This is a genomic window from Rhodanobacter lindaniclasticus (assembly GCF_004799035.1).
Lineage (GTDB): Bacteria > Pseudomonadota > Gammaproteobacteria > Xanthomonadales > Rhodanobacteraceae > Rhodanobacter > Rhodanobacter lindaniclasticus.
Genome location: NZ_MWIO01000037.1, coordinates 1 through 46,731 on the forward strand (window position 1 = coordinate 1; position 46,731 = coordinate 46,731).

Below are 46,731 nucleotides of genomic sequence, written 5' to 3' on the forward strand. Positions count from 1 at the left end.
AAAAAGCCGCCCTCACCCGGATCGTAATACCGCGCCTGCATGTAGACGAACCCCGACTCCGGATCGTTCACATGCCCGGTGTACCCCGGCCCATTCGGCACCGGATTCATGCTCGCCACGGCCGTGCCGTACGGCGCGTAGTCGTATGTGGCCAAGATGGTTCCGTTGGCATCTGCCTTGGCCAGCACCGTGCCCTGCGCGTCGGTGTAGTAGTAGTGATGCGTGCCGGCATGGGCCAGGCTGGCCCATAGCGACAGGATCAACCACAGTGCCGCGATCTTCATGGTCGAAGTGCCTAGGCCACTTCAGTTACGAGCGACGATCGGTTTCACCGTGGCGCAGTACGGCGAGCACCCGCTTATGTTGCATGCCGCAGCGAATAGTCCATGGCTGCTGTTGAAGTTTATGGCTTTACTGCCAGCAGTTCGCTCCGCGCACTACGCAATTTTCCCGCTTCCTCCGACACTTTATCCCTACAACTCCAATCCGAGCCGACTCACCAAAACCAAGTTCTGCTGGGTCGTTATTTTCTCGCTGTCGCTCCAGTGCTGTATTTTGATTGCAGTCAGTACACCAATTTTGTTGACTTCGTACTGGTAGGTGAGCGCGGGCCCGCTGCCATCTGTACGGCTCACACAACCCGTTGTGGCAAGCCTAGGACAAACGGCCGAAGCATGGAACCCACCATTTGCAAGTCGCTCTAGGTCTATTTTTATTCCAGCATCGTACGTAACCGAACTAAGCCGCTCTTTTGGAATGACAAATTTTAGGTAAGCAATGGACTTGCACCTGAAGCGCTTCGAAGAGCAGTCTATGACACGCCCTGCAAACTGCGGCATATCGAGATTGTTATCTCGAATCGCATCGAGAGGCGTCCCAAGCCTGTACAGATCAGACTTGATACTAATAAAGTAGGACCCTCTTATATCAACATAACGAATCGGATCACTAATGCTCTTGATAGAATAGACCACACTCGAAGACATCATAAGTGTAGCGAGGATAACCGCAGTGGAATTCATCGCTCCTCCAAAAGTTCGCTGGCAGCATCGTTGTAGGCTTTTTGATGCGCAGCCGGGTCCGTACCCAGTATTGGCAATGCGTTGCCAAAGCCGCGCAACTCTTCTACGCTCCAATGAATTCCCTCATGCAAAAATTCCACTGATCTGGTTCGATCTGCATTACCATATCGCGTATTATGGGCAGGATTTATTCCCGATTTGTTTATATATGTATAATATCGATTGGGCGAATACATAGCTCCGAAGCTATGCCCGTTGGGATCAACAACCATCGATCTTCCAGCAAGGTTCTGCGCCACCTTGGCACCCGATATTTTGAATGTAAACGTACTTCCGCCGCTCCTGACCGAAATCGATACGGTTTTCCCCGAGGAAGCTGCTGCGTTCACACCGTTCGTAAGCGACCTCTCTACTCCGGCGTATGCCTTATGATCGGCCGCATTCGCCGGCCTAACCCCAACAATCCCCCTTACTTTAGTGACAATGTAGTCGATTTGGCACGAATAAGTGCCTCCCGATCCGCTGCGTTTGCAGGTTGTTCCCGTTGGATCAAAATTTGTGTACGGACTGTTGTTAGCATAAACATAGCGATTTTGCCCAAACACATTCCCTGGAGTGAGGCCCATCGGATCGACACTCAAGAATCGCCCCGCCGCCGGGTCGTAATACCTCGCCTGCATATAGACGAATCCCGACTCCGGATCATTCACATGCCCTGTATACCCCGGTCCGTTCGGCGCCGGACTCATGTTCATCACCGCTGTGCCGTACGGCGCGTAGTCGTATGTGGCCACGATGGCTCCGTTGGCATCGGCCTTGGCCAGCACCGTGCCCTGCACGTCGGTGTAGTAGTAGTGATGCGTGCCGGCATGGGTCAGGCCGGCCCATAGCGACAGGATCAACCACAGTGCCGCGATCTTCATGGTCGACATGCCGGGGCCTCCTCAATTCTGAACCACGGTCGGCGTCACCGTAGCGCTGTAGGGCGAGCATCCGCTCGCATTGCAGGCCTGCACGGAAACGGCATATCCCACGCCAGCGACAATGAATGGGGGAACTGACGTCGCGCTGCTGGATTTCGTGGAGCAGGTCCCGCCGTTCTGGCAGTACTGCAAGGTGTAGCTCGTGGCTCCGGCCGATGCGTTCCACGTGGCGCTCATTTGGTAGGCATAACGGCGGGCCTGGGGCGAGACGGTTCCCGCCGCCTGGCTCAATGCACCTGACAGATCATAGACATCAACGGTGGCACTGAGGCCCGTGGGTACAGCCGGAACCAGCACGACCGTCGTGGTTGCGGTACTGCTCCACGGCCCGCAGCCACCCGGATTGCAGGCCTGCACGCGATAGTCATAGTTGCCGTTGCCCTTGCCGCTGATCGCCCTGCTGGTCGCGCTTCCCGTCTGGATCGAGACCCAACTGCCGCCGTTGACTTGCTCCTGCAGGGTGTAGCTGGTTGCCGCCGTCACCGTTCCCCAGCTCACCGTGTAGCTGCCGGAGGAACTGCTGGCCGGGACATTGAGGGTGGGCGTGGTCGCCGGCGGGATCGTGACGGTCACTGCGCTGCTGGTCCTGTACGCACTGCAGCCACTCGCGTTGCACGCCTGCACCCGGTAGGTGTAACTGCCGCTCGTCGTCACCGCACGCGTACTGCTGGTGGCTGCGCCTGCATACACGCCACCCCAGCTGCCCGCGCCGAGGCGCTGCTGCAACGTGTAACTGGTCGCCGTGGCGCTGGCTGCCCAGCTCACCGCAATGCTGCCGCTACTGGTGGCAGGCACTGTGATGCTCGCCGGTACCGCAGGGGGCAGTAGCACCGTGGTGGCACCGGTACCGCTCCACGGGCCACAACCGCCGACGTTGCACGCCTGTACCCGGTAGCCATAGCTGCCGTTGCCTTTGCCACTGATCGTCTTGCTGGTGGCGCTGCCCGTCTGGATCGTGCTCCAGGCGCCGCCGTTGACCTGTTCCTGCAAGGTGTAGCTGGTGGCCGTACCTACCGCGCCCCAACTGACCGTGTAACCACCATTGGAACTGTTGGCGGGAGTGCTGACGGTCGGCGCAGTAGCCGGTGGATGCGTCACGATCAGGATGGCGTTGCCGGGCGTCCAGGCGCTGCAGCCATACGTATTGCAGGCCTGCACATGGAAGCTGTAGCTGCCGTTGGCCAAGCCGGACACGGTCGTACCGGTGCCGCTACCGTTGTAGATGCCGGCCCAACTGGTACCGCCGTTGCTGCTCTGTTCGACCACGTAGCGGGTCGCGAGGCTGGATACACCCCAGCCCAGCGTGGCGCTGCCATTGCTGCTGCTGGCCGGCACGGTCAGACCGGTCGGTGCCGCCGGTATCACCCCGTAGGTCGTGTCCACGGTCACCGCGTCGGAAACCGCCCAACCGCGAGTTCCGTAAACGTTCCTGGCCGAGACCTGGTAGGTATAGCTGCCGCTGGCGATACCCGGACGAGAGATCGCCGTTGCCGCCGTGTTGCTGGCGATCGTGGCCCAGCTACCACCATCCAGGCGTTCTTGCACATCGTAGCCACTGGCACCGGCCGAGGCGGTCCAGCTCACCGTATAAGTGCCGTTGATCGTGCCTCCGGGAACACTCACTGCCGGCATGGCAGGGCGCACGCCCACGGTGGCCGAGGTAATCCAGGCGCCGCAGGTGGTGCCCACGCAGCCTTCCGCGCGATAGGTGTAGCCGCCACCGGCCTTGCCGCTCAGCGTCTTGCTTGCCGCGCCGCCACTATAGACCGTGGCCCATGCACCACCATTGGCGCTTTCCTGCAGAAGGTAGCCCGTCGCCCCCGGCACCGCTCCCCAGCTTACCGTGTAGTTGCCATCGTTGGGATTGGCGTCGAAGCCGATCGTGGCCGGCGTCCCAAGCACCACCTCCTCGTTGTCACCGACCAGTTTGCCGCCAAGATAGATAAAACTGGTGCTCAGCGCGCTGGCTGGCGCCCACTGAAACATCAGCTGGCCAGCCTGGTTGTAGAAGTAGTACGTCGTGGCTCCGCCAACCGTTTTCGACACGCGCCGCCCGGCAGCATCGTAGGCATAACTGCCGCCCCCGACGATTTGAGTCAACTGATTCTTCTGGTCGAACACCAGCGCCGTGGCGTTCTTGCCGATGACGTTGCCGCGGTTGTCGTAGCGATAGCTGGCAAGCGTACTGGCACCATCGGTGATACTGGCCAGCTTGTTGGTGACGTCGTAGTGATACGTGGAAGTCTGGCTACCGGTCTTCAGTGTACGCAGGTTGTTGAGTGCGTCGTAGGTATAGACCTGGTTGCCCCACAGAGCCGTCGCATTGGCGCTGGTCAGCCGGTTCAGTCCGTCGTAGCCGAACGATTTGTTGCGTGGACCTCCCGCCAGGTCGGCCACCGAGGTGATGTTGCCGTTGGCGTCGTAGTCCAGATCTTCACTCAATCGCACCATGCTGCCCGCGCCATAGCTGAAGTTGCGAAGCAGTTGGCGCGCGTTCTGTTCGGCCACGTACCCCGTGCCATTGGCGAAGGCAAACTGGGCAATCTGCCCATCCGGGAAATAGCCGACACCGGTTGCATAACCGCCAGCCTGGGTCGGGCGACCCAGCGCGTCGGGGGCATAGCTGACGCTTTCACCGTCCGGGTAGTGGATCAGGCTGAGGTTGCCGTAGGCATCGTGGACGTAGCCAATGACCCAGGCGTCTTGACCGACCAATTGCAACGTCTCGCGGGTGAGCGCGCCGCGATAGTTGTACTTGCCGCTCCAGGAGCTGATACCCGACACCCCGCTGGTGAGTCGGCCCACCGGGTCGTAGTCGTAACTGGTGCTTTGCGTGCCCGTACCCACCGGCGGCAGGATCGTCTTCAGCCGGTTCATCGCGTCATAGCTGCGCGTGGTCACGTTCGTCGACTGCGCAAGCTCCGGATGGCAGTTGCCATCATTGCCCAGCGTGGCCCCGGTGACGCTCCACGCCAGATTGTTGGCGCCGTCATACCCCATGACCTCGCTGCCGCTTTCCGGCTCGTCAATACGGCAGAGACGGTGGTAGCCGTCGTACACCAACGTCTTGGTGAGACTGTTGGTCTCGGTGCCGTATGGACCCCATTGCCTGATTGACAGAGGGTTCCCGTATGGATCACGCGAGATGGCTTGGGCAATACCCTCCGGGGCCTGCACGAGGATCGGTACGTCGTAGCTGGGCGAGTCGAATACCTGATAGCTGGTGGTGGTGACATTCGTCTTGGGGTCGGTAACCCGCTGGCGAGCGCCAGACAGGGGAGCATAGGCCGTAGTCAGCACGCCCAACTCGGAATCCTGCCTGGTCTGGTAGATCCTCCCCAACGCGTCATAGTCGGTCGCCACGCCCTTGATGCCCGCAGTGATCGGTGTTTGGGTGAAGGTGAGCGCCGTGGCGCTCGGGTAAGCACGGAAGACTTTCAGACCCTTGGCATCATAGGTCGTCAAGGTGCTCGCCTGCACCGCACTGCCAATGGCGCTGTCGCTCAGCACCGGACGCAGCATGGCGTCGTAGTACGTCACCGCGTTGGCGCTGCCGGTAGTTGTGGTGCGCCGCCAATGGTTGGCGGGCAATCCCCGCTCCGCGCCCGTGACGAAACTGTAGGTGAAGGTGGTCGGCAGCCAGGCCACTTCATCGCCGGACGGATACGTGATCCCGGTGATCCGCCCTACACTGTCGTAGTCATAACTGGTGGTGTGCCCGGCCTGGTCGGTGATCGACGCGATCTGGCCGAAGTCGTCCACCGACAACGCCTGCGATTTGCCGTCCGGGTAGCCGATCGCCTGCGGGATGCCGCGCTTGTAGTTGCCCAGGGTAGTGGTGTGGTTGTTGCCGTCGGTGAAGCTGGCCAGTTGGCCAGCGCCGTTGAACGTATAGTTCATCAGCGTCTGGCCAAAGTGAGCCCGCGACAGCAAGGTGTCGTTGCTCGTCTTGTACGTATTGCTCGACTCCACCTCGCCCGTGCTTACATTGGTCACCGTCAACGGCAACCCGAGAACCCAGAGGTTGGTGTCGTTCCGGTAAGCGATGGCCTCTTCGATCGCCGCCTGCCCGCTGACCGAACTGAAGCGCTTGGTTCGAGTCACCTGGGCGTACTGGTCAAAGGCTTCCGCCTGCCAGGTGTAGGCATCGCCGTCCTGGGCGATGACACGAAGATTCATCGGCGAATACTTGGTCAGCTGGGCGACATTCACGTTGGTGAGAAAACTGGTGCCCGCCACTGTGGGAAGTGGCGCCGTCGTCGGGGCCGCGTAGCCATAGTCTTCACTGCGCAGGAGCACCGAGGAACCCGCCGCACCCGCATAGAACTCGGTGCGAAGCAATCGACTCTCGGTGATATCGAGCCGATTGCTGAAAATGCGGCGAACCGTGCTGCCATCCGGAGCCACCACGTCCGTCCAGATGGTGGTGGGACAGTTGCCCGTGCAGGTGTACCAACTGTCATTGGGTGACGAGTACTGGTAAAGCCACGTGCTGGCAGGTATGCCCGCTCCCGAGAACACCACCCGGGTCGTCGTCAAGCTGTACCACTCTTTCGGAAAAGTCGAGTAGCTCCCGCTGGTACTCGGTCCCCTGGTGTCCATGCCACGACAGATCTCGCCCACGTAAGAGCGGCCATGTTTCCGCCCCTCCAATGTGAACTGGCCCACCAGCCCGGACGGATGCGTGATGGTGCCCGTGACAGGCCCGAGATCCGTCGGCACGGCCAACGTTTCGCAACTGCTATATGAACTGCTGTTTCGCAACATGGCGCTCTGCAATGCAGCCATGTCGTAATGCCAATGGCTGCTGTCGGGCAATTTCACATCGACAAGCGAGGAGCCGTCCGTGTTGTATGTGTAGAGCCATGTTCTTGGCATACCAGAGGCTGGCTGCAGAGTTACTGCTTGAACACGGGACGTGCCAGCCACGTATGCCACGCTCAAGGCACGGCCATCGCTTGCCGTGATTCCCGTAAGAAGGCCGTTGCTGTCGTAGCTGTAGTTGAGCGTGTTGCCAAAGCGGTCCTGAACCTTGGTGACCAGGAGCACACCCAAGCCCCTCACGATGGAGTCTTTGACCGTAGCCGCATGCGCGCTGGATGATCCGGACAGGAGACTGATGAGCCCATCAACGGAAGCATCGGCAAATCGCTGAAAGGACGACTGTGGAGGCGACAGTCCCGCATCGCCAGCCGACAGTTGTCGCGACATGCCATCCGCAGGTCGGTACACGAGATAATCGAACCAATACAAGGTTCCATCCGGCGCATGGCCAAGAAAGCCCTCTCCGGGCTGTCCGTTCGCGGTCGTCGGGAGGCAACTGAAGCGCCAGTGCTCCTTGGTCACGGCCGGATAGGTGCTTTTGGTGGCCGAGTCGGCATTGGCCAACACGTCCTGGCCACCTTCTCCGGGCATGAGCAGGTGGTAACCCTTCCACCAATCGTAGGGATCCCAGAACTCCAGGTCGGGATCGCCCAAGTGGCGCACGACACTCGGCGGAGCGGTGAAATTGGTGCAGCGCGCGTTGACGTCGGCGCTTGGATTGCCGCTCGTATCCCCCGTGTTGTCGGTCTGCCAGCCATTGATTCGCTGAAGATTTCCCGCGGCACTCACGTTCCACATGGCTACCCCGGTGGGATTGTCCGCAGTCGGCTGTCTCCCCGCCGTCAGGGTTTCCAAGTGCGGCACTTCGAGTTCCCATCCGCCGAACACGGGTTCAGCCGCACCATGAATCGGCGAGTTTCCGTAAACCTCGAATCGCCTGATCAACTGCAATGCAGGACCATTGCCAGACAAGCTGATGTCGGTTTGGGTGAACGACAATGAGCCGTCATAGAGGCTGACGTTTTCGCCGAACGGATGCTCGCCCAAGGGCTGCATGTCCTGGTTGACCCGGATCAGCTTCCTGTATTCGTCTTCGGGACTGGCCGCATGGACGAGCGATGCGAATGAGCTGAGCAGCACGACCCACAGGCAGATTCCTTGCCGCGTGATACGCATCGTATTTTCCCCTGTGCCCGGCTCGACGCTCGGGCGTGTCGCGGAGGCTCTTCCTGGAAGAATCGGGTTGTCAATAGGAATTTTTCCGGACGCTCCAGTCCGGGCAGGTTTTGTGCGCGACCGGCGCAAGAACCGGATAGCGGGCCGCGCCCGGCGCTGCCAGAGTTTGCGTCCCCCTCACCGGAGTTGCCCATGCTCACCCTGTACGATTATCTGCCCTCGCAGAACGCCTGGAAGGTGCGCCAGTTGCTGCATCATCTCGGACGGGCGTACCGCACGGTGGAGGTCAGCATCTTCGAGGGCGAGGGGCGCAGCGAAAGCTACCTGCGCGTCAGCCCGACCGGCACGGTGCCGGCGATCGAGCTGGACGACGGCCGCACGCTGGCGGAATCGAACGCGATCCTGATGTACCTGGCTGACGGCACGCCGTACGTGCCGGGTGATGCGTTCGGCCGCGCCAAGGTGCAGCAGTGGCTGCATTTCGAGCAGGAGCGGGTGGAGTCGGTGCTCGGCGCGCTGCGCCACTGGACGCTGACCGGCAAGCTGGTGCGCCGTCCGCCCGCGCTGGTCGAAGCCAAGCGCCAGGCCGCGGCGCGCACACTGGAGATCCTGGAGCGCGAGCTGTCGGGCCGCAACTTCATCGCTGGCGAGCGTTACAGCATCGCCGACATCGCGCTCTTCGCCTACGGAAGTCGCGCGGCCGAGGCGGACTTCGCGCTGGACGGATATTCCGCGATCCGCGCCTGGATCGCGCGGGTGGAGGCGCAGCCGGGCTTTCTCGCCACCATGCATCCCTACGCGAGCGACCCGCATTCGGTGCGCGAGCTGCCCTGAGCTTCTGTCACAGGCGGTACCCGTCGGCGCGGTGGCATACTCGGGGTTTCCCGGCCCGAGAGACCTCCCGCCCATGCGCCTGTTTTCGCTTCTTGCCTTCGGTACGCTGCTGTTGCCCGTGGCCGCCCAGGCCAACGATCCGAACTCCTACGCCCAGCCCGACCAGGTACGCGTGACGCATCTGGACCTGGACCTGAAGATCGACTTCCCGCACAAGCAGCTCGCCGGCCAGGCCACGCTGAAGCTGGATTGGCGCAACCCGCAGGCACAGTCGCTGGTGCTGGACACGCGCGACCTGAAGATCGCCAAGGTCGAGGCGCTGGCGACCAACGGCAAGGCCACGCCGCTGAAATACGCGCTGGCGCCGCGCGACAAGGAGCTGGGCAGCAAGCTCACCATCACCGCGCCGAAGCATCCGGCACAGGTGCGCATCGTCTACAGCACGGCGCCCACCGCTTCGGGCCTGCAGTGGCTGACCCCGGCGCAGACCAGGGACAAGCGCGCGCCGTTCATGTTCTCGCAGTCCGAATCCATCCACGCGCGCTCGTGGGTGCCGCTGCAGGATTCGCCGGCCATCCGCTTTACCTACGACGCGCACGTCAGCGCGCCGAAGAACATCCGCGTGGTGATGAGCGCGCTCAACGACGCGCAGCATCCGCTGGACGGCGATTTCCGCTTCGATCAGCCGCATCCGATCCCGTCCTACCTGCTGGCGATTGCCGCCGGCGACATCGCGGTGAAGGAAACCGGCCCGCGTTCGGCCGTGTATGCCGAACCCTCGGTGGTGGCCAAGGCCGCGCACGAGTTCGAGGACACCGAGAAACTGATCGAGGCCACCGAAGAGCTGTACGGCCCGTACGCCTGGGGCCGCTACGACATCCTGGTGCTGCCGCCGTCGTTCCCGTTCGGCGGCATGGAAAACCCGAACATGACGTTCGCCACGCCGACCGTGCTGGTCGGCGACAAGAGCCTGGTCTCGCTGGTCTCGCACGAGCTGGCGCACTCGTGGTCGGGCAACCTGGTGACCAGCGCGGCGTGGCGCGACATCTGGCTCAACGAAGGCTTCACCACCTACGTGCAGGGCCGCATCACCGAGGCGGTCTACGGCAAGAGCCAGGCCGACGAGGAGGCGCTGCTGTCGGCGCGCGCGCTGCAGAAGAGCATCGGCGACATGGCCGAGAACGCGCAGAAGCTGGCGCCGGACCCGCGCGGCGTGGGTGCCGACGACGCGCTGTCCGACGTGGCCTACGACAAGGGCTCGTGGTTCCTGCGCACGCTGGAGCAGCGCTTCGGCCGCGCGGATTTCGACGCTTATCTCAAGGGCTACTTCGCCCACTTCGCCTGGCACAGCATCACCACCGAGCAGATGCTCGACTACATGAAGCCGAACCTGATCGAGAAGTACCCCGGCAAGATGAGCTGGGCCGAGGTGCGCGAATGGATTTACGGCAGCGGCATCCCCAAGGATGCGCCGCTGCCCGAGTCGCCGCGCTTCGACGCGATCGACAAGGAGCGCGGCGAGTTCCTCGCCGGCACGCTGGCGGCCGACAAGCTCGACGCCAAGGGCTGGAACACGCAGGAGTGGATGTACTTCCTCGACCGCCTGCCCGATGCGCCGGCGCTGGACAAGATGCAGCAGCTGGATGCTGCCTGGCACCTCACCGGCACGCCGAACGCGGAGATCGGCATGCGCTGGTACAGCCACGCGATCGCCGCCGGCGACAAGGCGGTGTGGGACGCCGCCGCCGAGCACATGACCCGGATCGGCCGCATCTACCTCACCACGCCGCTGTACAAGGCGTTCGTGAAAACGCCGGAAGGACTGGCTTTCGCCGAGCAGGTCTACGCCAAGGCCAAAGCCGGCTACCACCCGCTGACCCAGCAGGTGGTGGAAGGCATTCTCGCCAAGGCCAGGCAGCCGAAGCAGGCGAAGTAACCGAAGCTCCTCCCCTTGCGCGGCAGGGGGAGGTTGGGAGGGGGTAGCTCTTGATCTTCAAGATCAAAAGCACCCCACCCCGGCCCTCCCCTGCAGAGCAGGGGAGGGAGTGAAACCCGCGGACCTCACCAAGAAACCTCATGCCGCCATCAACCACCACCCCACTCTGGAAACGCATGCTGCTGCGGCGGCTGAAGTTCCTCGCCTGGCTGGTGGCGCTGTTGGCCATCCTGCTCGGCGGCAGCTACCTGTTCGCGCCGCAATGGCTGATGCGCGCCGGGCACCTGCGCGAGGCGATGGCGGCCAAGCTGGAAACGCACAGCGTGCAAGTCGGCGACACCCGCTGGTCGTACTACGAAGGCGGCGAAGGCCCGACCATCGTGCTGCTGCACGGTTTCGCCGGCGACAAGGAGGTCTGGCTGCCGGTGGCCGCGTTGCTGACTGCGCACTTCCACCTGGTCATCCCCGACCTACCCGGCTGGGGCGAATCCTCGCGCGTGGCGCAGGGCAACTACGACGTCGACGCCCAGGCTGCGCGGCTGGACGCGTTCGTGCAGGCACTGCGCCTGCCGCGCTTCATGCTGGCCGGCCATGGCACCGGCGCGACGATCGCCGCCGCATATGCCGCCGACCAGCCGCAACGCGTGGCGGGCGTGGCCCTGCTCGACGCGTACGGCCTGAAGGCCGACGAGAGCGACTTTGCGCGCCTGGCAAGCGCGGGCAAGAACCCTTACCTGTTCGATGACCGCGCCGGTTACGCGCGACTGACCGCGCTGGAGTTTGCGCAGCCGCCCGGCCTGCCCGGCCGCTTCGTCGACGTGCTGGTCGAGCGCAACCGGCGCGACCACGACTTCATCCAGCGCACGTTCCAGGCCGTGCACGCGCAGCCGCTGGCGTTGCAGCAGCGGCTGGGCCGGCTGACCATGCCGGTGCTGGGCGTGTGGTGCCACGACGACAGGATCACCGACATCTCGGCGCTGGACAGCCTGCGCAACGGGTTGACCGCGGCCAGTGCGATCAGCACCAGCACCATCAGCGGGTGCAATCACATGCCGATGCTGGAGAAGCCGGACACCACTGCACAGATACTCACCGGTTTCGCGCTCTCCCACTGACGCAGGCGGCGCGAACCAAGCCGCTCAGGCTGCGCTCAGCCGTGACCGACAAAAGTAACGTGGTTTGTTGTTGCCAACGTGGGAGAATGGGGATATGGGCCTGCAAACCGGCAGCGCGCCAGGGAAGAACGTGCAGCGATGATGCGAAACCTCATGCATTCAGGCGTGGACGCGATTGCGCGGATGTCCACCACGCGGACCAACTACTGGACCGAGCTGGTGCTGGACACGGCGCTGGGCGCATGGCTGCTGGCCGTCGGCTGGCGCCATCTCGACGGCGGCCCCTGGCTGGCCGCGGGCGCGATCGCGCTGGGCCTGTTCGCCTTCAGCTTCATCGAGTACTTCTTCCACCGCTGGATGTTCCACACCCGCATCCCGCTGTTCGAGCAGGGCCACCGCATGCACCACGAGCGCCCGCTCGGCTACGACTCGCTGCCGTTCTTCCTGCCGGCGATGGTGCTGATTGCGCTCACCGCGGTGCTGGTCGTGCTGATGCCGTTCGGCTTCGCGCTGCTGCTGGCCGGCTCGATCACGCTCGGTTACATCGTCTACGGCCTGGTCCACTTCATCATCCACCACGTGCGCTTCAAGCAGCCGCTGCTGCGCCGCTGGGCCGGCGCCCACCACGTGCACCACTACCATCCGGACACCAACTTCGGCGTCACCACGCCGCTGTGGGACATCCTGCTGCGCACCCGCTACGTGCGCCAGCCGCGCAAGGCAGTCTGACCGGCGCGGCACCGCGCCCCTACCGAGAGGCCAGGTTCCATGCCCATGAACGAGTACCTGCTGATCTCGCGCGGACAATGGGACGAAGGCGCCGACAAGGACGCCGTGCAGGACACCATCGACCGCTTCTACGCCTGGTACGAAGAAGGCCTGGCGCAGGGGCGACTCAAGCCGGGCAGCCGCCTGGCGAACCGCGGCAAGCTGATCTCCCGGACTGCCATCACCGACGGGCCCTTCAGCGAATCCAAGGAGCTGATCGGCGGCTACTGGTTCATCGTGGCCGACACGCTGGAGGAGGCCGCCGCGATCGCCGCGGAAAACCCCTGCCTCGCCTTCGGCCTGACGCTGGAAGTGCGCGCGCTGGATCCGGCGCGCTCCAGCGTGGCGATGGTCACCAGCGAGACACCGCAAAGCTGGAAGAAAGCCGACGCCTGAGCCGGCGCCGCGCCGCTCAATCGGCCACGTCGGCGACCAGCCGGTCGAGTTCGGCCTTGAGGATGGCGCCGTGCTGGCGCAGCCAGTCGCGTTGTTCGCGCCAGTCGGGATAGAGCGTTTCCACCAGCGCCCAGAAGCGCGGCGAGTGGTTGCGCACGCGCAGGTGGCACAGCTCGTGGACCAGCACGTAGCGCAACGCCGCCGCCGGTGCCAGCGCCAGCGCGAGGTCGAGATTGATGCGGTCGCGCGTGTCCAGGCTGCCCCACAGGCTCTTCATCGGACGGATGCGCAGCGAGGTCGGCGCCAGGCCCAGTTGCGGCACGTGGACGGCCATCCAGCGCGACACGTCGCGACGGATCAGCAACTCCAGATGAGAGGCGAGCAGGCCGCGGGCGATCGGCAAGGCGCGGCTGTGCGGGCGCGGCACCACCAGGGTCAGGCCGCGCGCATGCGCCTCGATCTTCGGATAGGCGCCCTCGGACCAGTCCAGTTCCGCCAGTTCGCCGCGCAGCGGAAAGTGGCAGGCATGGCCGATGCGCAGCGGCGGCAGCGGCTTGACGATCAGGTTCAGCTCATCGAGCTTCTGCTCCAGCCAGTGTGCGTGGCTGCGCAGGAACGCGCTGACCTGGGCCGGATGCGTGCCGCGCGGGTACGACACCCGCGCGCCCTTGGGCGTGACGGTGAGGCGCAAGCGCCGCGCACGCGGATGGGCAGCCTTCAACACCCGGATGGTGTTGCCGCCTTCCATCGCCAGTTCCAGCCAGTCGCCTTCGAGATGCTGCGTCATGTCCTGCCGTCCATCCGGTACGCCATGCGCGGTCGGCGTGGCGAGTCCGGACAGACAGTATGCCGGCAAGCCGGCGCTCCGGCGCAAGGGCCGGGCGTCATGCCGGTGGGCCGCCCCGGCCGGGGCCAAATCTCAGCCGTCAGTGGGACGCGGCAGACCGAACCACTCCTCCAGTTTCGCCAGCAACCGCGCCAGTTCCAGCGTCAGCAGGGCGAAGCTGGCGTCCATTTCGGCGTGGGCGTCCTGCTGGCTGTCGCCCAGCTCGTCCATCACCACGTCGAGGAACTTCAGCTTGCGGATGACCAGGTCCTCGCCCAGCACGAAGCTGATGCGGTCGTCGAAGGTCAGCCCCAGCAGGAACACCTGCTTGCCGTTGCGCAGATGCTCCTTGACCTCCTCGGCGTCCAGGTCCTGCCGGCGGCAGCGCGCGATGGCGCCGGTGGCGGTGGCCGGATCGCGCAGTTCGCATTCGTCGCCCAGCGCCAGCCCGGCCGGCAGGTTGCCGGTGGCCAGCCAGTCGGTCATCAGCACGCGCGGGCCCTCTTCCGGCGCCAGCGGCACCGCCGGGAAGCTGCCCAGCGCCTCGCGCACCTGGCTCAGCGCGGTCTCGGCCGACTTGCGGCTGGAGGTGTCCAGCACCAGCCAGCCATGCTTCTTGTCGACGTAGGCGGACATGCGCGACTGCCGCACGAACGCGCGCGGCAGCAGCTCGTTGAGCAGGTCCTCCTTGATCCGCTTGCGCTCGCGGCCGCCGACCTTGCGGCCTTCCTCCTCGGCGATCTTCTGCACCTTGCGCTGCAGCTCGTCATTGATGACGGCGGCGGGCAGCAGCTTGTCCTCGCCGCCGACGGTGAACAGGGTGGACTGCTTCACCGCATGGGTGAGCGGCTCGCCCTCGCCGCGGCCGACCGGCGGCACGAAGCCCTTGGTGAACATCTCCAGCGGACCGCAGGGGCGCAGCCGATGCTCGGCCAAGGCCTCATCGAGGCGGTCGAGATCGGTGGCGACGGCGGGGGAAAAACGGAACAGGGTGAGGTTGCGGAAGAACATTCGGTATCCGGGTCAGTGTTGCGGGAAACAGGTAGTTTCGCCGTCGTTCCGACGAAAGCCGGGACGATGGTCATGGGTATCAGCGGCAGACGGCAGCCACCGCCGCCGCCACCGTGTCGAGGTTGGCGTGGTTCAACGCGGCCACGCAAATGCGCCCGCTGTCGAGTGCGTAGATCGCGTGCTCGTCGCGCAGGCGATGTACCTGCGCCTTGCTCAGGCCGGAGTAGGAGAACATGCCGGCCTGCTTGTTGATGAAGCCGAAATCCGGCGCGCCGAGCGCGGCCAGCTTCTCGACGAAGCCGGCGCGCATGGCGTGGATGCGCGAACGCATGCCGCCCAGCTCCTGCTCCCAGCGCGCGCGCAGCTCGGCGCTGCCGAGCACGCCGGCGACCAGCGCGGCGCCGTGGGTGGACGGGCTGGAATAGATCGTGCGGATCACCTGCTTGATCTTCGACTGCAGCCGCTCGGCCTCGCCGCGATCGGCGCCGACCATCGACAGCGCGCCCACGCGCTCGCCGTACAGCGAGAACGACTTGGAGTACGAGTTGGCGACCACGAACGCCTCGATGCCGGACTCCGCCAGCACGCGCACCGCGGTGGCGTCCTGCGCGGTGCCGCGGTCGAAGCCCTGGTAGGCCATGTCGACGAACGGCAGCAGTTTGCGCTCGCGCAGCAACTCGACCAGCTGCGCCCACTGCGCGGCGTCCAGGTCCACGCCGGTGGGGTTGTGACAGCACGCGTGCAGCAGCACCACGGTGCCCGGCTCCATCCGGCCCAGGTCTTCCAGCATGCCGGCGAAATCCGGGCCATGACTGGCCGCGTCGTAATAGCGATATTCCAGCAGTTCGAAGCCGGCGGTGCGGAACACCACGTGGTGGTTGCCCCAGCTCGGGCTGCTGATCGCGACCTTCGCCTTCGCGCCGGCCACCTGCTTGAGCAGATCGGCCGCCACGCGCAACGCGGCGCTGCCGCCGATGGTCTGCGCGGTGGCCACGCGGCCGGCGGCCAGCAGCGGCGACTGCTCACCGAACACCAGTTGCTGGGTCAGCCGGTTGTACGCCGCCAGCCCGTCGATCGGCAGGTAGCCGCGCGGCTTCGCCGCGGCGGCAAGCGCCAGTTCCACCTCGTGCACGGTGGGCAGCAGCGGAATGCGCCCCTGTTCGTCCACGTAGATGCCCACGCCGAGATTGATCTTGTGCGGTCGCGCGTCCGCCAGATAGGTTTCGGTGAGGCCCAGGATCGGATCGCCGGGGGCCATTTCAACGGGGGCAAAGAAGGACACGATCGGTACTCGATGGGTGGGGAAGGCACGCGCCGGGGCCGTCGATGGACGGTTTTCTCCGGCATGCGGTGCGACGCACGGAAAAACGGTGCGAAACGCCGTTGACTATAGCAAGAGCCGGCTGGCCACCGCAGTGGCGGACGGGAGCAGCCGCGACCGACTGCAGTGCGCAGGGGTCGTCGCGCGCGCCATGGCGATCACTGCTGGCGCGACGCCACCAGCGCGCTAAACTGAGCAGTACGTCACACGTTTGGCCATTGCCATGCCGATCCAGGATCACGCCGAAATCGTCCACCTGCTTGCCGAGCTCAAGCTGGAGCATCGCGATCTCGACGCGGCGATCGAAGAACTGGCCCACGCGATCGGCCGTGACGAATTGCAGCTGACCCGGCTGAAGAAGCGCAAGCTGCTGCTGAAGGACCACATCGCACGGCTGGAAAGCAAGCTGATCCCCGACCTCGACGCCTGAACCCATGACCCTGTTCGCCCCGATTGACCTGCACGACGAGTACGTCGCGCTGGAACCGCTGACGCCGGAACATGCGCCCGCGCTGGAAACCGCCGCCGCCGACGGCGAGCTGTGGAACCTCGCCGTCACCAGCGTGCCGCCGCCGGGCCAGGCCCGCAGCTATGTCGAGAAGGCGCTGCAAGGCCAGGCTGAGGGCCACATGCTGCCGTTCGCCGTGCGCGAGGCGCGCAGCGGCGACATCGTCGGCAGCACGCGCTATTACGAGATCGACGCCGCCGTGCCGCGCCTGGCCATCGGCTACACCTGGTACGCCAAGCGCTGGCAGAAGAGTCACCTCAACACCGCCTGCAAGCGCTTGCTGCTGGAGCACGCGTTCGAGACCCTGGGCTGCGCGGCGGTGGCCTTCCACACCGACGTGCTGAACGAGGATTCGCAGCGCGCGATCGAGCGCCTCGGCGCGCAACGCGAAGGCGTGCTGCGCGCGCACCGGCGCCGCACCGACGGCAGCCTGCGCGACACGGTCTGCTTCAGCATCCTCGCCGAGGAATGGGGCAACGTCGCCAACTGGCTGGACATGCGCCTGAGCCGCCTGACCGCGAACCTGTAGGGCGGGCACCGCCCGCCGGCTTTTCCAACGCGACCGGTCCAGCAGGGGCGGCGGGTCGTGCCCGCCCTACAACAGGCGATTGACCAGACGGGCGAGTTGCGTGCGATTCAGGCGGCGCAGCAGCCGACGCACTTCGGGCGGGTACCGGCGCGGGCTTTCCAGCGCGCGGTAATCGGCCAGCTGCACGGCATGCCGACGCAGTGCCGCCCATTCCGCCTGGTGCTGCGCGTGCAACCGTTTCGTCGGGTCACGCAGCAGCAGGCCATTTTCCAGGTCCAGCGACCAGGCACGCGGGTTGAGGTTGTGGCCGGTCAGCACGGCCACGTCGTCATCCATGAACAGTCCTTTCAGGTGGTAGCTGTTGTCGCCATCGCGCCACAGGTGCAGCCGCAGCTGGCCGGCCTCGATCTGCGCGCGATGCGTGCGCGCGAAGCGGCGCAGGTTGTGCTCGTACAGGTAGGGCAGCAGGCCGATGGTGCGGAACGGCTGCTCCGGCGGGATGTAGAAATCGTTGGCGGTCTTGTCGCCGACCATGATGTCGATGCGGCAGCCGCGCCGCAGCAGCTGGCCGAGCACGGCGCGCACCGGGCGCGGCAGGTTGAAGTACGGGGTGAGCAGGATCACCCGTTGCCGCGCGCCGCGCAGCAGTGCCAGCAGCACCGCATCGAGCTGGTTGTCGCGACCGAAACCCAGCAACGGGGTCACCGCCACCTCGCCGGGCCCGGGCTCCGTCGCCGACACCTCGTAGCGCGCGTGCTGCAGTTGCTCGCGCAGCAGGCGAATCTGCGGCTGCAGGTTCCGCGTGCGCGGCACCCCGGGCAAGTCCAGTCGGCGCACCGCGGCGCTGTCGGCCAGCTCGCGCTGCACGAAGGCGGCCATCGAATCGGCCAGCGGCGCATGGCGCAGCAGGTGATAGCGGTCGAGCCGGTAGCGTCGGTGCCGCGCCAGGTAGACGTCGTTGAGGCTGGCACCGCTGTAGAGCACCGCGTCGTCGATCACGAAACCCTTCAGGTGCAGCACGCCGAACAGCTCGCGGTTCTGCACCGGCACGCCGTAGATCTCGACGCCCGGGCCGAGGCGCTCGGCGTACTCGCGGTACATGCCGGCGTTGCCTTCGCTCTTCTGCTTGCCGATCAGGCCGCGTTGCGCCCGATGCCAGTCGACGAACACCGAAACCTGCAGCTCCGGCCGGCGCGCCTTCGCCGCGTACAAGGCGTCGAGCACCTCGCGCCCGCCGTCGTCGTCCTGCAGGTACAGGGTCACGATCACGATGCGCCGGGTCGCCGCGGCGATCAGCTCCAGCAGGGTTCGCCGGAACGCGGCGGCATCCGCCAGCGTGGCGATCGACGCGGCCGGCACGGCGAACGCGGGCAGCTCGTCCAGCGCCACGCGGGTGGCGCGTCGAAACGGCAAGATGCGTCGCGCCAGGCGACGCGGCGCGCCGATCAGACGGTTCATCGGCGGCCCGACTCGTGCAGGCAGGCGTAGGCGCGTTCCATCACGCGCCTGTGGTCCACCACGCTCAATGGCCCTTGATCGGGAAGGTCTGCACCTCGCCCTGGGCCGAGCGCGCCGCGGCCGGCTGGCCGGCCGGCTTGAGCGTCGTGCTGCCGCACTGGTACGCGCCCCACGGCTGCGAGCCGTCGGCCGGTTCGGCCAGCGGCTTGATGGTGTCGGCGTTCATCTTGGCCGCCTCGTTGCGGGCGAGCACTTCCAGTTCGTCGCGCACCTTGATGTCGTTGCGGTCGACCGGGCCGACGCGGTTCATCACCGAGACGGTGACCTTGCCCAGTTCGCGGCAACTGGAAACGTCGCCGGACCAGGCGGTGCGCACGTTCTTGCCGGCCGGATCCAGGGTGATGCCCCAGCTGCAGGCGCCGAGCAACAGGACGGGGACGAGCAACAACAGGGTCTTGCGCATGGGTGACTCCGCGGCAGGTCTTGAGGACATGAAAGAGGTCGGACCAGGTTGATCCGGCCGCCATCGTAACGCGCCGGCGCGCCGGCGTCCCTCGGTCCATCCGCCGGTTGCCGCGCCGGTTCAGCCGGCGCGGCAGCGCGACTCACTTCGTCGACTTGGCCGCCACCGGCTTGCCGTCGGCGTCGAGCACCTCGACCGAGCCGAGCTTCAGCGCGCGGATCGGCGACTCGATCCTGGCCAGGTCACCGACGATCACCCAGGTCAGCTGATCCGGGTGGATGATCTCCTTCGCCGCGGCCTCCACCGACGCATCGCTCTGCGCTTCGATGCGCGACTTCAGGGTCTGCACGTAGTCGTCCGGGCGGTTGTACAGGGCGATGCCCTGCATGGCGCCCATCACCGCCTGGGTGGTCTGGTACTGGCCCGGCATGCTGCGCACGTCGCCGACCTTGATCTTGCTGATCTCCTGCGCGGTCAGCGGCTTGTCGCCGATCACCCCGCGCGCTTCCTTCAGCATCTCGCTGACCGACGCCGCGGTCTTGTCGGTCTGCACCGGCGCGTAGAGCATGAACGGGCGCTGCCCCACCGCGTTCTGCAGGAAGCTGAAGGCACCATAGGCCCAGTGCTTGTCCTCGCGCAGGTTCATGTTGAGGCGCGAGGTGAAGCTGCCGCCGAAGGCGCCGTTCATGGTCTGGATCTGCAGGTTGTTGGGCGCCTCGGTCGACGGCGCCAGGCTGCCGGCGAGGATCAGGCTCTGCTGCGCCCCGGGGCGATTGACCAGGAATACGCGCACGTCTTTCGGCGGCGCGACCTTGCCGATGTTCTTGGCCGGCACCTTGCTCGCCGGCGCCTTCCAGTTGCCGAACACCGCGTTCAACTGCGGGATGATCTTCGCCATCGTGGTGTCGCCGGCCACCAGGATCTTCATGTTGTCCGGGCGGATGTAGTCGGTCATGAACCGGCGCATGTCGGCGTCGGTCAGCGACTTGATCGAATCTTCGGTGCCCGAGCCGGTGAACGGGATCGCGTAGGCGTGACCCTTGCCGTACAGCAGCGGCGGCAGGGTGCGCAGCGCGATGCCGGTGGGTTGGCTCTTCTCCTGGGCGATGCCGGCCAGCCACTGGCCGCGCAGGCGGCTGACGTCGGCGTCGCGGAACGCCGGGTTGCGCACGATGTCGGCAAACAGGTCGAGCGAAGGCTTGAGCTGGTCGTCCAGCGCGTTCAGCGAGGCATTGCAGTAGTCCAGCCCGCAACCGCTGGCGATGATCGCGCCCAGGCGCTGCTTGCGCTTGGCGATCTCGACCGAATCGAGGTCCCTGGTGCCCTCATCGAGCATCGACATGGTGAAGCTGGAGGTGCCCAGCTTGCGGCCCTGGTCGGCGGCGTAACCGGCGTCGAACAGCAACTGCATCTGCACCGCCGGCACGCCGTGGCGTTCGGCCAGGACCACCTCGACGCCATTGTCGAGCTTGCCGTGCTGCAGGGTCGGGAAGGCGAGGTCGGGGAAGCTGGCCACTTCGGGCACGCCCTTGCTGCGATCGACGTCGCTGGCCACGGTCTTGTAATCGCCCTTGGGCGTGAGCACCGGCGCCGGCGCGCCGGACGCGGCGGCGCGGCCGGCCACGGTGGCCATGTCGGTGTCCTCGACCTTGCCCGGCACCACGGTCAGGGTGTAGTCGCCCCGGGCGATCCACTTGGCGGCCACCGCCTTGACGCTGGCCGGCGTGGCCGCCATCAGGGTGCTGAAGTCTTTCAGGTACTGCCCCGGATCGCCGTGGTACAGCTGGCCCTGGGCGAGGATCGAGGCCTGCGTGTTGACGCGCTCCAGTCCGCGCACGAAGGAGGCGCGGGTTTCGGTCTTGACCCGCGCCAGCTCGTCGGCGGTGGGGCCGTCCTTGAGGAACTTCCGCCATTCGTCGGCGATCGCGGCCTCGACCCTGGCCGGGTCCGCGCCCTTCTTCACATCGACCTGCAGCTGGAACAGGCTGGCCAGTGAATGCTGCTCGACGTAGACGGAGACGCTGTCGGCCAGCTTGTCCTGGTAGACCAGGCGCTGGTACAGCCGCGAGGTCTTGCTGCCGCCGAGTACGGCGGCGGCCAGCTCCAGCAGGTTCTCGTCATGGCTGCCGCGCGGCGGCACGTTCCATTCGCGGTAGATGCGCGTCTGCGCCACGTTGTCGGTCATCGTGCCGCGGGTGGACTTGTCGCGCGCGGCGATCCACGGCTGCGGCCGGGGCAGCTGCGGACCGGCGGCGATGTCGCCGAAGTACTTCAGCATCTTTTCCTTGGCCACCGCCGGCGTGATGTCGCCGGCCAGCACCACCACCGTGTTGGCCGCGCCGTAGTAGTCGCGGAACCACTGCTTGACGTCGCCCAGCGAGGCGGCGTTCAAATCCGCCATCGAGCCGATGGTGTCGTGGTGGTAGGGATGGTTGGCCGGGAACGCCTCGGCCTGGATCAGTTCGCTGGCGCGGCCGTAGGGCTGGTTTTCGCCCTGGCGCTTTTCGTTCTGCACCACGCCGCGCTGCTCGTCGAGCTGCGGCTGGCCGATCGCGCCCAGCAGGTGGCCCATGCGGTCGGATTCCATCCACAGCGCCATGTCCAGCGCGGTGGTCGGCACGGTCTCGAAATAGTTGGTGCGGTCGAGCCAGGTGGTGCCGTTCTGGTCGGTGGCACCGGCCAGCTCGAACGGCTTGAAGAACTCGTCCTGGTGATTCTCCGAACCCTGGAACATCAGGTGCTCGAACAGGTGCGCGAAGCCGGTCTTGCCCTTGGGCTCGTAGGAGGAGCCGACGTGATACCACACGCTCACCGCCACCACCGGCGCCTTGTGGTCTTCATGCACCAGCACGGTCAGGCCGTTGGGCAACACGAAGCGGGAATAGGCCAGGTCGGGGATCTGCTGCGTCGCTGCAGCGGTGGCCTCGGCCGCGTGCACCGCGGGCACGGCCAGCAGCGTCGGCGCGGCGACTCCGAACGTGAGCAGGCCGGATACGAGCAGGGCAAGCGGCGTTTTTTTCACGGTGAACCTCCTGTTTTGCGCGAATGGTCGAAGCAGGCTAACCGGCGCCTCCGGGCACCGCAAATGACAGGTGGCACAGCCGGCATGCACGAGACGACGCGGCGGCCGGCTGTCCGGCGGCAACCGGACAAGTGTCCGCGGACAACCTTCCGAACGCCGAAGGCGGCACTCAAATCTTGAAAAATCAACATGTTGCCAGCATATAAGGACGTGGCACGAGGATTGCCTCAATAGGGCAGCAAGGCCCTACTCACGCATTGGAGATGTAATCGTGAAATTCGAGACTTTCATGCTGCACGGACTGTTCATTGCCAGCTTGCTGGTGTGCAGCCTCATTCTTGCCGCCATGGTGACCACCTCGACAACCATGCCGGTGCAACTGGCCCACGAGAACGGCATCGGTGCGCAACTGCTCGCGACACCGAGCAGCTGCGCGCTGCCGCCGGACGGCGTGATCTGCCCGCGCGTGGCCGGCTGAGCATGACGCGGGCGATAATGCACGGATGCTCCACGTCATCCTGCATCGCCCCGAGATTCCTCCCAACACCGGCAACGTGATTCGCCTTTGCGCGAACACCGGCGCCACGCTGCACCTGGTGCGCCCGCTGGGTTTCGAGCTGGATGATGCCCGCCTGCGCCGCGCCGGACTGGACTACCACGAATACGCCCGCGTCGCGGTGCACGACGACCTGCCGGCCTGCCTCGCCGCGCTCGACGCGCCGCGCGTGTTCGCCTTCACCACCCGCGGCAGCGTGGCCCACGTCGACGTCCACTACGCCGACGGAGATGCGCTGCTGTTCGGCTGCGAAACCGCCGGCCTGCCAGGCGAGGTGCTGGAGTCCATTCCGACGGCGCAGCGCCTGCGCCTGCCGATGTGTCCGGACAGCCGCAGCCTGAACCTGTCGAACACCGTCGCCGTGGCCGTCTATGAAGCCTGGCGCCAACTCGGTTTTGCCGGCGCCGCCCGAACCCCGTAGATCGCGGCCCGCACGGCTACAATTGGCGGATGAACGCCGCCACCCCCAATGCCTGGATGCCGCAGCCGCTGCGCAAGCTCGCCGGGCGCGCGCTGGAAACCGCGCTCAACCATACGCTCTCGCTCGATCCCGACACGCAACAGCGGCTGGCCGTGCTGGAGGGACACAGCGTGCAGTTGCATCTGCGCGGGCCGGAGCTGGCGCTGGCCATCACGGTCGACGATGCGCGACTGAAAGTCGGCCCGCCGCACGACGGCAGCCAGCTGAAGGTGGCCGCCACGCCCGGCAGCCTGCTGGCGATGCTGCTGCGCCGCGACGACGACGGCATCGCGCCGGGCAAGGTGGAGATCGCCGGCGACGCCGAGCTGGCGCGCCGGCTGGAGAAACTGGCCGGCAAGTTCGCCCCGGATTTCGAGGAGGCCTTCGCGCGCAGCTTCGGCGACGTGCTCGGCGTGCCGCTGGCCAGGGCCGTGCGCAAGGGCCTCGCCCATGCCCGCGAATCCGGCGCCCACCTCACCGAGGATGCCGCCGACTGGGTGCGCGACGAGGCCCGCGTGGCGCTGGCGCCGGGCGAAGTCGACAGCTTTCTCGACGAAGTGGACAGCCTGCGCGAGCACAGCGAGCGGTTGGCCGCACGCGTGCAGCGGCTGGCCCGGCAACTGCAGGGCGACGCCGCGTGACGCCGCTGCGCGTGGTGCCGCGCCTGCTGCGGGTGGCCTCGGTGCTGCTGGCGTGGCGGCTGGACGAACTGGTCGACGCCGCGCACCTGTTCCGGCCGCTGAAACTGCTGCGGCTGCTGCTGGCGCGGCCGCGCCCCAACGTGGCCAGCCTGTCGCGCGGCGAGCGCCTGCGGCGGGCGCTGACCGAGCTGGGGCCGATCTTCGTCAAGGCCGGCCAGGTGCTGTCCACCCGCCGCGACCTCGTGCCGGCCGACATCGCTGACGAACTGTCGTTGCTGCAGGACCAGGTCGCACCGTTCCCCGGCAGCGAGGCGCGTGCCATCGTCGAGCAGGAATTGAGACTTCCGATTGGACGTCTATACGCCCGTTTCGACGAGACGCCGCTGGCCTCGGCCTCGATCGCCCAGGTGCATGCCGCCACCCTGGCCGACGGCCGCGAGGTGGTGGTGAAGGTGCTGCGCCCCGGCATCGATGCGCAGATCGCCCGCGACGTGAAGTTGCTGCGCTCGCTGGGCGAGCTGGCCCGGCGCTGGCACCCGAACGCCGACAAGATCCGTCCGCTCGACGTGGTCGCCGAAGTCGAGAAGATGCTGGAAAACGAACTCGACCTGCAGCGCGAAGGCGCCAGCGCCAGCCTGCTCAAGCGCAATTTCGCCAGCGGCGTGGACCTGTACGTACCCGAAGTGCACTGGGAACTGACCAGCGCCCGCGTACTCACGCTGGAACGCGTGCACGGTATCAGCTCGGACGACATCGCCGCCATCGATGCGGCCGGCCTCGATCGCAAGGCCCTGGCCGCCAAGGGCGTGCGGGTGTTCTACGAACAGGTGTTCCGCGATAACTTCTTCCACGCCGATGCCCACCCCGGCAACATCTGGGTGGATCCGTCACGCCTCGACGAGCCGCGCTTCATCGCGCTGGACTTCGGCATCATGGGCTCGCTGCCGGAGGCCGACCAGTACTGGCTGGCGCAGAACTTCATCGCGCTGTTCGAGCGTGACTATGCGCGCATCGCGCAATTGCACGTGGCCGCCGGCTGGATGCCGTCAACAGTGCGGCTGGACGAGCTGGAGGCGGCGGTGCGTACCGTGTGCGAGCCGTACTTCACCCGGCCGCTGTCGCAGATCTCGCTGGCGGAACTGGTGGTCAAGCTGTTCCAGACCGCGCGTCGCTTCGAGCTGACCCTGCAGCCGCAGCTGATCCTGCTGCAGAAGACCCTGCTCAACATCGAGGGCGTGGGCCGCATGCTCGATCCGGAGATCGACATCTGGGCAGTGGCGCATCCGGTGCTCAAGCGCATCCTGCGCCAACGCTACAGCCCGCTGCGCACCCTGCGCGACGTGCGCAAGCGGCTGCCCGAATGGCTGCACCACGCGCCGGAGTTCCCCGAACTGGTGCGCGATGCGCTGCGGGAGATCGGCCGCGGCGAACGACGCGAGCTGGCCGATTCCGTGACCCTCAAGCTCGCGCTGGACAATGCACGCCGCCAACACAGGACACTGGCCTGCAGCTTGCTCGGCAGCACGTTGCTGATCGGCGCCGCCCTGTTGTGGACGCTGGCCCCGCAACACGGCATCTGGCCGCCGCTGGGCGCCGGCTTCGCAGGATTGCTCGTTTTCGCGATCGGCTGGCCACGCCCGCGATGACCGCGTAGGGCGGGCAATGCCCGCCGCCTCGCGCAGGAGCTGGCGGGCAGTGCCCGCCCTGCATCGCTGTCGCACACTCCCTCAACGAACCACGATGATCGAGATTCTGCATCAGGACGACGCGCTGATCGCGGTGAACAAGCCCGCGAACCTGGCCGTGCATCGGTCGAAGTTCGTGGGACCGGCCGACGAATTCCTGATCGACCTGCTGCGTGAGCAGGTCGGCGACAACGTGTACCTGGCGCATCGGCTCGACCGCGCCACCAGCGGGGTGCTGCTGGTGGCGCGCAGCAAGGAGGTGGCCTCGGCGCTGGGCGAACAGTTCATGCAGCGCACCGTGCACAAGCAGTATCTCGTCGTGGTGCGCGGCTGGCCGGAGCCGGCCGAAGGCGTGATCGACTATGCCCTGCCCGGCTCGCGCGAGACCGGCCCGCGCCGCGAAGCGCGCACGCATTACCGGCGACTGGCCACGACCGAGGTGCCGATCGCACTCGGTCGCTATCCGCAACAACGCTATGCGCTGCTGCTGGCGGAACCCGAGAGCGGCCGCTTCCGCCAGATCCGCAAGCACCTCGCGCACATCCACCACCCGGTGATCGGCGACTGCCAGCACGGCCGCGGCGACCACAACCGGCTGTACAAGCAGCACTTCGGTTGCCACCGCATGCTGCTGCACGCATGGCGGATTTCTTTCGCGCATCCGGTGAGTGGCACGCCGATGCAACTGGAGGCGCCGCTGGATGACGCGTATGCCGGGTTGCTTGATCGCTTCGGCTGGCGCCTTGCAGCAGGCGTGGGTGGAGAGGGGTGAGGAATGAGAGAGACGCCGCGGCACGGCTTGCCTTCGCTCTCTCTCTTCACTCCTCTCCACTCGCTCCCCCGCTTCTCCCCTAAACTTCCCCCATGCTGACCATCAGCCGCACCCTCGCCCTGCCCGACTCCGAACTGATCGAGCGCTTCCTGCGCGCCGACGGCCCCGGCGGGCAGCATGTGAACCGCACCGAGAGTGCGGTGGAGTTGCGCTTCGATGTGGCGGGTTCGCCGTCGCTGCCGGAGGAGGTGCGCACGCGGCTGCTGGCCCGGCGCGATCGCAGGCTCACCGCCGAAGGGGTGCTGGTGATCCAGGGTCGGCGCTTTCGCGACCAGGCACGCAACCGCGACGACGTGCGTGAGCGGCTGGCCGAGCTGATCCGCGGCGTGTTGCTGCCACCGAAACGGCGCGTGGCCACCAGACCGACCCGCGCCTCGAAGGAACGCCGCCTGGCCGGCAAGCAGCAGCGCGGCAGGATCAAGCAGACGCGCTCGCGCAAACCGGAGTTCGAATGAAGCGTCGCGTCTTCACTCCAGCCCAGTTGCCTGCCCACATGCCGAAGCTGCGCGACGGTTGGCGCCGGCGCATCTGTCGCGGCGTGTTGCGCCTGTGCGGCTGGACCCTCACCGGCGAATTTCCCGACGCCTCCAAACTGGTGCTGATCGCCGCGCCGCATTCCTCGTGGTGGGACGGCGTGTGGGGGCTGCTGATCAAGGTGGCGATCGGCGCCGACGTGCACTTCATGGGCAAGCAGGAATTGTTTCGCGGCCCGCTGGGCGGGCTGCTGCGTCGCCTGGGCGGCGTCCCCATCGACCGCGGCGCGGCCAAGGGCGTGGTCGAACAGATGATCGACCAGTTCCGCCAGCGCGAGAAACTGTGGCTGGGCATCGCCCCGGAAGGCACGCGCAAGCCGGTGACGCGCTGGAAGAGCGGCTTCTGGCACATCGCCCACGATGCCGGCGTGCCGATCTTTCCGGTCGCGTTCCACTACCCCGACAAGACCATCCAGCTCGGCCCGCTGTTCGACGCCGGCACCGACATGGACGCGACCATGCAGCGCCTGCGCGAATGGTATGCGCCGTTCCAGGGCAAGCATCGCGACGTTTGAAATCCCTCACGCAGGGCACGATGTTCGCAGAGCAGGTTCGGACATCACCGCTGCGAATGCCCCGGGTCGTCGTGCTCGCGATGGGTCAGCAGTCCGGGGCGGATCAGGTCGATGAAGGCGCGGGCCTCAGCGCTGAGGAACTTGCCCTTGCGCATCACCACGCCGTAGCTGCGCTGCGGGAAGAACTGCTTCATGTTGCGCACGGCCAGGCGCTCGCGGTCGGCGTCGGTAATGCAGATGCCGGTGACGATGGAGATGCCCATGCCCATCGCCACGTATTCCTTGATCACGTCCCAGCCGCCGACCTCGATCGCCACGTGGTACGGCACCTGGCGTTGCTGAAAAACCAAGTCGACCAGTCGGTAGGTGGACAGGCGTTGCGGCGGCAGGATCAGTCCGTAGGGCGAGAGATCCTCCAGCGCGACCCGGTCGAGCGTTGCCAGCGGATGCTCCAACGGCATGATCAGCATCGGGTCATAGTGCTGCACCGGCGCCCACGCGATGTCGTTGGGCACGTCCAGCATCGAGCCGACCGCGAAGTCCGCCTCGTCGGCACGCAGCAGGGCCAAGCCGTCCTTGCCGGTGACGTTGGCCAGCTGCAGTTGCACCGCGGGGAAGCGTTCGCGATAGCGGCGCACCAGTTCCGGCAGCAGGTACTGGATGGTGGAGGTGCCGGCAGCAATCACCAGCCGGCCGGCCTGCAGGCCCTTCACCCGCGCCTGGAAATCGCGATCCAGCGTGTCCCAGCCCTCCACCAGTGGACGCGCCAGCTCGTACAACGCCTCACCTGCGTCGGTGAGGTTGATGCGCCGGCGGCGGCGCTCCAGCAGGGTGGCGCCGAGCTCCCGTTCCAGCGCCTGCAACTGCAGGCTGATGGTGGGTTGCGACACGTACAGCGCTTCGGCGGCGCGGGTGAGCGTACCCAGCTTCACCACGCTGACGAAGGCACGCAGCTGCTTGTGGCGGTTGCCCTTGTAGTAGAAGCGGCCGCCCGCCTCGTCGGCACGTTCGCCGGCAGCGCGCTTTTTTGCTGCGCTGCGAGGCGATTTTTTCGGTTTGTTCAGCGCAACACGGGGCTTTTTCATCAAATAGTTTCAGCTTGTTGCATCACATATTGATTTTGCTCATAGTAATGATTGAAACATTCACTTTGTCAAATAGATAGCTGCAGGCCTAGCTTCGAGTCATCCACGACGCGGAGCGAAACGATGGCAGCAGCGCAGGAACAACTCCACACCGGCCCCGCCGAGGTCCTCGCCGACGGCGGCGCCTACGCGGCCATCCTGACCCCTGCCGCGCTGGCCTTCCTGGGCCGGCTGCACCGCCGCTTCGAGGCCTCGCGGCAGCGCCTGCTGCGGGAGCGCCGCCAGCGCCAGGCCACCTGGGATGCCGGCGCCCTGCCGGATTTCCGCGCCGACACGGCGGCGATCCGCGCATCCGACTGGAGCGTCGCGCCAATCCCCGCCGCGCTGTGCGACCGCCGCGTGGAGATCACCGGCCCGGTGGAGCGCAAGATGATCATCAACGCGCTGAACTCCGGCGCGAAGGTGTTCATGGCCGACTTCGAGGATTCCTCCGCGCCGACCTTCGCCAACCAGTTGGACGGCCAGGTCAACCTGCGCGACGCGGTCGACGGCACCATCGCGTTCCGTTCGCCCGAAGGCAAGACTTACCAGCTCGGCGACGACCCCGCCGTGCTGGTGGTGCGCCCGCGCGGCTGGCATCTGCACGACCGTTTCTTCAGCGTGGACGGCGCCTCGGTCTCCGGTGCGCTGGTCGACTTCGGCCTGTTCGTGTTCCACAACGCGCTCGCCCTGCACCAGCGCGATCGCGGTCCGTATTTCTACCTGCCCAAGCTGGAGGCGATGGAAGAAGCTGCTCTGTGGGAAGACGTGATGAGCGCCGCCGAGGCCGAACTGCAGCTTCCGCGCGGCACGATGAAAGCGACCGTGCTGATCGAAACGCTGCCGGCGGCGTTCCAGATGGACGAGATCCTGCACGCGCTGCGCCGACGCATCGTCGGCCTCAACTGCGGCCGCTGGGATTACATCTTTTCCTACCTGAAAACCCTGCGCGGCCATCGCGACCGCCTGCTGCCCGAGCGCGGCCAGGTCGGCATGACCGTGCCGTTCCTGAAGGGCTATTCCGAACTGCTGATCAAGACCTGCCATCGCCGCGGCGCGTTCGCGATGGGCGGCATGGCCGCGCAGATCCCGATCAAGGGCGACGAGGCGGCGAACGAGGCTGCGCTGGACAAGGTGCGCGCCGACAAGCTGCGCGAGGTCAAGGCCGGCCACGACGGCACCTGGGTCGCCCACCCCGCGCTGGTGCCGGTGGCGCAGGCGATCTTCGACGAATACATGCCCACGCCAAATCAGCTCGACAAGCTGCGCCAGGACGTGCAGGTCGGCCGCGAGCAGCTGCTCGCCGCACCCAACGGCACCATCACCCGCGCCGGCTTCGACAACAACGTCGAGGTGTGCCTGCGCTATACCGCGGCGTGGCTGGACGGCCTGGGCTGCGTGCCGATCCATCACCTGATGGAAGACGCCGCCACCGCCGAGATCGCCCGTGCGCAACTGTGGCAATGGCTGCATCACGGCGATCTCGAGTTCCCTGACCACGCACCGATCGACTTCGCCCTGTTCGACCAGGCACTCGCCGCCCACACCCACCGCCTGCGCCAGAGCCAGCACCCGGGCGCTGCCCGCGCCGATGCCGCGGCCGCCCTGATCTCCCGCATGACCCACGCCGACGAACTCGGCGACTTCCTCACCCTGCCCGCGTACGAACAGCTCGCCTGATCCACCACCTTCCTCTGCATTTGCGCACAGGGTGCGCCCGTGCAGCGACGTCACCACCGGAGCCATGCCATGAAGAGCACCCTGCCTACCGTCGAACAGATCAGCCTGGACTGGAAGAACAATGCCCGCTGGACCGGCGTCCAGCGCAACTATTCCGCCGAGGACGTGGTGCGCCTGCGCGGCACCGTGCCGGTCGAGCATTCGCTGGCCCGCCGCGGCGCGGAGCGGCTGTGGAAGTCGCTGCATCAGGAGGAATTCGTCAACGCGCTCGGCGCACTCACCGGCAACCAGGCGATGCAGCAGGTCAAGGCCGGCCTGCAGGCGATCTACCTCAGCGGCTGGCAGGTCGCCGCCGATGCCAACGTGGCCGGCGAGATGTATCCCGACCAGTCGCTGTACCCGGCCAACTCGGTGCCGCTGGTGGTCAAGCGCATCAACAACACCTTGCTGCGCGCGGACCAGTTGCACCACGCCGAAGGCAACCACGACATCGACTGGCTGGTGCCGATCGTGGCCGACGCCGAGGCCGGCTTCGGCGGCGTGCTCAACGCGTTCGAGCTGATGAAGGCGATGATCGAGGCCGGCGCCGCCGGCGTGCATTTCGAGGACCAGCTGGCCAGCGTGAAGAAATGCGGCCACATGGGCGGCAAGGTACTGGTGCCCACCCGCGAGGCGGTCGACAAGTTGAACGCCGCGCGACTGGCCGCCGACGTCGCCGGCGTGCCGACCCTGATCGTGGCCCGCACCGATGCCGACGCCGCCGACCTGCTCACCTCCGACATCGACGACAACGACAAGCCGTTCCTCACCGGCGAGCGCACCGTCGAGGGCTTCTTCCGGGTCAGGCCCGGCCTGGACCAGGCGATCAGTCGCGGCCTGGCCTACGCGCCCTACGCGGACCTGGTCTGGTGCGAAACCAGCAAGCCGAACCTGGACGATGCGCGGCGCTTCGCCGAGGCGATCCACGCGAAGTTCCCGTGCAAGATGCTGGCCTACAACTGCTCGCCCAGCTTCAACTGGAAGAAGAACCTGGACGACGCCACCATCGCCCGCTTCCAGAAGGAACTGGGTGCGATGGGCTACAAGTTCCAGTTCATCACCCTGGCCGGCTTCCACAGCCTCAACTACGGCATGTTCGACCTCGCCCACGGCTACGCGCGCCGCCAGATGAGTGCCTTCGTCGAACTACAGGAGAAGGAGTTCGCCGCCGCCGATCGCGGCTTCACTGCGGTGAAGCACCAGCGCGAAGTCGGCACCGGCTATTTCGACGCGGTGACCCAGGCGATCCAGCAGGGCCAGTCCTCGACCACCGCGCTGAAGGGCTCGACCGAGGAGGCGCAGTTCAAGCAGGCCTCGGCCGCGTGAAAACCACGTAGGAGCGCACCCTGTGCGCGAACTCTTCGTCACGTGAACGCAAGAGCATCGCGCACAGGGTGCGCTCCTACACGGCTGCCGGCGGCACCAGCGCGATCACGGTCCAACCCGGCTTCGGCTCCAGCTCGCGCTTGGTCGACGCCACGCGCAAGGCGCCCTTCTCCTCCACGCCGAACATCAAGACCGTGTTCGAGCCATGCTGTTCGATGAATTGCGACCAGTCGAAGGTCGCGCTGAGCCGGGTCGACTTGATCCGCCAGCCCTCATCCAGCATCTGCGCGAAGCGGCCGTGGGTCATCTCCTCGTCGAACAGCGGCGGCGCCAGCAGGCTGCCGGCGAGTGCGGCGCGATCGGTGTTCTCCCGCGGGGTGAGGTTGCGCAGGCGATACACCTTGTCGCGACCGAACTCCTGGCGGTAGCGCACGCAGGCCAGCGAATTTCGCTCGCGATGGGTGGATGCCGCCAGCAGCCGGCCGATGCCGGTCAGATCAAGATGGCGCTCGGCATGCGGCGAGGCCGGGTTGCCGAAGAATGTGGTCAGTCCGTCCATGCGCGCCAGCCGGATACCGTCCCAGTCGTCGTCGGCCAGCACCACGCGGAAGCCGGCGTCGTGCAGCGACTTGGCGATCGCGCGCGCCACATGGTCCGAGCCGAAGATCAGAACGCCGCGCGGCTCCGGCTCGGCCACTTTCAGCCAGATCGCCAGCGGCCGCGCGGTGGCGCTCTGCAACACCACCGTGCCGATGATCAGGGTGAACACCAGCGGCACCAGCGCCTCGGCACCGGCCACGCCGAGCTGGTCCAGGCGCAACGCGAACAGCGCGGAAACCGACGCGGCCACGATGCCGCGCGGCGCTACCCAGCCGATCAGTGCGCGCTCGCGCCAGTTCAAGCCGCTGCCGAAACTCGAGAGCGCCACGGTCAGCGGCCGCACCAGCAGCTGCGCGATAACGAACAGCGCTATGCCGGCGCCCAGCATGCCGTCCGGCAGCGGCCAGTGCAGCCGTGCCGCCAGCAGGACGAACAGCAGCGACACCAGCACTGTGGTGAGGCTTTCCTTGAAATCGAGAATGTCGTCCATGTGCACCCCGCGCAGGTTGCCCAGCGCAATGCCCATGATCGTCACCGCCAGCAGCCCCGACTCGTGGGTCAGCGTGTTGGAGATGCTGAAGGCGAGCAGTACCGCGGCCAGCACTGCATAGTTCTGCAGGTATTCGGGGATCAGCTGGCGGCGCAGGAAGAACGCCATCAGCCACGCGGCGAGTGCGCCGATCCCCACGCCGCAACCGATCGTGGCCAGGAAGATGCCGATGGTGTGGCCTTCCTGCCGCGACACGATCGCCTCGTAGATCAGCACCGCAAACAGCGCACCCAACGGGTCGATCACGATGCCTTCCCAGCGCAGCGTGTTGGCGATGCGCGCATTCGGCCGCAGCGTGCGCAGCATCGGCGCGATCACGGTGGGGCCGGTGACGCAGCCCAGCGCGCCGAACAGCAACGCGATCGGCCACGCCAATCCGGCAACCAGATGCGCGGCCAGCGCGAGCAGCAGCAGCGAGGCCACCGCGCCGTAACTGACCAGCCCGCGCACCGCCTTGCCGATGCCGGGCAGTTCGTGGAAACGCAGGGTCAGGCTGCCCTCGAACAGGATCAGCGCCACCGCCAGCGACACGGTGGGAAACAGCAGGTCGCCCAGCAGCCTGTCCGGATCGAGCACGCCGATGGCCGGCCCGAGCGCGATGCCGGCCAGCAGCAGGAACAGGATCGCCGGTAGCCGTACCCGCCACGCCAGCCACTGCGCGAGAAACCCGATCATCAGCATGCCGGCGAGCATCAGCCCCAGATCGATCGTCATCGCAGTCCCTGGAAATGTCAGGGCGTCATCGAAACATGCAGCGGCGCGTGCGTCCAGAGGGAGAAGGACAGGAGTGAGTGGAGTGGAGTGAGCAGTGAGAGCAGGCGTATCACGGCACGCCGTTGCTTCTCTCTCACTGCTCACTCCACTCCACTCACTCCTCAGCCCCTACATTCGCCGGTATTGCAGCGCTTCGGCCAGGTGCTCGCGTTCGAGCAGGGCGGCGCCGCCGTCGAGGTCGGCGATCGTGCGGGCGACGCGCAGCACGCGGTGATAAGCACGCGCAGAGAGGCCCAGCCGCTCCAGTGCCTGTTCGAACCAGCGCCGTTCCGCCGGGCCCAGCGCGCAGTCGCGTTCCAGTTCACGCGTGCTGATCTCGGCGTTCGGCCGGCCCGCGCGCATCAGCGACTGCCGGCGGGCACTGAGCACCCGGGCGCGCACGGTGGCGGAGCTTTCGTCGCGCTCGTTGCGCGGCGTGCCCAGTTCGGCCAGCGCCACCGGCGGCACCTGCACGCACAGGTCGATGCGGTCCAGCAGCGGCCCGGAGATGCGTGCGCGGTAACGCTGCACCTGGTCGGGCGTGCACTGGCAGCGCGGTTCGCCGGCGTAGCCGCAGGGACAGGGATTCATCGCCGCGACCAGCTGGAACTGGGCCGGAAAGGTCGATTGGCGCGCCGCCCGCGAGATCATGATGTGACCCGACTCCATCGGCTCACGCAGCACTTCCAGCACATGCCGGCTGAATTCGGGCAACTCGTCCAGGAACAGCACGCCGTTGTGCGCCAGCGAAATCTCGCCCGGGCGCGGAAACGAACCGCCGCCGACCAGCGCCACCGCCGACGCGGTGTGGTGCGGCGCCCGGAAGGGACGCCGGCGCCAGCGTGCCGGGTCGGTGACCTGGCCGGCCACCGACAGCACCGCGCAGGTTTCCAGGGCTTCCGATTCGGACAGCGGCGGCAGGATGCCCGGCAGGCGTTCGGCCAGCATGGTCTTGCCGGTGCCGGGGGGACCCACCAGCAGCAGGTGATGACCGCCGACTGCGGCGATCTCCAGCGCGCGGCGCGCCTGCAACTGTCCGCGCACGTCGGCGAGATCCGGTCCGTCATGGGCACCGCCGTCGCTGGGAATGCCCACCGGCGCGGACAAGTCGTGGGCACCCCGCAGCCAGCCACAGACTTCGGCCAGGGTCTCGGCGACACGCACGTCGACGTCGGGCACCAGCGCGGCCTCGGCGGCGTTCTCGCGCGGCACCACCACCCGGCGGTCGCGCGCGCGGGCTCGCAGCAGGGCCGGCAGCACGCCGGAAATGCCGCGCAGCGCGCCGGTCAGCGCCAGCTCGCCGAGGAATTCGCAATCATCGAGCTTTTCGCGCGGCACCTGGCCGCTGGCGGCGAGGATGCCCAGTGCGATCGACAGATCGAAACGGCCGCCGTCCTTGGGCAGCTCGGCCGGCGCCAGGTTCACGGTGACCCGGCGATTGGGGTATTCGAAGGCGGTGTTCTGGATCGCCACGCGCACGCGGTCGCGTGCCTCGCGCACCGCAGCCTCGGGCAGGCCGACGATATTGGTGCAGGGCAATCCACCGGAAAGATGCACTTCGACCATCACCTGGGGAGCAGCGATGCCTTCCTGGGCGCGGCTGAGGGTGACGGCGAGACTCATGCGGCCTGGAGTCGGTGACGCAGTGATGGCGGAGGCGCGCTGACTGGCACAAACATCGCGCGACTCCATCAGCAGCGCTGGATAAATAACCGCCTCCGATCGTTCTCGGGGTGAGGGTGACGGATCGGAGGCGGCTCCCGGGAGGTGGTCACGGCTGGCCGTCGCGCGCGGCGACGGCAGCCTCGAGTTCGGCCACCCGCTGTTCCAGTTCGTCGACCTTGGCCCGGGTGCGGGCAAGCACCTGGGTCTGCACGTCGAACTCCTCGCGGGTGACCAGGTCGAGGCGGCGCAATCCCTGCGCCAGAACATCCCGGAAGTTGGTGCGCAAATCCTGCTGCACCTGTGCCAGTCCTGGCGGTACCAACGACACAAGCCGCAGGGCAATCTGATCGATATCCTGCTTGTCCATCATGGACAGCGCCTCGAACTCGTCGAGATAAATGCTAGGTGAACGGAACGGGGAGGCGCCATCGGTGTGCTCCATCAAAGACTGTAGGAATTGTCCTACACCGCTACCCATGAGGCGACAACACCGCGCGGGCCGGGCAAAATGCCGGACTGCGGGCGTCTGCCGCCCTGCCGAAACGAGGAATGTGCATGAAACTGGTCGTGGCGATCATCAAGCCGTTCAAGCTGGACGACGTGCGCGAGGCACTGGCCGAAGTTGGCGTGCAAGGCGTCACGGTCACCGAGGTGAAGGGTTTCGGCCGCCAGAAGGGGCACACCGAACTGTACCGCGGTGCCGAATACGTGGTCGATTTCCTGCCCAAGATCAAGCTGGAAGTGGCAGTGGCCGATGACCAGCTCGACCGCGTGCTGGAAGCGATCCAGGCCTCCGCCCGCACCGGCAAGATCGGTGACGGCAAGATCTTCGTCAGCACGCTGGAGCAGGTGATCCGCATCCGCACCGGCGAGCTGGATCACGACGCGCTGTAACGCCGCCACAGCCCGTGCCGGCACTCGCCGCGTTCGGTTCGCAACGGGACTTATGTACAAGCAGTTGGGTTGACCCTGCCCGGGCCACCCGATATGTTGTGTGCGTCGGTGCCCGACCAGATGCGACATCGATCGGGCTTAAAAGGGAATCCGGTGTAACTCCGGAACTGCCCCGCAGCGGTAAAGCGGAAACGAACGCCCCCACATGCACTGGCCCTCCGTGGCTGGGAAGCGGGAGCAACTAGGCGGATCGCTCTGATCCTCGTCCGCAAGTCCGAAGACCTGCCGGCACAGCGGGACGAACGTGTCCCGCTGCGTAGTGACGGCTTCCGCGGGGAAGTGCGTCGTGAAGCCAGGTCGCGGCACGGCGCCCGGCTTGCGCGTCGCCTCCGGAGTCTTTCGCTATCAGGCCCTGCGCGCGGGAGCAGGCGTTTGATGTCCAGCCGGAGCCACCTGCCATGCAAGCCCTCGATACCGCCGAACGCGAGCGCGCCGTCGCGCGCGCCGAAACACCCCCGACCCAAGAGAACGAAACCGCGTTCGCGCTGACCCCGCCGCACAGCGCGGCGTCCATGCACGTGACCAAGCGCAACGGCGGCCAGGAGGCCGTCGACGTCAACAAGATCGTGCGCGCGGTGACGCGCAGCGCCGAAGGCCTGCACGGCGTCGATCCGTTACGGGTTGCCCTGAAGACCATCGGCGGCCTGTACGACGGCGCCACCACGGCCGAGCTGGATCAGCTCTCGATCCGCACCGCCGCCGCGTTGACCGCGGAAGAACCCGAGTATGGCCAGCTCGCCGCGCGCCTGCTCGGCGCGTACATCGACAAGGAGGTCAGCGGCCAGGAGATCCAGAGTTTCTCGCAGTCGATCGCGCGCGGGGCGAGCTTGAGCATCCTCAACGATCGCCTGCGCGACTTCGTGGCCGCCAATGCGCGCAAGCTCAACGACGCGATCGACCCGCTGGCCACCCGCCGTTTCGAATACTTCGGCCTGCGCACGGTGTACGACCGTTATCTGCTGCGCCATCCGCAAACGCGCCTGGTGATCGAGACGCCGCAGCATTTCTTCATGCGCATCGCCTGCGCGCTGGGCGGCAACGAGATCAGCGAGACGCTGGAGCTGTACCGCCTGCTGTCGTCGCTGGAATACATCGCCAGCTCGCCCACCCTGTTCAATGCCGGCACCGCGCACGAGCAGCTAAGCTCGTGCTACCTGCTCGACTCGCCGGTCGATTCGCTGGAGTCGATCTACGACAAGTACGCCGACGTGGCGAAGCTCAGCAAGTTCGCCGGCGGCATCGGCCTGGCCTATTCGCGGGTGCGCTCGCGCGGCTCGCTGATCCGCGGCACCAATGGCCACTCGAATGGCCTGCTGCCCTGGCTGAAGACGCTGGACGCCTCGGTGGCCGCTGTGAACCAGGGTGGCAAGCGCAAGGGCGCGGCCTGCGTCTATCTGGAATCCTGGCACGCCGACATCGAGGATTTCCTCGAACTGCGCGACAACACCGGCGACGACGCGCGCCGCGCGCACAACCTCAACATCGCCAACTGGATCCCCGACGAATTCATGCGCCGGGTCGAGAGCGACCGCGACTGGTCGCTGTTCGATCCGAAGATGGTGCCGCACTTCGTCGACAGCTGGGGCGAGGCGTTCGACGCCGCCTACCGCAAGGCCGAAGCCGATGGCCTCGCGGTGAAAACCGTGAAGGCACGCGAGCTGTACGCCCGCATGATGCGCACGCTGGCGCAGACCGGCAACGGCTGGATGACCTTCAAGGATCGCTGCAACGCCACCTCCAACCAGACGGCCAAACCCGAAAACGTGATCCACCTGTCCAACCTGTGCACCGAGATTCTCGAAGTCAGCTCGGTCAACGAGACGGCCGTATGCAACCTCGGCTCGGTGAACCTGGCGCGGCACGTCGTCGATGGCGCGTTCGATTACGACCAGCTCGCCGCCACCGTGCGTACCGCGGTGCGCCAGTTGAACCGGGTGATCGACCTCAACTACTACCCGATCGCCACAGCGCGCAGCGCGAACATGAAGTGGCGGCCGGTGGGCCTCGGCGTGATGGGCCTGCAGGACGTGTTCTTCAAGCTGCGCCTGCCGTTCGACTCCGCCGAGGCGCTGGCCCTGTCCACCCGCATCGCCGAGGAGATCTATTTCCACGCGCTGTCGCAATCGTGCGAACTGGCCCGGGTCGAAGGCGCCCATCCCGGCTTCGCCGAGAGCCGCGCGGCCAGAGGCGAGCTGCAGTTCGACCACTGGCCGCAGGCCACGCCGCACGACGACACGCGCTGGCATGCCCTGCGCGAACAGATCAGGCGGCACGGCCTGCGCAATTCGCTGCTGATCGCGATCGCCCCCACCGCCACCATCGCGTCCATCGCCGGCTGCTACGAATGCATCGAGCCGCAGGTCAGCAACCTGTTCAAGCGCGAGACGCTGTCCGGCGACTTCCTGCAGGTGAACCGTCATCTCGCCGACGAGCTGAAGGCGCTGGGGTTGTGGACGTCCGAGATCCGTGACGCGATCAAGCTGGCCGAAGGTTCGATCCAGGGCATCGCCGCGATCCCCGAACGCCTGCGCGCGATCTACCGCACGGTGTGGGAACTGCCGCAGAAGGCCCTGATCGACCTGGCGGCGGCGCGCGGCGCGTACATCGACCAGAGCCAGTCGCTGAACCTGTTCATGGAAAACCCGAACATCGGCCAGCTCAGCTCGATGTACATGTACGCATGGAAGGCCGGCATCAAGACCACCTACTACCTGCGCTCGCGACCGGCGACGAAGATCGCCAAGACCACGGTGGCGGCGGTGCCGGATCAAGCACAGGCGAATGCCGCGGTGTTCTGTTCGCTGGAGAACCCCGACTACTGCGAGGCCTGCCAGTAGCCTTCGCCCGTCATCCCGGCGAAAGCCGGGATCCAGTGCCTCTCACGTACACCGTAAAGGCGCTGGATTCCAGCTTTCGCTGGAATGACGGCATGAAGCTTGGCGGCGGCTCAGCCGCATATCTCCGCGTACAAATCGCGCCAGTACGGATTGGACTTCTCGATGAGCTCCACCTTCCATGCCCGCCTCCAGGCCTTGATCGCCTTCTCGCGAGTGATCGCGGATTCCATCGTCTCGTGCAACTCGAACCAGACGAGGACATGCACGTGATGATGCGCGGTGAAACCCTCGGCCACGTTGCTTCGGTGCTGCCAGATGCGCGCTGGCAGGTTGGAGGTGACGCCGACGTAGAGCGTGCCATTGCGCTGGCTGGCGAGCAGGTAGACACACGGTTGACGCTCCCTCATTCCCGCGCTTTCCCGATACCTCAATCCCGTCATTCCGGCGAAAGCTGGAATCCAGCGCCTACGGCTTCTGCCGCGATACCGCGGAGGCAAACGTCGCTGGATCCCGGCGTGCGCCAGGATGACGAACAGACCCCATACATCCGAGGAACCACACCATGTCCGCCCAACCCACTCGCAACACCCACATCCTCGACCCGGGCTTCGAACTCACCCTGCGTCCGATGCGCTACCCCGGCTTCTACGAGATGTACCGCAACGCGATCAGGAACACCTGGACCGTCGAGGAGGTGGACTTCTCGATGGACACGCGCGACCTCGACACGAAGATGTCGCCGGCCGACCGCCACCTGATCCAGCGCCTGGTGGCGTTCTTCGCCACCGGCGACACCATCGTGTCGAACAACCTGGTGCTGAACCTGTACCAGCACATCAACGCGCCGGAAGCGCGCATGTATCTGTCGCGCCAGCTGTACGAGGAGGCGCTGCACGTGCAGTTCTACCTGACCCTGCTCGACACCTACATCCCCGACCCGACGGAGCGCAACGCCGCGTTCGCGGCGATCGAGACGATTCCGTCGATCCGGCAGAAGGGCGCGTTCTGCTTCAAGTGGATCGATTCGATCCAGGGCCTGCAACGGCTGCAGACGCGCGAGCACCGGCGCCAGTTCCTGCTCAACCTGATCTGCTTTGCGGCCTGCATCGAAGGTCTGTTCTTCTATGCCGCGTTCGCCTACGTCTACTACCTGCGCTCGCGCGGCCTGCTGCACGGCCTTGCCGCGGGCACCAACTGGGTGTTCCGCGACGAGAGCTGCCACATGGCGTTCGCCTTCGACGTGGTGCGCACCGTTCGCGCGCAGGAGCCGGAGCTGTTCGACGACGCGATGCGCGCGCAGATCGAGGAGATGATGGAGGACGCGATCGCCTGCGAAACGCAGTTCGCCGAAGACGTGCTGTCCGGCGGCGTGGCCGGCATGTCGGTGAAGGACATGCGCCAGTACCTCGAATACTGCGCCGACCAGCGCTTCGTCCAGCTCGACCTGCCGAAGAAATACGGTGCGACGAACCCGTTCGACTTCATGGACCTGCAGGACGTGCAGGAGCTGGCCAACTTCTTCGAGCGTCGCGTCTCGGCGTATCAGGTCGGCGTGCAGGGCGAGGTGGCATTCGACATGGCGTTCTGAGACGCTGGCAGCCTGCCTCGAGCGAGCGAACCATGGGCGCCTCCCGTCTCACCGTGCTGTTCGACAGTCCGCTGCTGCGGATCACCGACATCGACTGCAGCCACCCGCGCGGCGGTTGCGGCTGCGAACGCAGCGACGAGCGCACCCACCTGGTACTGCTGCGGCGCGGCGGCTTCGGTTACCACCTGCGCGGGGCGGAATACGTGGGCGACCCCGCCACCGCGCTGCTCTACCGCGCCGGCGACAGCTACCGCATCTCGCACCCGTTCGAGGGCGGCGACGCCGGCAGTGGTTTCGAGGTGGCGCCCGCACACGAGGAGGCGCTGTTCGGCCGGCGCCTGCGCGGGTCGGCCGACGCGGCGCGGCCGGTCCAGGCCATCGACCAGTACCGGCATCGTGCGCTCCACGCGGCACTCGCCCGCGGCGAGCGCGACGGTCTGCGGGTGGAAGAAGCAGCCGCCGAGCTCTGCACCGCCGTGCTTCGGCACGATACGGCGGCGAGCATCGCGCCGCTGTCTTATGCCACCCGGCGTCGGCTTGGTCGCGTGCGTGAAGTGCTGCTGGCCGACCCGACCGCGGCCGTCGGCCTGGCCGACCTGGCCACCCATGCCGGTTGCTCGCCGTTCCACCTTTCCCGCCTGTTTCGCCGCGCCTGCGGCAGCAGCCTGGTTGCCTACCGCACGCGCTTGCGCATCGCACTCGCGCTCGACCGCCTCGCCCACGGTGCAGACAACCTCGCCGCACTGGCCAGCGAGCTGGGCTTCAGTCATCAGAGCCACTTCGGCGCCACCTTCCGACGTCATGTCGGACTGACCCCGCGCGCTGCGCGCGAGACCCTGCGTCCGTCGGTGCTGGTCCGCACGGGCAAGAATTTGATAGCGGCACACCGGCCGGAGTCCTAGCGTCGGCGCCATGCCCGGCCGGTCGCCGGGCCTTTGCCGGAGGCCATCATGAAACTGTCCGCCACCTTGCTCGCGCTGATGCTGGGTATCGCTCCCGCCGCGGCAACCGCGCCGCACGCCTCGTTGCCGCCCGCGCTGGCCCGCGCGGTGGCCGCGTTCGACCGGGCCCAGGTCGAGGGCGACGGCGCGGCACTGCAACGCCTGCTCGCCGACGACTACGTGCTGTTCAACAGCCGCGCCCGGGTCGAGAACAAGGCGGACTTCATCCGCGACTACACCGCCCCCGGCTACTCGCTGAAACCGTTCACGATCGAGCACGAGGTCGTGCGCCACTGGCCCGGCGGCGCCGTGCTCGGCGGCGTGGTCACGCTGGAGGGCACCAGCGAGGGCAAGCCGTTCAAGGCGCGATTGCGCTTCGCCGACATCTGGCGCGAGCGCGACGGCCGCTGGCAGGTGATCTTCACCCAGGCGACCCGCGTGGGGACACCGTAGAGCGCTGCATGACCTTCGGCAGGGTGGCCGCCAGGGCTATTGACTACAGATGTAGGCATGGCGTAGTTTGCCTACATCTGTAGTCAAGCGGAAACGGCCATGCGCAAACCTTCCATCGGCGACCAGGAACTGGCGCTGCTGCAGCACATCGACGAAAGCGGCGCCGCCTCGGTCGGCGAGGTGGCCGCGAGTTTCGGCGAGCCGCGCGGTCTGGCCCGTTCCACCGTGCTGACCATGATGGAACGCCTGCGCGGCAAGGGTTATCTCAAGCGCAAGCAGCTGCGCGGCATCTTCCGCTACAGCATCGCCACCGGCCCCGGCGAGGCGATGCGCAGCGCGGTGGGCAGCTTCGTCGAGAAGACCCTGAGCGGTTCGGTCTCGCCGTTCGTGGCCTGGATGTCCGAGCGCGCCGAAGTCAGCGACGACGAGCTGGCCGAGCTGGAAGCGCTGGTGGCGCAGCTGCAGGACCGGCGGCGGGAGTCCTGACATGGCCATCCACGACATCGCGGCATCGCTGCTCACCCGGCTTGGCTGGGCCTCGCTGCAGGCGATGATCCTGATCGCCCTGCTTGCCCTGCTGGTGCGAGCGCTGCCCCGGCTGTCGGCGGCGATGCGTTGCACCTTGTGGTGGCTGGTCGGCGCGCAGTTGCTGATCGGCATGGTCTGGCATGCGCCGCTGCAATTGCGGCTGCTGTCGCCGCCGGTGGTCGAACGCACGCTCGACGCGGCCGTGGTATCGACGCCTGCGCCGGCCAACCTGCTGGTCAATGCCACCGCGACCGTCGCGGCGGCGCCGCACGAGCGCCGCGCGCCGACCCCGACGCCGCCCGCTGCTTCCCACTGGTGGGCGCACGCGTCGCTGGTGCTGGCCCTGCTGTGGCTGGCGGGCTTGCTGGCGCAGCTGCCGGCCATCGTTCGCCAGGGTTGGCAGGCGCGCCGGCTGCTGCACGAATCCGCGCCGGTGGCCAACGCATCGCTGCAAGCGCAATGCGCGACGCGGGCGCGTGCCCTGGGTCTGCGGCGCACGCCGATCTTGCGCGCCTCCGCCGCGATCGCGTCGCCGCAGGTGCTCGGCTGGCGACATCCCACCATCCTGCTCCCGGCCGAAATGACGTTGAGCGACGGCGAAGCGTCGCTGGCGCTGATCCACGAACTGGCCCACGTACGGCGCGGCGATCTCTGGCTGGGCTTGATCCCGGCCCTGGCGCAGCGGCTGTTCTTCTTCCATCCGCTGGTGACCTGGGCGGTGCGCGAGTACGCGGTGGCGCGCGAGGCGGCGTGCGACGCGCAGGTACTGGCGCAGCCGGGCATCGAACCGCAGCGTTATGGCCGCTTGCTGCTGCAGCTGGGCGTGGCGCATCCCCTGCGTGCCGGCCTGGCCGGCGCGTCCCCCTCGTTCGGCAACCTCAAGAGGCGACTGACCATGTTGCAAAACACTCCGATGCTTCCCCGCCAGCGCGTGCAGGGCTGGCTGCTGGTGGCCGTGATCGCGATCGCCGGCGTGCTGCCGTATCGCGTCACCGCCGCGGCGTCCGATCAGCCGACGCCCCCCGCGCGCAGTGCTTCCACCGCGTGGATGGCGCCGCCGCCGCCCGCTCCGCCCGCACCGCCACCGGCCACCGCGCCCGCGTTGCCCGCCATGGTCGCGCCGGCCGCTCCACCGGCACCGCCAGCACCGCCGGCTCCTCCCGCACCGCCCGCACCGATCACCGGCATGGGCAGCCACATGATGATCAGCACCCACGACGACACCGGCTATGCGTTCGCCCTGCTGGACGGCAACTCGACCACCGTCAACGGCACCGACGCCGACCTCGCCACCGTGCGTCGGCTGCGCCAGCACGGCGAGCCTCTGCTGTGGTTCCGCCGCGGCGACATCTCCTGGACGATCCGCGACCGCGCCACCCTCGAACGGGCCAAGACGATCTACGCACCGCTTGCCGCCCTGGCCGAACAGCAGGGCAAGCTGGGCGAGCAGCAAGGCGCGCTGGGCGAGAAACAGGGCCGACTGGGCGAACAGCAGGGCCGCATCGCCGCCGAGCAGGGCCGCTTCGCCGGACGACAGGCCGAACTGGCCGGCCGAGCCGCCGAACTGGCCGCCCGTCGCGCCGCCTTCGCCGCCAGCTCCCACTCCGGCGAATCCGCCGCCGCCCTGGCCGCGCGGGAGCGCGAACTGGACGCCGCCCGCGCCGCGCTCGACAAGCAGCAACCCGACGTCGCCGAACGCCAGAGCGCCCTGGGCACCCAACAGGCGGAACTGGGCCGGCAACAGGCCGCGCTCGGCAAGCAACAAGCCGCCCTCGGCGAACGCCAGCAGGAAGCCTCGGCCAAGGCGGAGCAGCAGATGGCGCAGTTGCTGGACGAGGCGGTCGCCAAGGGTCTGGCGCAGAAGAGCGAGAGGAATTGAAAATCGCGATGGGGTGAGTAGGAGCAGCCGCCAACGGCGGCTGATTGAAAGAATCGAGGTCGGCTGATTGCAAGAATACGGGCCACTGAAATGCATCCGATCGCTCCGGCCAGAGCGCATTTCCTGATCTGTTACGCTCGAATCGCACGATCCACGCAAGCAATCCCGAGTTCCGGCCAGAGCGCATTTCCTGATCTGTTACGCTCCAAGACGCGGTGCAGAGTGCGCAGACGGATGTTCCGGCCAGAGCGCATTTCCTGATCTGTTACGCTCACGGATGTTGACGTCTGGTTCGCGACGGGCGTTCCGGCCAGAGCGCATTTCCTGATCTGTTACGCTCGTGCGATGCCGAGCAGGCTGCCCCTGGCCAGTTCCGGCCAGAGCGCATTTCCTGATCTGTTACGCTCTACTCAGCGCTTGAGCTGGCCACGGGTCTTGTTCCGGCCAGAGCGCATTTCCTGATCTGTTACGCTCGGCGCGCATGCGGGCCAGTTCCTCGCGCTCGTTCCGGCCAGAGCGCATTTCCTGATCTGTTACGCTCTCCAGCCCGGTCGGACCACCAGCGCCGACGGTTCCGGCCAGAGCGCATTTCCTGATCTGTTACGCTCATACTTTCGTCGCGCCAAGATAGATCGCCGGTTCCGGCCAGAGCGCATTTCCTGACCTGTTACGCTCTACCCGGACACGGCCGTGGCGGCCTACCTGGTTCCGGCCAGAGCGCATTTCCTGATCTGTTACGCTCTTTCGCGGTCGCGGCTTGATCCAGACAACCGTTCCGGCCAGAGCGCATTTCCTGATCTGTTACGCTCGTCGTCGTGAGCGACGAAGCCAAGGCCTACGTTCCGGCCAGAGCGCATTTCCTGATCTGTTACGCTCCCCCATCGACATTTTCACCAGCACCCAGACGTTCCGGCCAGAGCGCATTTCCTGATCTGTTACGCTCCTCACGCTCCGGCGAAAGGGCCAGCGTCATGTTCCGGCCAGAGCGCATTTCCTGATCTGTTACGCTCGGGCAGCTTGAGGTCGTGCTTGAGCATGTAGTTCCGGCCAGAGCGCATTTCCTGATCTGTTACGCTCCGACAGGTTGCGATGCGCCGATTCAACCTAGTTCCGGCCAGAGCGCATTTCCTGATCTGTTACGCTCACGCCAAGCTGCCGATCGCGCAGTTCGACAGTTCCGGCCAGAGCGCATTTCCTGATCTGTTACGCTCCTCACGCTCCGGCGAAAGGGCCAGCGTCATGTTCCGGCCAGAGCGCATTTCCTGATCTGTTACGCTCTCACGTTTGATCGACGTGGCGGACTCGGGAGTTCCGGCCAGAGCGCATTTCCTGATCTGTTACGCTCCAGCAGCATCATCGCCATGTTCGCCACGTCGTTCCGGCCAGAGCGCATTTCCTGATCTGTTACGCTCACTGACCCGCACGAAGCTCAAGGCGGGCCAGTTCCGGCCAGAGCGCATTTCCTGATCTGTTACGCTCGAGGCCATCATGGCCATCTATGGCCACTACGTTCCGGCCAGAGCGCATTTCCTGATCTGTTACGCTCGCGCGCCTTCCATGATCGAGTTGAACTCATGTTCCGGCCAGAGCGCATTTCCTGATCTGTTACGCTCGATGACCGTGGTCCAGTCTTCCCCGGACATGTTCCGGCCAGAGCGCATTTCCTGATCTGTTACGCTCGAAGCTGGCGAAGAAACCATCGGCGAAAAAGTTCCGGCCAGAGCGCATTTCCTGATCTGTTACGCTCCAACCTGCCCAAGTGCAAGACGACATATTAGTTCCGGCCAGAGCGCATTTCCTGATCTGTTACGCTCATCCTGCAGCGGATGTTCATGCAGGAGTCCGTTCCGGCCAGAGCGCATTTCCTGATCTGTTACGCTCCCAGCCCCAACCCCTGCGAGCGCCGCCACGGTTCCGGCCAGAGCGCATTTCCTGATCTGTTACGCTCGTACCCCGCACCGCAGGTACTGCACGGCTAGTTCCGGCCAGAGCGCATTTCCTGATCTGTTACGCTCAGCGCCTGCAGCTGGGTCAGCGTCAGGTCGGTTCCGGCCAGAGCGCATTTCCTGATCTGTTACGCTCCCTGGCTGACGAAACCGACATGCCCGTCGAGTTCCGGCCAGAGCGCATTTCCTGATCTGTTACGCTCTCGCGGCGCGGCCTATGCCGGCTACCCCGAGTTCCGGCCAGAGCGCATTTCCTGATCTGTTACGCTCAACGCGGCATGGGTCACGTCGCCGAACACCGTTCCGGCCAGAGCGCATTTCCTGATCTGTTACGCTCACCGGCGCCGTCGTCTACACCGGAACGATCGTTCCGGCCAGAGCGCATTTCCTGATCTGTTACGCTCAATGGCGATCAACTGGCGCTTCGCCCGCTTGTTCCGGCCAGAGCGCATTT

At 66.3% G+C, this 46,731-nt stretch carries 38 protein-coding genes, 1 CRISPR repeat array and 1 riboswitch; of the genes, 23 read left to right on the forward strand and 15 right to left on the reverse strand.

Annotation, left to right across the window (positions count from 1 at the left end):
• From B1991_RS13380 to B1991_RS13395, 4 genes are all read right to left on the reverse strand, one after another.
• Nucleotides 1–284, reverse strand: a 284-nt coding sequence (locus tag B1991_RS13380) for an RHS repeat-associated core domain-containing protein (RefSeq protein ID WP_281280546.1), incomplete at its 3' end; no start/stop codon positions are given.
• Between the two features lie 189 nt (nucleotides 285–473).
• Nucleotides 474–1,022 carry a hypothetical protein gene (locus B1991_RS13385; protein ID WP_136259179.1) on the reverse strand — a complete coding sequence of 183 codons (549 nt, stop codon included), beginning with the start codon at nucleotides 1,020–1,022 and terminating at the stop codon, nucleotides 474–476.
• Entirely contained in the window at nucleotides 1,019–1,954 is a 936-nt protein-coding gene (locus B1991_RS13390) for an RHS repeat-associated core domain-containing protein (protein ID WP_136259180.1), read from the reverse strand. The genes B1991_RS13385 and B1991_RS13390 overlap by 4 nt, the downstream gene beginning before the upstream one ends.
• A gap of 12 nt (nucleotides 1,955–1,966) precedes the next feature.
• Complete coding sequence (locus B1991_RS13395; protein WP_136259181.1) at nucleotides 1,967–8,005, reverse strand: hypothetical protein; 6,039 nt, start codon at nucleotides 8,003–8,005, stop codon at nucleotides 1,967–1,969.
• A gap of 192 nt (nucleotides 8,006–8,197) precedes the next feature.
• Here B1991_RS13395 and B1991_RS13400 point away from each other — a divergent pair, with 192 nt between their 5' ends.
• The 5 genes from B1991_RS13400 to B1991_RS13420 all read left to right on the forward strand — a co-directional run bounded on the left by B1991_RS13400 (nucleotide 8,198) and on the right by B1991_RS13420 (nucleotide 13,054).
• Nucleotides 8,198–8,839: a glutathione S-transferase family protein gene (locus B1991_RS13400; protein WP_136259182.1), complete on the forward strand. Its 642-nt coding sequence runs from the start codon at nucleotides 8,198–8,200 to the stop codon at nucleotides 8,837–8,839.
• 73 nt (nucleotides 8,840–8,912) lie between these two features.
• Complete coding sequence (locus B1991_RS13405) at nucleotides 8,913–10,775, forward strand: M1 family metallopeptidase (protein ID WP_136259183.1); 1,863 nt, start codon at nucleotides 8,913–8,915, stop codon at nucleotides 10,773–10,775.
• Between the two features lie 140 nt (nucleotides 10,776–10,915).
• On the forward strand, nucleotides 10,916–11,890 hold the full coding sequence (locus tag B1991_RS13410; RefSeq protein ID WP_246031169.1) for an alpha/beta fold hydrolase: 975 nt from the start codon (nucleotides 10,916–10,918) through the stop codon (nucleotides 11,888–11,890).
• 183 nt (nucleotides 11,891–12,073) lie between these two features.
• The gene (locus B1991_RS13415) at nucleotides 12,074–12,619 is read left to right on the forward strand and encodes a sterol desaturase family protein (RefSeq protein ID WP_246031170.1); all 546 of its coding nucleotides are present in this window, start codon (nucleotides 12,074–12,076) and stop codon (nucleotides 12,617–12,619) included.
• A 45-nt stretch (nucleotides 12,620–12,664) separates the two neighbouring features.
• Nucleotides 12,665–13,054: a YciI family protein gene (locus B1991_RS13420; RefSeq protein WP_246031171.1), complete on the forward strand. Its 390-nt coding sequence runs from the start codon at nucleotides 12,665–12,667 to the stop codon at nucleotides 13,052–13,054.
• Between the two features lie 16 nt (nucleotides 13,055–13,070).
• Here B1991_RS13420 and B1991_RS13425 read toward each other — a convergent pair whose 3' ends face one another.
• The 3 genes from B1991_RS13425 to B1991_RS13435 form a co-directional block, all read right to left on the reverse strand.
• Nucleotides 13,071–13,841, reverse strand: a complete 771-nt coding sequence (locus tag B1991_RS13425) for a M48 family metallopeptidase (protein WP_136259214.1) — start codon at nucleotides 13,839–13,841, stop codon at nucleotides 13,071–13,073.
• Nucleotides 13,842–13,973: 132 nt separating this feature from the next.
• Complete coding sequence (locus B1991_RS13430) at nucleotides 13,974–14,891, reverse strand: recombination-associated protein RdgC (protein WP_136259186.1); 918 nt, start codon at nucleotides 14,889–14,891, stop codon at nucleotides 13,974–13,976.
• A gap of 79 nt (nucleotides 14,892–14,970) precedes the next feature.
• Nucleotides 14,971–16,173 (reverse strand): amino acid aminotransferase, encoded by a 1,203-nt coding sequence (locus B1991_RS13435; RefSeq protein WP_136259187.1) that lies wholly within the window; start codon nucleotides 16,171–16,173, stop codon nucleotides 14,971–14,973.
• Nucleotides 16,174–16,435: 262 nt separating this feature from the next.
• On the opposite strand from B1991_RS13435, the gene B1991_RS13440 reads away from it, so the two are divergent.
• On the forward strand, nucleotides 16,436–16,642 hold the full coding sequence (locus tag B1991_RS13440; protein ID WP_136259188.1) for a YdcH family protein: 207 nt from the start codon (nucleotides 16,436–16,438) through the stop codon (nucleotides 16,640–16,642).
• Nucleotides 16,643–16,646: 4 nt separating this feature from the next.
• Nucleotides 16,647–17,249: a GNAT family N-acetyltransferase gene (locus tag B1991_RS13445; protein ID WP_136259189.1), complete on the forward strand. Its 603-nt coding sequence runs from the start codon at nucleotides 16,647–16,649 to the stop codon at nucleotides 17,247–17,249.
• A gap of 66 nt (nucleotides 17,250–17,315) precedes the next feature.
• Here the strand turns inward: B1991_RS13445 and pssA are convergent, their stop codons facing one another.
• From pssA to B1991_RS13460, 3 genes are all read right to left on the reverse strand, one after another.
• Nucleotides 17,316–18,707: a CDP-diacylglycerol--serine O-phosphatidyltransferase gene (gene pssA / locus B1991_RS13450; RefSeq protein WP_136259190.1), complete on the reverse strand. Its 1,392-nt coding sequence runs from the start codon at nucleotides 18,705–18,707 to the stop codon at nucleotides 17,316–17,318.
• 64 nt (nucleotides 18,708–18,771) lie between these two features.
• The gene (locus tag B1991_RS13455; protein WP_136259191.1) at nucleotides 18,772–19,170 is read right to left on the reverse strand and encodes a DUF4156 domain-containing protein; all 399 of its coding nucleotides are present in this window, start codon (nucleotides 19,168–19,170) and stop codon (nucleotides 18,772–18,774) included.
• A gap of 142 nt (nucleotides 19,171–19,312) precedes the next feature.
• Nucleotides 19,313–22,192, reverse strand: a complete 2,880-nt coding sequence (locus B1991_RS13460; RefSeq protein WP_136259192.1) for a M16 family metallopeptidase — start codon at nucleotides 22,190–22,192, stop codon at nucleotides 19,313–19,315.
• Between the two features lie 271 nt (nucleotides 22,193–22,463).
• On the opposite strand from B1991_RS13460, the gene B1991_RS13465 reads away from it, so the two are divergent.
• From B1991_RS13465 to B1991_RS13495, 7 genes are all read left to right on the forward strand, one after another.
• Entirely contained in the window at nucleotides 22,464–22,670 is a 207-nt protein-coding gene (locus B1991_RS13465) for a hypothetical protein (protein WP_136259193.1), read from the forward strand.
• A gap of 25 nt (nucleotides 22,671–22,695) precedes the next feature.
• Nucleotides 22,696–23,169, forward strand: coding sequence for a tRNA (uridine(34)/cytosine(34)/5-carboxymethylaminomethyluridine(34)-2'-O)-methyltransferase TrmL (gene trmL / locus B1991_RS13470; protein WP_136259194.1), 474 nt, complete (start codon nucleotides 22,696–22,698; stop codon nucleotides 23,167–23,169).
• A gap of 29 nt (nucleotides 23,170–23,198) precedes the next feature.
• The gene (locus tag B1991_RS13475) at nucleotides 23,199–23,849 is read left to right on the forward strand and encodes a ubiquinone biosynthesis accessory factor UbiJ (RefSeq protein WP_136259195.1); all 651 of its coding nucleotides are present in this window, start codon (nucleotides 23,199–23,201) and stop codon (nucleotides 23,847–23,849) included.
• Between the two features lie 5 nt (nucleotides 23,850–23,854).
• Complete coding sequence (gene ubiB, locus B1991_RS13480) at nucleotides 23,855–25,495, forward strand: ubiquinone biosynthesis regulatory protein kinase UbiB (protein WP_425466695.1); 1,641 nt, start codon at nucleotides 23,855–23,857, stop codon at nucleotides 25,493–25,495.
• A gap of 94 nt (nucleotides 25,496–25,589) precedes the next feature.
• Nucleotides 25,590–26,306: a pseudouridine synthase gene (locus B1991_RS13485; RefSeq protein ID WP_136259197.1), complete on the forward strand. Its 717-nt coding sequence runs from the start codon at nucleotides 25,590–25,592 to the stop codon at nucleotides 26,304–26,306.
• Nucleotides 26,307–26,398: 92 nt separating this feature from the next.
• Entirely contained in the window at nucleotides 26,399–26,821 is a 423-nt protein-coding gene (arfB, locus tag B1991_RS13490) for an alternative ribosome rescue aminoacyl-tRNA hydrolase ArfB (RefSeq protein WP_136259198.1), read from the forward strand.
• Nucleotides 26,818–27,414, forward strand: coding sequence for a 1-acyl-sn-glycerol-3-phosphate acyltransferase (locus tag B1991_RS13495; RefSeq protein ID WP_136259199.1), 597 nt, complete (start codon nucleotides 26,818–26,820; stop codon nucleotides 27,412–27,414). The genes arfB and B1991_RS13495 overlap by 4 nt, the downstream gene beginning before the upstream one ends.
• Nucleotides 27,415–27,458: 44 nt before the next feature.
• On the opposite strand, the gene B1991_RS13500 is transcribed toward B1991_RS13495, so the two are convergent.
• Nucleotides 27,459–28,499, reverse strand: a complete 1,041-nt coding sequence (locus tag B1991_RS13500; protein ID WP_136259200.1) for a LysR family transcriptional regulator — start codon at nucleotides 28,497–28,499, stop codon at nucleotides 27,459–27,461.
• A gap of 123 nt (nucleotides 28,500–28,622) precedes the next feature.
• On the opposite strand from B1991_RS13500, the gene aceB reads away from it, so the two are divergent.
• Together aceB and aceA are read left to right on the forward strand one after the other, a co-directional pair.
• Nucleotides 28,623–30,218: a malate synthase A gene (gene aceB / locus B1991_RS13505; RefSeq protein ID WP_136259201.1), complete on the forward strand. Its 1,596-nt coding sequence runs from the start codon at nucleotides 28,623–28,625 to the stop codon at nucleotides 30,216–30,218.
• A 69-nt stretch (nucleotides 30,219–30,287) separates the two neighbouring features.
• Nucleotides 30,288–31,583, forward strand: coding sequence for an isocitrate lyase (gene aceA, locus B1991_RS13510; RefSeq protein ID WP_136259202.1), 1,296 nt, complete (start codon nucleotides 30,288–30,290; stop codon nucleotides 31,581–31,583).
• A 76-nt stretch (nucleotides 31,584–31,659) separates the two neighbouring features.
• Here the strand turns inward: aceA and B1991_RS13515 are convergent, their stop codons facing one another.
• The 3 genes from B1991_RS13515 to ubiK all read right to left on the reverse strand — a co-directional run bounded on the left by B1991_RS13515 (nucleotide 31,660) and on the right by ubiK (nucleotide 35,521).
• Nucleotides 31,660–33,447: a cation:proton antiporter gene (locus B1991_RS13515; RefSeq protein WP_136259203.1), complete on the reverse strand. Its 1,788-nt coding sequence runs from the start codon at nucleotides 33,445–33,447 to the stop codon at nucleotides 31,660–31,662.
• 168 nt (nucleotides 33,448–33,615) lie between these two features.
• The gene (locus B1991_RS13520; RefSeq protein ID WP_136259204.1) at nucleotides 33,616–35,109 is read right to left on the reverse strand and encodes a YifB family Mg chelatase-like AAA ATPase; all 1,494 of its coding nucleotides are present in this window, start codon (nucleotides 35,107–35,109) and stop codon (nucleotides 33,616–33,618) included.
• A 148-nt stretch (nucleotides 35,110–35,257) separates the two neighbouring features.
• Nucleotides 35,258–35,521, reverse strand: a complete 264-nt coding sequence (gene ubiK / locus B1991_RS13525) for a ubiquinone biosynthesis accessory factor UbiK (RefSeq protein ID WP_136259215.1) — start codon at nucleotides 35,519–35,521, stop codon at nucleotides 35,258–35,260.
• Nucleotides 35,522–35,706: 185 nt separating this feature from the next.
• Here ubiK and glnK point away from each other — a divergent pair, with 185 nt between their 5' ends.
• Both glnK and B1991_RS13535 read left to right on the forward strand, forming a co-directional pair.
• Nucleotides 35,707–36,045: a P-II family nitrogen regulator gene (glnK, locus tag B1991_RS13530; protein WP_136259205.1), complete on the forward strand. Its 339-nt coding sequence runs from the start codon at nucleotides 35,707–35,709 to the stop codon at nucleotides 36,043–36,045.
• A gap of 89 nt (nucleotides 36,046–36,134) precedes the next feature.
• Nucleotides 36,135–36,349: riboswitch (cobalamin riboswitch) on the forward strand.
• A gap of 154 nt (nucleotides 36,350–36,503) precedes the next feature.
• Nucleotides 36,504–38,942, forward strand: coding sequence for a ribonucleoside-diphosphate reductase subunit alpha (locus B1991_RS13535; RefSeq protein ID WP_136259206.1), 2,439 nt, complete (start codon nucleotides 36,504–36,506; stop codon nucleotides 38,940–38,942).
• A 110-nt stretch (nucleotides 38,943–39,052) separates the two neighbouring features.
• Here the strand turns inward: B1991_RS13535 and B1991_RS13540 are convergent, their stop codons facing one another.
• Complete coding sequence (locus B1991_RS13540) at nucleotides 39,053–39,349, reverse strand: GIY-YIG nuclease family protein (RefSeq protein WP_136259207.1); 297 nt, start codon at nucleotides 39,347–39,349, stop codon at nucleotides 39,053–39,055.
• 155 nt (nucleotides 39,350–39,504) lie between these two features.
• On the opposite strand from B1991_RS13540, the gene B1991_RS13545 reads away from it, so the two are divergent.
• The 5 genes from B1991_RS13545 to B1991_RS13565 all read left to right on the forward strand — a co-directional run bounded on the left by B1991_RS13545 (nucleotide 39,505) and on the right by B1991_RS13565 (nucleotide 44,331).
• Entirely contained in the window at nucleotides 39,505–40,530 is a 1,026-nt protein-coding gene (locus B1991_RS13545; protein WP_136259208.1) for a ribonucleotide-diphosphate reductase subunit beta, read from the forward strand.
• Nucleotides 40,531–40,562: 32 nt separating this feature from the next.
• Nucleotides 40,563–41,432: a helix-turn-helix transcriptional regulator gene (locus tag B1991_RS13550; RefSeq protein WP_136259209.1), complete on the forward strand. Its 870-nt coding sequence runs from the start codon at nucleotides 40,563–40,565 to the stop codon at nucleotides 41,430–41,432.
• 48 nt (nucleotides 41,433–41,480) lie between these two features.
• Nucleotides 41,481–41,924 (forward strand): nuclear transport factor 2 family protein, encoded by a 444-nt coding sequence (locus B1991_RS13555; protein ID WP_136259210.1) that lies wholly within the window; start codon nucleotides 41,481–41,483, stop codon nucleotides 41,922–41,924.
• A 99-nt stretch (nucleotides 41,925–42,023) separates the two neighbouring features.
• Nucleotides 42,024–42,410, forward strand: coding sequence for a BlaI/MecI/CopY family transcriptional regulator (locus tag B1991_RS13560; RefSeq protein ID WP_136259211.1), 387 nt, complete (start codon nucleotides 42,024–42,026; stop codon nucleotides 42,408–42,410).
• 1 nt (nucleotide 42,411) lies between these two features.
• Nucleotides 42,412–44,331 carry a M56 family metallopeptidase gene (locus tag B1991_RS13565; RefSeq protein ID WP_136259212.1) on the forward strand — a complete coding sequence of 640 codons (1,920 nt, stop codon included), beginning with the start codon at nucleotides 42,412–42,414 and terminating at the stop codon, nucleotides 44,329–44,331.
• 102 nt (nucleotides 44,332–44,433) lie between these two features.
• A CRISPR array of direct repeats spans nucleotides 44,434–46,681; the repeat unit is 37 nt; unit sequence GTTCCGGCCAGAGCGCATTTCCTGATCTGTTACGCTC.
• The last annotated feature ends 50 nt before the right edge of the window (nucleotides 46,682–46,731 follow it).

Excerpts from the sequence above, each read along its gene's own strand:
- trmL (WP_136259194.1), top strand. The coding sequence starts at position 22,696 with ATGCTCCACGTCATCCTGCATCGCCCCGAGATTCCTCCCAACACCGGC.
- ubiK (WP_136259215.1), bottom strand. The coding sequence starts at position 35,521 with ATGATGGACAAGCAGGATATCGATCAGATTGCCCTGCGGCTTGTGTCG.
- aceA (WP_136259202.1), top strand. The coding sequence starts at position 30,288 with ATGAAGAGCACCCTGCCTACCGTCGAACAGATCAGCCTGGACTGGAAG.
- arfB (WP_136259198.1), top strand. The coding sequence starts at position 26,399 with ATGCTGACCATCAGCCGCACCCTCGCCCTGCCCGACTCCGAACTGATC.
- B1991_RS13445 (WP_136259189.1), top strand. The coding sequence starts at position 16,647 with ATGACCCTGTTCGCCCCGATTGACCTGCACGACGAGTACGTCGCGCTG.
- pssA (WP_136259190.1), bottom strand. The coding sequence starts at position 18,707 with ATGAACCGTCTGATCGGCGCGCCGCGTCGCCTGGCGCGACGCATCTTG.
- B1991_RS13560 (WP_136259211.1), top strand. The coding sequence starts at position 42,024 with ATGCGCAAACCTTCCATCGGCGACCAGGAACTGGCGCTGCTGCAGCAC.
- B1991_RS13395 (WP_136259181.1), bottom strand. The coding sequence starts at position 8,005 with ATGCGTATCACGCGGCAAGGAATCTGCCTGTGGGTCGTGCTGCTCAGC.
- B1991_RS13545 (WP_136259208.1), top strand. The coding sequence starts at position 39,505 with ATGTCCGCCCAACCCACTCGCAACACCCACATCCTCGACCCGGGCTTC.
- B1991_RS13440 (WP_136259188.1), top strand. The coding sequence starts at position 16,436 with ATGCCGATCCAGGATCACGCCGAAATCGTCCACCTGCTTGCCGAGCTC.
- B1991_RS13550 (WP_136259209.1), top strand. The coding sequence starts at position 40,563 with ATGGGCGCCTCCCGTCTCACCGTGCTGTTCGACAGTCCGCTGCTGCGG.
- aceB (WP_136259201.1), top strand. The coding sequence starts at position 28,623 with ATGGCAGCAGCGCAGGAACAACTCCACACCGGCCCCGCCGAGGTCCTC.
- B1991_RS13540 (WP_136259207.1), bottom strand. The coding sequence starts at position 39,349 with ATGAGGGAGCGTCAACCGTGTGTCTACCTGCTCGCCAGCCAGCGCAAT.
- B1991_RS13495 (WP_136259199.1), top strand. The coding sequence starts at position 26,818 with ATGAAGCGTCGCGTCTTCACTCCAGCCCAGTTGCCTGCCCACATGCCG.
- B1991_RS13520 (WP_136259204.1), bottom strand. The coding sequence starts at position 35,109 with ATGAGTCTCGCCGTCACCCTCAGCCGCGCCCAGGAAGGCATCGCTGCT.
- B1991_RS13400 (WP_136259182.1), top strand. The coding sequence starts at position 8,198 with ATGCTCACCCTGTACGATTATCTGCCCTCGCAGAACGCCTGGAAGGTG.
- B1991_RS13415 (WP_246031170.1), top strand. The coding sequence starts at position 12,074 with ATGTCCACCACGCGGACCAACTACTGGACCGAGCTGGTGCTGGACACG.
- B1991_RS13455 (WP_136259191.1), bottom strand. The coding sequence starts at position 19,170 with ATGCGCAAGACCCTGTTGTTGCTCGTCCCCGTCCTGTTGCTCGGCGCC.
- B1991_RS13515 (WP_136259203.1), bottom strand. The coding sequence starts at position 33,447 with ATGACGATCGATCTGGGGCTGATGCTCGCCGGCATGCTGATGATCGGG.
- B1991_RS13500 (WP_136259200.1), bottom strand. The coding sequence starts at position 28,499 with ATGAAAAAGCCCCGTGTTGCGCTGAACAAACCGAAAAAATCGCCTCGC.
- B1991_RS13390 (WP_136259180.1), bottom strand. The coding sequence starts at position 1,954 with ATGTCGACCATGAAGATCGCGGCACTGTGGTTGATCCTGTCGCTATGG.
- B1991_RS13555 (WP_136259210.1), top strand. The coding sequence starts at position 41,481 with ATGAAACTGTCCGCCACCTTGCTCGCGCTGATGCTGGGTATCGCTCCC.
- B1991_RS13485 (WP_136259197.1), top strand. The coding sequence starts at position 25,590 with ATGATCGAGATTCTGCATCAGGACGACGCGCTGATCGCGGTGAACAAG.
- B1991_RS13385 (WP_136259179.1), bottom strand. The coding sequence starts at position 1,022 with ATGAATTCCACTGCGGTTATCCTCGCTACACTTATGATGTCTTCGAGT.
- B1991_RS13410 (WP_246031169.1), top strand. The coding sequence starts at position 10,916 with ATGCCGCCATCAACCACCACCCCACTCTGGAAACGCATGCTGCTGCGG.
- B1991_RS13405 (WP_136259183.1), top strand. The coding sequence starts at position 8,913 with ATGCGCCTGTTTTCGCTTCTTGCCTTCGGTACGCTGCTGTTGCCCGTG.
- B1991_RS13535 (WP_136259206.1), top strand. The coding sequence starts at position 36,504 with ATGCAAGCCCTCGATACCGCCGAACGCGAGCGCGCCGTCGCGCGCGCC.
- B1991_RS13425 (WP_136259214.1), bottom strand. The coding sequence starts at position 13,841 with ATGACGCAGCATCTCGAAGGCGACTGGCTGGAACTGGCGATGGAAGGC.
- B1991_RS13430 (WP_136259186.1), bottom strand. The coding sequence starts at position 14,891 with ATGTTCTTCCGCAACCTCACCCTGTTCCGTTTTTCCCCCGCCGTCGCC.
- glnK (WP_136259205.1), top strand. The coding sequence starts at position 35,707 with ATGAAACTGGTCGTGGCGATCATCAAGCCGTTCAAGCTGGACGACGTG.
- B1991_RS13565 (WP_136259212.1), top strand. The coding sequence starts at position 42,412 with ATGGCCATCCACGACATCGCGGCATCGCTGCTCACCCGGCTTGGCTGG.
- B1991_RS13475 (WP_136259195.1), top strand. The coding sequence starts at position 23,199 with ATGAACGCCGCCACCCCCAATGCCTGGATGCCGCAGCCGCTGCGCAAG.
- B1991_RS13420 (WP_246031171.1), top strand. The coding sequence starts at position 12,665 with ATGAACGAGTACCTGCTGATCTCGCGCGGACAATGGGACGAAGGCGCC.